The 55,442-nt window shown below is 71.8% G+C and carries 54 protein-coding genes and 6 tRNA genes (1 of these 60 running past the window's edge); 30 read left to right on the forward strand and 30 right to left on the reverse strand.

The window, feature by feature from the left end; all coding sequences use genetic code 11:
• Positions 1-267: 267 nt before the first annotated feature.
• The 3 genes from RBJ77_RS07370 to RBJ77_RS07380 all read right to left on the reverse strand — a co-directional run bounded on the left by RBJ77_RS07370 (position 268) and on the right by RBJ77_RS07380 (position 2,168).
• Positions 268-341 (reverse strand) — tRNA-Met (locus RBJ77_RS07370).
• 47 nt (positions 342-388) lie between these two features.
• Positions 389-1,627 (reverse strand): alginate lyase family protein, encoded by a 1,239-nt coding sequence (locus tag RBJ77_RS07375; RefSeq protein WP_372344207.1) that lies wholly within the window; start codon positions 1,625-1,627, stop codon positions 389-391.
• Between the two features lie 85 nt (positions 1,628-1,712).
• The gene (locus RBJ77_RS07380) at positions 1,713-2,168 is read right to left on the reverse strand and encodes a tellurite resistance TerB family protein (protein WP_255983288.1); all 456 of its coding nucleotides are present in this window, start codon (positions 2,166-2,168) and stop codon (positions 1,713-1,715) included.
• Positions 2,169-2,248: 80 nt separating this feature from the next.
• Between RBJ77_RS07380 and RBJ77_RS07385 the strand changes: the two genes are divergently transcribed.
• Together RBJ77_RS07385 and mgtA are read left to right on the forward strand one after the other, a co-directional pair.
• Positions 2,249-2,590 (forward strand): ArsR/SmtB family transcription factor, encoded by a 342-nt coding sequence (locus RBJ77_RS07385; protein ID WP_372344208.1) that lies wholly within the window; start codon positions 2,249-2,251, stop codon positions 2,588-2,590.
• Complete coding sequence (mgtA, locus tag RBJ77_RS07390) at positions 2,583-5,159, forward strand: magnesium-translocating P-type ATPase (protein WP_372344209.1); 2,577 nt, start codon at positions 2,583-2,585, stop codon at positions 5,157-5,159. The genes RBJ77_RS07385 and mgtA overlap by 8 nt, the downstream gene beginning before the upstream one ends.
• 327 nt (positions 5,160-5,486) lie before the next feature.
• On the opposite strand, the gene RBJ77_RS07395 is transcribed toward mgtA, so the two are convergent.
• On the reverse strand, positions 5,487-6,203 hold the full coding sequence (locus tag RBJ77_RS07395; protein ID WP_372344210.1) for a TSUP family transporter: 717 nt from the start codon (positions 6,201-6,203) through the stop codon (positions 5,487-5,489).
• Positions 6,204-6,632: 429 nt separating this feature from the next.
• Here RBJ77_RS07395 and crcB (RBJ77_RS07400) point away from each other — a divergent pair, with 429 nt between their 5' ends.
• The 4 genes from crcB (RBJ77_RS07400) to RBJ77_RS07415 all read left to right on the forward strand — a co-directional run bounded on the left by crcB (RBJ77_RS07400) (position 6,633) and on the right by RBJ77_RS07415 (position 9,610).
• The gene (gene crcB / locus RBJ77_RS07400) at positions 6,633-7,130 is read left to right on the forward strand and encodes a fluoride efflux transporter CrcB (protein ID WP_372344211.1); all 498 of its coding nucleotides are present in this window, start codon (positions 6,633-6,635) and stop codon (positions 7,128-7,130) included.
• Positions 7,127-7,501, forward strand: coding sequence for a fluoride efflux transporter CrcB (gene crcB / locus RBJ77_RS07405; protein ID WP_372344212.1), 375 nt, complete (start codon positions 7,127-7,129; stop codon positions 7,499-7,501). Before crcB (RBJ77_RS07400) ends, crcB (RBJ77_RS07405) begins: the two co-directional genes overlap by 4 nt.
• Positions 7,502-7,639: 138 nt before the next feature.
• The gene (locus RBJ77_RS07410; protein WP_372344213.1) at positions 7,640-9,247 is read left to right on the forward strand and encodes an adenosine deaminase; all 1,608 of its coding nucleotides are present in this window, start codon (positions 7,640-7,642) and stop codon (positions 9,245-9,247) included.
• Between the two features lie 135 nt (positions 9,248-9,382).
• Positions 9,383-9,610 (forward strand): hypothetical protein, encoded by a 228-nt coding sequence (locus tag RBJ77_RS07415; RefSeq protein WP_372344214.1) that lies wholly within the window; start codon positions 9,383-9,385, stop codon positions 9,608-9,610.
• 88 nt (positions 9,611-9,698) lie between these two features.
• On the opposite strand, the gene RBJ77_RS07420 is transcribed toward RBJ77_RS07415, so the two are convergent.
• The 3 genes from RBJ77_RS07420 to RBJ77_RS07430 form a co-directional block, all read right to left on the reverse strand.
• Positions 9,699-10,106, reverse strand: coding sequence for a rodlin (locus RBJ77_RS07420; RefSeq protein WP_255979923.1), 408 nt, complete (start codon positions 10,104-10,106; stop codon positions 9,699-9,701).
• A gap of 107 nt (positions 10,107-10,213) precedes the next feature.
• Entirely contained in the window at positions 10,214-11,197 is a 984-nt protein-coding gene (locus RBJ77_RS07425) for an LCP family protein (protein ID WP_372344215.1), read from the reverse strand.
• Between the two features lie 521 nt (positions 11,198-11,718).
• Positions 11,719-12,129: a rodlin gene (locus RBJ77_RS07430; protein WP_255979919.1), complete on the reverse strand. Its 411-nt coding sequence runs from the start codon at positions 12,127-12,129 to the stop codon at positions 11,719-11,721.
• A gap of 246 nt (positions 12,130-12,375) precedes the next feature.
• Between RBJ77_RS07430 and RBJ77_RS07435 the strand changes: the two genes are divergently transcribed.
• From RBJ77_RS07435 to RBJ77_RS07445, 3 genes are all read left to right on the forward strand, one after another.
• A complete protein-coding gene (locus tag RBJ77_RS07435; RefSeq protein ID WP_255979917.1) occupies positions 12,376-12,786 on the forward strand; it encodes a rodlin in 411 nt (136 codons plus the stop codon).
• A gap of 197 nt (positions 12,787-12,983) precedes the next feature.
• On the forward strand, positions 12,984-13,217 hold the full coding sequence (locus RBJ77_RS07440; protein WP_372344216.1) for a chaplin: 234 nt from the start codon (positions 12,984-12,986) through the stop codon (positions 13,215-13,217).
• Positions 13,218-13,344: 127 nt separating this feature from the next.
• Positions 13,345-14,049: a chaplin gene (locus RBJ77_RS07445; protein WP_372344217.1), complete on the forward strand. Its 705-nt coding sequence runs from the start codon at positions 13,345-13,347 to the stop codon at positions 14,047-14,049.
• Between the two features lie 169 nt (positions 14,050-14,218).
• Here RBJ77_RS07445 and RBJ77_RS07450 read toward each other — a convergent pair whose 3' ends face one another.
• Positions 14,219-15,496, reverse strand: coding sequence for an NAD(P)-binding domain-containing protein (locus RBJ77_RS07450; RefSeq protein WP_372344218.1), 1,278 nt, complete (start codon positions 15,494-15,496; stop codon positions 14,219-14,221).
• Positions 15,496-16,773, reverse strand: a complete 1,278-nt coding sequence (locus RBJ77_RS07455) for an ATP-grasp domain-containing protein (RefSeq protein WP_372344219.1) — start codon at positions 16,771-16,773, stop codon at positions 15,496-15,498. The genes RBJ77_RS07450 and RBJ77_RS07455 overlap by 1 nt, the downstream gene beginning before the upstream one ends.
• Positions 16,774-16,904: 131 nt before the next feature.
• On the opposite strand from RBJ77_RS07455, the gene RBJ77_RS07460 reads away from it, so the two are divergent.
• Entirely contained in the window at positions 16,905-18,260 is a 1,356-nt protein-coding gene (locus tag RBJ77_RS07460; RefSeq protein WP_372344220.1) for a glycosyl hydrolase, read from the forward strand.
• A gap of 31 nt (positions 18,261-18,291) precedes the next feature.
• Here RBJ77_RS07460 and RBJ77_RS07465 read toward each other — a convergent pair whose 3' ends face one another.
• From RBJ77_RS07465 to RBJ77_RS07505, 9 genes are read right to left on the reverse strand one after another with little or no spacing between them, the layout of a single operon-like run.
• Entirely contained in the window at positions 18,292-19,416 is a 1,125-nt protein-coding gene (locus RBJ77_RS07465; RefSeq protein ID WP_372344221.1) for a GNAT family N-acetyltransferase, read from the reverse strand.
• Positions 19,416-20,078 carry a lipopolysaccharide biosynthesis protein gene (locus RBJ77_RS07470; RefSeq protein WP_372344222.1) on the reverse strand — a complete coding sequence of 221 codons (663 nt, stop codon included), beginning with the start codon at positions 20,076-20,078 and terminating at the stop codon, positions 19,416-19,418. The genes RBJ77_RS07465 and RBJ77_RS07470 overlap by 1 nt, the downstream gene beginning before the upstream one ends.
• Entirely contained in the window at positions 20,075-21,220 is a 1,146-nt protein-coding gene (locus RBJ77_RS07475; protein WP_372344223.1) for a glycosyltransferase, read from the reverse strand. Before RBJ77_RS07475 ends, RBJ77_RS07470 begins: the two co-directional genes overlap by 4 nt.
• Positions 21,217-21,999 (reverse strand): polysaccharide deacetylase family protein, encoded by a 783-nt coding sequence (locus RBJ77_RS07480; RefSeq protein ID WP_372344224.1) that lies wholly within the window; start codon positions 21,997-21,999, stop codon positions 21,217-21,219. Before RBJ77_RS07480 ends, RBJ77_RS07475 begins: the two co-directional genes overlap by 4 nt.
• Entirely contained in the window at positions 21,989-23,662 is a 1,674-nt protein-coding gene (gene murJ / locus RBJ77_RS07485) for a murein biosynthesis integral membrane protein MurJ (protein ID WP_372344225.1), read from the reverse strand. Before murJ ends, RBJ77_RS07480 begins: the two co-directional genes overlap by 11 nt.
• Complete coding sequence (locus RBJ77_RS07490) at positions 23,659-25,023, reverse strand: O-antigen ligase family protein (RefSeq protein ID WP_372344226.1); 1,365 nt, start codon at positions 25,021-25,023, stop codon at positions 23,659-23,661. Before RBJ77_RS07490 ends, murJ begins: the two co-directional genes overlap by 4 nt.
• Before the next feature lie 4 nt (positions 25,024-25,027).
• The gene (locus tag RBJ77_RS07495; RefSeq protein ID WP_372344227.1) at positions 25,028-26,464 is read right to left on the reverse strand and encodes a sugar transferase; all 1,437 of its coding nucleotides are present in this window, start codon (positions 26,462-26,464) and stop codon (positions 25,028-25,030) included.
• Complete coding sequence (locus RBJ77_RS07500) at positions 26,461-27,612, reverse strand: glycosyltransferase (protein WP_372344228.1); 1,152 nt, start codon at positions 27,610-27,612, stop codon at positions 26,461-26,463. Before RBJ77_RS07500 ends, RBJ77_RS07495 begins: the two co-directional genes overlap by 4 nt.
• A 41-nt stretch (positions 27,613-27,653) precedes the next feature.
• Complete coding sequence (locus RBJ77_RS07505) at positions 27,654-28,742, reverse strand: DUF3344 domain-containing protein (protein WP_372344229.1); 1,089 nt, start codon at positions 28,740-28,742, stop codon at positions 27,654-27,656.
• 332 nt (positions 28,743-29,074) lie between these two features.
• Between RBJ77_RS07505 and RBJ77_RS07510 the strand changes: the two genes are divergently transcribed.
• The 5 genes from RBJ77_RS07510 (at position 29,075) to RBJ77_RS07530 (ending at position 31,831) form a co-directional block, all read left to right on the forward strand.
• Positions 29,075-29,314 (forward strand): chaplin, encoded by a 240-nt coding sequence (locus RBJ77_RS07510; protein WP_372344230.1) that lies wholly within the window; start codon positions 29,075-29,077, stop codon positions 29,312-29,314.
• Between the two features lie 251 nt (positions 29,315-29,565).
• Positions 29,566-30,297 carry a hypothetical protein gene (locus RBJ77_RS07515; protein WP_372344231.1) on the forward strand — a complete coding sequence of 244 codons (732 nt, stop codon included), beginning with the start codon at positions 29,566-29,568 and terminating at the stop codon, positions 30,295-30,297.
• A 209-nt stretch (positions 30,298-30,506) separates the two neighbouring features.
• A complete protein-coding gene (locus RBJ77_RS07520) occupies positions 30,507-30,791 on the forward strand; it encodes a hypothetical protein (protein ID WP_372344232.1) in 285 nt (94 codons plus the stop codon).
• A 118-nt stretch (positions 30,792-30,909) separates the two neighbouring features.
• Complete coding sequence (locus RBJ77_RS07525; RefSeq protein ID WP_255980428.1) at positions 30,910-31,155, forward strand: chaplin; 246 nt, start codon at positions 30,910-30,912, stop codon at positions 31,153-31,155.
• A gap of 172 nt (positions 31,156-31,327) precedes the next feature.
• Positions 31,328-31,831: a DUF5949 family protein gene (locus RBJ77_RS07530; RefSeq protein ID WP_372344233.1), complete on the forward strand. Its 504-nt coding sequence runs from the start codon at positions 31,328-31,330 to the stop codon at positions 31,829-31,831.
• Positions 31,832-31,910: 79 nt separating this feature from the next.
• On the opposite strand, the gene RBJ77_RS07535 is transcribed toward RBJ77_RS07530, so the two are convergent.
• Entirely contained in the window at positions 31,911-32,129 is a 219-nt protein-coding gene (locus RBJ77_RS07535) for a hypothetical protein (protein WP_372344234.1), read from the reverse strand.
• A 248-nt stretch (positions 32,130-32,377) separates the two neighbouring features.
• On the opposite strand from RBJ77_RS07535, the gene RBJ77_RS07540 reads away from it, so the two are divergent.
• The 4 genes from RBJ77_RS07540 (at position 32,378) to RBJ77_RS07555 (ending at position 34,965) form a co-directional block, all read left to right on the forward strand.
• A complete protein-coding gene (locus RBJ77_RS07540) occupies positions 32,378-32,923 on the forward strand; it encodes a vitamin K epoxide reductase family protein (protein WP_372344265.1) in 546 nt (181 codons plus the stop codon).
• Between the two features lie 110 nt (positions 32,924-33,033).
• Complete coding sequence (locus RBJ77_RS07545; RefSeq protein WP_372344235.1) at positions 33,034-33,537, forward strand: hypothetical protein; 504 nt, start codon at positions 33,034-33,036, stop codon at positions 33,535-33,537.
• A gap of 66 nt (positions 33,538-33,603) precedes the next feature.
• On the forward strand, positions 33,604-34,089 hold the full coding sequence (locus RBJ77_RS07550) for a tyrosinase cofactor (RefSeq protein ID WP_372344236.1): 486 nt from the start codon (positions 33,604-33,606) through the stop codon (positions 34,087-34,089).
• A 6-nt stretch (positions 34,090-34,095) separates the two neighbouring features.
• On the forward strand, positions 34,096-34,965 hold the full coding sequence (locus RBJ77_RS07555; RefSeq protein WP_372344237.1) for a tyrosinase family protein: 870 nt from the start codon (positions 34,096-34,098) through the stop codon (positions 34,963-34,965).
• Positions 34,966-35,042: 77 nt separating this feature from the next.
• Here RBJ77_RS07555 and RBJ77_RS07560 read toward each other — a convergent pair whose 3' ends face one another.
• Entirely contained in the window at positions 35,043-35,309 is a 267-nt protein-coding gene (locus RBJ77_RS07560; RefSeq protein WP_255980432.1) for a chaplin, read from the reverse strand.
• A gap of 140 nt (positions 35,310-35,449) precedes the next feature.
• Complete coding sequence (locus tag RBJ77_RS07565) at positions 35,450-35,857, reverse strand: hypothetical protein (protein WP_372344238.1); 408 nt, start codon at positions 35,855-35,857, stop codon at positions 35,450-35,452.
• A gap of 106 nt (positions 35,858-35,963) precedes the next feature.
• Here RBJ77_RS07565 and RBJ77_RS07570 point away from each other — a divergent pair, with 106 nt between their 5' ends.
• Both RBJ77_RS07570 and RBJ77_RS07575 read left to right on the forward strand, forming a co-directional pair.
• Positions 35,964-37,160, forward strand: a complete 1,197-nt coding sequence (locus RBJ77_RS07570) for an FAD-dependent monooxygenase (RefSeq protein WP_372344239.1) — start codon at positions 35,964-35,966, stop codon at positions 37,158-37,160.
• Positions 37,161-37,472: 312 nt separating this feature from the next.
• Positions 37,473-37,724 (forward strand): chaplin, encoded by a 252-nt coding sequence (locus RBJ77_RS07575; protein WP_255980411.1) that lies wholly within the window; start codon positions 37,473-37,475, stop codon positions 37,722-37,724.
• Positions 37,725-37,803: 79 nt separating this feature from the next.
• Here RBJ77_RS07575 and RBJ77_RS07580 read toward each other — a convergent pair.
• The 5 genes from RBJ77_RS07580 to RBJ77_RS07600 all read right to left on the reverse strand — a co-directional run bounded on the left by RBJ77_RS07580 (position 37,804) and on the right by RBJ77_RS07600 (position 43,053).
• Positions 37,804-37,876, reverse strand: a tRNA-Lys gene (locus RBJ77_RS07580).
• A 101-nt stretch (positions 37,877-37,977) separates the two neighbouring features.
• Positions 37,978-39,474 carry an amino acid permease gene (locus tag RBJ77_RS07585; RefSeq protein ID WP_372344240.1) on the reverse strand — a complete coding sequence of 499 codons (1,497 nt, stop codon included), beginning with the start codon at positions 39,472-39,474 and terminating at the stop codon, positions 37,978-37,980.
• Between the two features lie 125 nt (positions 39,475-39,599).
• On the reverse strand, positions 39,600-41,789 hold the full coding sequence (locus RBJ77_RS07590) for a DEAD/DEAH box helicase (RefSeq protein WP_372344241.1): 2,190 nt from the start codon (positions 41,787-41,789) through the stop codon (positions 39,600-39,602).
• 243 nt (positions 41,790-42,032) lie between these two features.
• A complete protein-coding gene (locus RBJ77_RS07595) occupies positions 42,033-42,548 on the reverse strand; it encodes a hypothetical protein (RefSeq protein ID WP_372344242.1) in 516 nt (171 codons plus the stop codon).
• 154 nt (positions 42,549-42,702) lie between these two features.
• Positions 42,703-43,053, reverse strand: a complete 351-nt coding sequence (locus tag RBJ77_RS07600; RefSeq protein ID WP_181512717.1) for a metallopeptidase family protein — start codon at positions 43,051-43,053, stop codon at positions 42,703-42,705.
• Positions 43,054-43,112: 59 nt separating this feature from the next.
• Here RBJ77_RS07600 and RBJ77_RS07605 point away from each other — a divergent pair, with 59 nt between their 5' ends.
• From RBJ77_RS07605 to RBJ77_RS07620, 4 genes are all read left to right on the forward strand, one after another.
• Positions 43,113-44,699: a metallophosphoesterase gene (locus RBJ77_RS07605; protein ID WP_372344243.1), complete on the forward strand. Its 1,587-nt coding sequence runs from the start codon at positions 43,113-43,115 to the stop codon at positions 44,697-44,699.
• 80 nt (positions 44,700-44,779) lie between these two features.
• Positions 44,780-44,852 (forward strand) — tRNA-Glu (locus RBJ77_RS07610).
• A 38-nt stretch (positions 44,853-44,890) separates the two neighbouring features.
• Positions 44,891-44,965 (forward strand) — tRNA-Asp (locus RBJ77_RS07615).
• A 23-nt stretch (positions 44,966-44,988) separates the two neighbouring features.
• Positions 44,989-45,062 (forward strand) — tRNA-Phe (locus tag RBJ77_RS07620).
• 66 nt (positions 45,063-45,128) lie between these two features.
• On the opposite strand, the gene RBJ77_RS07625 is transcribed toward RBJ77_RS07620, so the two are convergent.
• Complete coding sequence (locus RBJ77_RS07625) at positions 45,129-46,223, reverse strand: ABC transporter permease (RefSeq protein ID WP_372344244.1); 1,095 nt, start codon at positions 46,221-46,223, stop codon at positions 45,129-45,131.
• 116 nt (positions 46,224-46,339) lie between these two features.
• Here RBJ77_RS07625 and hrpA point away from each other — a divergent pair, with 116 nt between their 5' ends.
• From hrpA to RBJ77_RS07640, 3 genes are all read left to right on the forward strand, one after another.
• Complete coding sequence (gene hrpA, locus RBJ77_RS07630; RefSeq protein ID WP_372344245.1) at positions 46,340-50,344, forward strand: ATP-dependent RNA helicase HrpA; 4,005 nt, start codon at positions 46,340-46,342, stop codon at positions 50,342-50,344.
• A gap of 94 nt (positions 50,345-50,438) precedes the next feature.
• A tRNA-Asp gene (locus RBJ77_RS07635) sits at positions 50,439-50,513 on the forward strand.
• A 229-nt stretch (positions 50,514-50,742) separates the two neighbouring features.
• Positions 50,743-50,958, forward strand: a complete 216-nt coding sequence (locus RBJ77_RS07640) for a DUF6274 family protein (RefSeq protein WP_372344246.1) — start codon at positions 50,743-50,745, stop codon at positions 50,956-50,958.
• 493 nt (positions 50,959-51,451) lie between these two features.
• Here the strand turns inward: RBJ77_RS07640 and bldC are convergent, their stop codons facing one another.
• The gene (gene bldC, locus RBJ77_RS07645) at positions 51,452-51,658 is read right to left on the reverse strand and encodes a developmental transcriptional regulator BldC (RefSeq protein WP_003949541.1); all 207 of its coding nucleotides are present in this window, start codon (positions 51,656-51,658) and stop codon (positions 51,452-51,454) included.
• A gap of 476 nt (positions 51,659-52,134) precedes the next feature.
• Positions 52,135-52,974: a hypothetical protein gene (locus tag RBJ77_RS07650; protein WP_372344247.1), complete on the reverse strand. Its 840-nt coding sequence runs from the start codon at positions 52,972-52,974 to the stop codon at positions 52,135-52,137.
• A 234-nt stretch (positions 52,975-53,208) separates the two neighbouring features.
• Between RBJ77_RS07650 and RBJ77_RS07655 the strand changes: the two genes are divergently transcribed.
• Entirely contained in the window at positions 53,209-54,312 is a 1,104-nt protein-coding gene (locus tag RBJ77_RS07655) for a Leu/Phe/Val dehydrogenase (RefSeq protein WP_372344248.1), read from the forward strand.
• Between the two features lie 263 nt (positions 54,313-54,575).
• The gene (locus RBJ77_RS07660) at positions 54,576-54,845 is read left to right on the forward strand and encodes a DUF3073 domain-containing protein (protein ID WP_255979795.1); all 270 of its coding nucleotides are present in this window, start codon (positions 54,576-54,578) and stop codon (positions 54,843-54,845) included.
• 105 nt (positions 54,846-54,950) lie between these two features.
• Here the strand turns inward: RBJ77_RS07660 and purM are convergent, their stop codons facing one another.
• Positions 54,951-55,442 carry the 3' portion of a phosphoribosylformylglycinamidine cyclo-ligase gene (purM, locus tag RBJ77_RS07665; RefSeq protein ID WP_372344249.1) on the reverse strand. 573 nt of this gene lie beyond the right edge of the window, so only the last 492 of its 1,065 coding nucleotides appear in the window; its start codon lies beyond the right edge, outside the window; the stop codon is at positions 54,951-54,953.

A 55,442-nucleotide genomic window follows, 5' to 3' on the forward strand; every position in this document is an offset into this window, starting at 1 on the left:
GGCTGCGCGGCGGCGACGTGCGGGTCGGCGGGGGCGCAGTGGTGGTCGTGGTGGACGACGGCGGCGGGGCCGGCGGCGAAACCGTCGTGGCAGGTGCCGGAGAGGAACAGGGCGCACAGGGCGAGCAGCAGCGCGAGGGCCGCCCCCCGCCTGCTCACTGCGCGCCGCACGTCACTCATGGTGCGGACGAGACTACGACGCGTGACCGACCGTCGGCAAAAACAAACCGAGGCCGGAATCTCGAAAGATTCCGGCCTCGGCCTTCAGTAGCGGGGACAGGATTTGAACCTGCGACCTCTGGGTTATGAGCCCAGCGAGCTACCGAGCTGCTCCACCCCGCGTCGGTGAACCCAACAGTACGCCATCGGGAGCAGTGAGGCGAATCCGTTCAGGCGGACCGTGCGTGGGTGAGCGTCTCCCACGCCACGAACAGGTCGTCGGTGCCCTCCGGGCGCTGTTTCCTGGTGAGCTTCTCGGTCTCCGGGAGGGCCATCTTCAGGCGGCCCTGCAGGTGGCTGAGGCCCACCTCCGTGTCGGGCCCCATGTCCCGCTGGACCTTGCCGCCGCACAGCCAGCCAGGAGCGGCGGCGCCCAGCTGGTACTTCGAGTGGAACTCCAGCGCGGCGGCGAGCCGGTCCTTCACCTCGCCGTACAGGTCGAGGCCCTGGTGCCAGGCGGTCTCGGCGATGTGCGAGGTGGCGGCGAGGGAGTAGCTGGCGTGCTTGAAGTTGCGGCAGGTCTCCTGGGAGAGGCCGTCCTTGAAGGTCTTCTGCCCGAACCAGTACGTCTGCAGCTTGGCCGGGGTGTCGATGTCGCTGCCCTCCGGCTTCACGGGCAGCGGGCCGTCGGAGGAGAGGTAGAAGTAGGCGGGGACGCGGGTGCGGAAGTGGTGCACGGCCTTGTCGAAGGCGGTCTGGTCGTTGAGGTAGACGGCCATGTTCATGGTGGCGTCGGCCATCACGAGGTCCCAGTTGCCGTTGAAGTCGGCGGAGCCGGACTGCACCTCGGGCAGGTACACGGTGCGCAGCATCCGCTGGAACTTCAGCTCCTCGCCGTCCGGCCAGCCGTCGTACGTGTACTGCATCAGCTCGGCGGCCTTCGCCCAGGAGGTGCCGGCCCAGGCGGTCTGCAGTCCCGCGTTGCCCTCGGTGTGCCGCTTCACCACGTCCGACCAGGCGTCCATGATCTGCACGGCCTTGTCGGCGTGCGCCTTCTCGCCGGTGATGTTCCAGAGCAGGGCCTGGGTGTAGGCGGCGATGGCGTCCTCGCGCTCCTCGACGCAGCCCTGCCCGGGGCGGGTGTCGGGCGGGCACACGACCACGTCGTACGGCTTCGCCCGGTAGTCGAGGTCGGCGTACTTGCTGCCGCTCATCTCCTTGTACGCCGACAGCCACGGCTCGTCCTTGTGGGCGACGTGGTTCCGGGCGGCGGCGAGCTGCGCCTTGCCGACCAGGACGCCCGGGTGCGCGAAGGGCGCCCCGGAGGGGCGGGGTTCGGGGCGGGCCTGGGCGCCGGAGGTGGCGTCGTGCCCGGAGGACGATCCGCACGCCGTGGCGGCGATCACGAGGACGGGCGCGAGGGCCCCGAGAAGAACACGCCGCCGCCACGGGCCCATTGCCGCTGCCATGCCATACCTCCGGTTCGGTCACTGGCAGCCTGACCCCTGCGGGCGACCGGCGCAGGATCTGTTGCGCCGGTCGGGACGGCAGGGCTCAGAGGTCGAACTCGTGCGGCGGCAGGCCGAGCATCTGGCAGGCCTCGCGGACGACGCCCCGCTCGGTCGCGTCGAAGTCGCCGTCGGCGCCGCCGATGACGATGCCGATCTGCACGACGGCGCGCGCCTCGGCCTCCTTCTTCTTCGCCTTGGCGACCTCCTGGAGCACGCTGACCTTGCCGAAGTCGAAGTCGGCCGTCAGCTTGTCCAGGTTCTCGTCGAAGCGGCGCTGCAGGTCGGCCGCCGGGAAGTTCTGCAGCACCTCGTTCGAGGTGATCAGCTGGGCGACGCGGCGCCGCTCGGCCGGGTCGATCGTGCCGTCGGCGGCCGCGACCAGGGCGCACATCGCCATCGACGCGTCCCGGAAGGCACCGGACTTCAGGTCGTTCTTCTTCGCGACGAGCTGCGTCTGCATCGTCGACGCGGACTCCTTGATGCGGTCCCACAGGGCCATGAGCGATCCTCCAGAGATTGTTTCTACAGCGGTGTAGAAACTAGCGGAAGGGTCCGGAAGTTCCGCCCTAGACTTGCGGGATGCCGACCTTCGACGATCCGCCCGGCGACGTGCTCGCCGAGGCCGCCGCCGCGTTCGGGCTGCTCGCCTCGCCCGCCCGGCTGCACATCGTGTGGGCCCTGGCGCAGGGCGAGAGCGATGTCACCGGCCTCGCCGAGCGGGTCGGCGGGGCACTGCCCGCCGTGAGCCAGCACCTGACCAAGCTGAAGCTGGCCGGTCTCGTCCGGTCCCGGCGCGAGGGCCGCAGGCAGGTGTACTACGTGGACGACCCCGGCGTCGTCGCCGTGGTGCGGCTGATGATCGGCCAGCTGACCGAGCGGGCGGCCGCGCCGGCCCCGCGCAACCGCCGGTTCGGTGCCTGACTCCTCGGCGGCGGCCGGCACCACGGGCCCGCCCGGCCGGTCCCGTCAGGGCCTTCCCCGGTCCGTCGCCGAAGCCCCCAGCACCCTCCAGGTGCTGCGCTCCCTCGACAGCGGGCCGCGCGGCCTGACCGAGGACGAGGCGGCCCGGCGGCTCGCCCGGTACGGCGAGCACACGCTGCCCGGCACCCGCCCCGACTCCCTCGCCCGGCGCCTGGTCCGTGGCCTGCGCGACCCGTTCACCGCGGTCCTGCTCTGCCTCGGGCTCGTCTCCGCCGCGGTCGCGTCCTGGGGCACCGCGACCGTCATCCTCGTCCTGGTGGCGGTCAGCTGCGCGCTGCGGGCCGGCGGCGAGCACCGGGCCGAGCGGTCCGTCGCCGCGCTGCGCGAACTGGTCGCGACGACCGCCACGGTGGTGCGCAGACCGGACCGGGACGAGCCGCCCGCCGACCGCGAGCTGCCGGTGTCCGACCTGGTGCCCGGCGACGTCGTGCGCCTCGGTCCCGGCGACCCGGTCCCCGCCGACGTACGACTGCTGCGCGCGCACGGCCTCACCGTGCACCAGGCGGCGCTGACCGGGGAGTCGGTGCCGGTGCCGAAGCGGCCGGCCGATCTGCCGGCCGACGCGGGCGACGACCGGCACCTCTGCTTCCAGGGCAGCAGCGTCGCCGCGGGCAGCGCCACGGCGGTGGTCGTGGCGACGGGCGCGGACACCCGGTTCGCGGCGGCCCTCGACACGGCCGGGCGGCGGCGCGGCGCGAGCGCCTTCGACCGCTCGGTGCACGGCATCTCCTGGACCCTGGTCCGCTTCATGCTGCTGACGCCGCCGCTGGTCCTGATGGCGAACGCGGCGCTGCGCGACCGCGGCCTGGAGACGCTGCCGTTCGCGGTGGCGGTCGCCGTCGGGCTCACCCCGGAGATGCTCCCGGTGATCGTCACGACGGCGCTCGCCCGCGGCTCCGCCCGCCTCGCCCGGGACCACGGCGTGATCGTGCGCCGGCTGCCCGCGCTGCACGACATCGGCGCCGCCGACGTCCTGTGCGTCGACAAGACCGGCACGCTGACCGAGGACCGCCCGGCCGTCGACGCGGGCCGCTCCGACCCGGACGCGCTGCACTGGGCGGGCGTGGCGGCCTGGTGGACGCTGCAGACGGCGGAGCTGCCGACGCCCGACCCGCTCGACGAGGCGCTGCTCGCGGCGACGGACCCCGACTCCTGGGAGGCGTACGACGGGATCTGCGCGCTCCCCTTCGATCCGGTACGCCGCCTCGCCACCGCCGTCGTACGGGAACCGGGGACGGTCCTCGGTACGCACACGCTCGCCGTGAAGGGCGCCGTGGACGACGTCCTCGACCGGTGCGCGCTCGACCCCGCCGAACGCTCCCGCCTCGCCGCCCGCGCCACCGCCCTCACCGGCCAAGGGCTGCGCGTCCTCGCGGTCGCCACGGCCGAGCGGGCCGCGCGGCGCCGTCCGTGGACGACGGCGGACGAGCGCGGGCTCGCCTTCGTCGGCCTCGTCGCCTTCACGGACACGCTCGCGCCCACCGCTGCGGGGGCGCTGCGCGCGCTCGCCGACCAGGGCGTCACGGTCAAGGTCGTCACCGGCGACCATCCGGGGACGGCGGCGCGCGCCTGCCGCGACCTGGGCCTCGACCCGGGCGTCGTCCGCACGCCCGCCGACCTCGACGCGCTCACCGACGCCGAACTGGCCGACCTCGCCCGCGCCACCACGGTGTTCGCCTCCTGCACCCCGGCCCACAAGGCCCGCGTCGTACGGGCCCTGCGCACCGCCTCGACCGTCGGCTTCCTCGGCGACGGGGTCAACGACGTGCCCGCGCTGCACGCCGCGGACGTCGGGGTGTGCGCGCGGGAGGCGGCGCCGGTCACCCGGGAGTCGGCGGACCTGGTGCTCGCCGGTGCGGCGGGTGACGGGCTCGACGCGATGGCGCACGCCGTCACGGCGGGCCGGCACGCCAACGCCACCACCGCGTCCTACCTGCGGATCACCCTGTCGTCGAACCTCGGCAACGTCATCGCGATGCTCTCCGCGGGGCTGCTGCTGCCGTTCCTGCCGATGCTGCCCGCCCAGGTCCTCGTGCAGAACCTGTGCTTCGACGCGGCGCAGCTCTCCCTGGCGTACGACCGCCAGGACGCGCGCGTCCTGTCCCGGCCGACGGCGCTGCGGCCCCGGGCGTTCCTGCGCGTCATCACGGGGTTCGGGCTGCTGAACGCCGCGGCGGACCTGGCGACGTTCGGCATCCTCGTCCTGGCCGGTCCCGGCCTCTCCTCGCCCGACGCGTTCCACGCGGGCTGGTTCACCGAGAACCTCCTCACGCAGGCGCTGGTCATGCTGCTCCTGCGCTCGACGCGGAGCCGGGCCCGGCCGGTGTGGTGGGCGGTGGGCGGCCTGGCCACCCTGGGCCTCGCCCTCCCCTTCACCCCCCTGGGCCCCCTCCTCGACATGACCCCGCTACCACCCCTGTACTACGCCCTCCTGACCCTGGTCCTCACGACCTACGCCGTGACGCTCCGCTGGGCGGCGGGGATGGCACGAGCGCGCGCCGACAGCTGATCCCTCGTCGCGGACCGCGGCCCGGCGGGGCTTCTCGCGCAGTTCCCCGCGCCCCTGAGATGCGCACTCCGTGCGCCATCTCAAGGGGCGCCCCGCCAGGGGCGCGGGGAACTGCGCGAGCAACCACGACGAGACCCGCACCCGGCAAACAACCAGTGACGGCTACGGCGCGCAGCCGGCTGTTCAGGGGCGCGGGGAACTGCGCGAGAAGCCCCACCCACCCGCACCCGGCGGACAACCCGTCGCGACACGGCGCGAAGCCGTGCACTTTAGGGGCGCGGGGAACTGCGCGAGCAACCACGACGAGACCCGCACTCACCGACCCACCTACAACCCCCACAACCCCTTCCCCACGGTCAACCCCCCACCCACCAACGCCAACCCCAACACCAACCCCCGAACCCCCCGCTCCGGCACTCGCCCCGCAAGCGCCCACCCCACCACCGCCCCCACGAACAACGCCCCACCCACAACCACCCACGACCGCCCGGTCAACCGCGGCAACCGCCCCGCCGCGACCGAGACGACATTGACCACCACCCCGTAGAACTGCGCGTTCGGCACGAACTCCCGCATCGACCACCCCGCGTTGACCCCGTACAACGACATCGGCGGCCCACCCACCCCGGCCGCCGCGTTCATGAACCCACCCGCTCCCCCGGCCACCAGCGCCCCACCCGTCCCGGCCAGCCCCGGCATCCGCAGCCCGTGCACGACCAGCCCGACGGCCAGACAGACGAGCGCACCGAGCACCACCATCAGGACCGGTTCCGGCAGCCGGGACGCGGTCCACGCCCCCACCGGCACCGTGCACACGGCAGCCGCGACGAACGGCACCATGGCCCGCGGCCGCACCCCGCGCCACCCGCTGACGAGCCCCGCACAACTGACGATCCCCGCCGAACAGTTGGCGAGCAGCACCCCGTCGACCGGCCCGAGCAGCAGCATCAGGGCGGGCGCGGCGACCAGCGCGAACCCCATCCCGGTCAGCCACTGCACGCACCCCGCGACCGCCACGATCCCCGCCAGCACCACGTCACCCATCGGCGGAGCGTACGGCGCCGCTCCGTGGAAGGGGACCCCCGCGTGCTGGGGGACGCGTCCGGCCGGCCGCGAGGCTGTAGGGGCCGGACGGGCGCGCGGCCATCGATGCTCCCGCCTCAACGACGGTCCGTCGTCCGGTTGCGCGGACGACGCCCCGGCGGGGCCCCAGTCCGCAGAGCAAGCCCCGCGCCCGGCACTCTGGGCCCGCCCGGGGCCCGGCGCCAGAGGCCGTTCGGCCCCCACCGCGCTCCACCCGGGCACACTTGGCCGCCGGCCGGGACTACCCTGGACGTCAGCAGTCGGCAGTGACGCCTGCACGGCGGTGGGGCTCGCCGTACCCGAACCGCGGCACCGGCGCCGCCAACAGTCCCTACTTGCGACGGCACGCGCCCGGACACCCGGGTGCCGGCGAGTAGGAGATGCACGTTCATGAGGCCCCCGCACACTGAAGTGGTGCCTGAGCCCGTTGATCCCGACGAGGATCCGTACCCGTCCGCGCGGCGCCCGGCCCGCCTGCCCCGGCCGTGGCGGGAGCAGGGCCCGGTCGTGGCCGTGGTCGCGGCCGGCGGCGCGATCGGCGCGTCGGCGCGGTACGCGGTGTCACTGGGCTGGCCGGTCGCACCCGGCGGATTTCCCTGGCCGACGCTGTGGGTGAACGTCGCCGGATGCGCCGTGATCGGCGTCTTCATGGTCCTGATCAGCGACGTGTGGCAGGCGCACCGGCTGGTCCGGCCGTTCTTCGGCACCGGGGTGCTCGGCGGCTTCACCACGTTCTCGACGTACGCGGTGGACATTCAGCGGCTCATCGACGGCCGCGAGCCCCGCACGGCCCTGGCCTATCTCGCGACGACGCTCGTCCTGGCCCTCGCGGCGGTGTGGTGCGCGGCGAACGCGACCCGACGCGTCCTGACCTGGAGGCAGCGATGAACTGGCTGCTGGTGATCGGTGGCGCGGTGGTCGGCGCCCCGCTGCGCTATCTGACCGACCGCGCGGTGCAGCGCCGGTTCGACACCGTCTTCCCGTGGGGCACCTTCACCGTGAACGTCTCGGGGAGCCTGATCCTCGGCCTGCTGACCGGCGCGGTCGCGTTCGGCGCGGCCTCCTCGCAGGTGCAGCTGCTGATCGGGACGGGCCTGTGCGGGGCGCTGACCACCTACTCGACGTTCTCGTACGAGACGCTGCGGCTGACCGAGGACCGGGCCGGCTTCTTCGCCGCGGCCAACGTGCTCGCGAGCGTGGCGGCCGGACTCGGCGCCGCTTTCGTGGGCGCCGCCCTCGCCGAGGCACTCTGGTCGTAGCGACGCGACGACGTGACGACGTAGCCCCGCCGCAGTGCACGCGTGCGCGGCGGGCGCCGGTCACACGGTCGGGTGGTTGCCGCCCGGCCGCCGCCCGGCGGACCGGGTCGGCAGCACCCCGGAGACGATCATGCTCCGGTGAATCCGAACCGTCGAAGTTCCGCACGCCGCTGGGCCGTTCCGGCCGCCGTGGCCGCCCTGAGCCTGCTGCCCTCGCTGTCCGCGACCGCCGCCGTCGCGCACCCCGCCGACACGGAGCCGTCCGGGGCGGTGCCGCGCCCGGTGACCGCCGCCGAGGCCCGTACGCAGGCCTATCTGTCCTCCGTCCGCGCCCGCCCCGACCTGCAGCGCGGCTTCTTCCAGCGCCTGCCCAAGGGCGGCGACCTGCACAACCACCTGTCCGGCGCGGTCTCCACCGAGTACCTGATCGATCTGGCCGCCGAGGACGGCCTGTGCGTCGACGGCACGATGACCGCCGTACCGGCCCCCTGCGGACCCGGCGCGCGCCCGGCCGCCGACGCGCGCACCGACCGGGACTTCCACGACGCGCTCGTCCGCGCCTGGTCCATGCAGGACTTCCCGTCCGACCAGAACGGGCACGACCACTTCTTCGACACCTTCGGCAAGTTCGGCGAGGTCACCTGGCGCCACCGCGGCAAGCTGCTCGCCCAGGTCGCCGACGGCGTCGCCGCGCAGAACCAGTTCTATCTGGAGACCCTGGTCACCCCGGCGTCGGAGGGCGCCAAGAAGCTGGCGGGCGACGTCGGCTGGGACGCCGACCTCGCCGCCCTGCACCGCAAGCTGCTGGCCGGCGGCCGGCTGGACGGGCTGGTCGCCGACGCCCGCAAGGAGGCCGACGACGCCGACACCGAGTTCCGCACCACCGAGCGCTGCGGCACCCCCGCCGCCCGCCCCGGCTGCGGGCTCACCGTGCGCTGGTCCTCGCAGGTCTCGCGCGGCAGTTCACCGGAGCGGGTCTTCACGCAGATGGCCCTCGGCATGCGACTGGCCGAGGCCGACCGGCGGTTCGTCTCGGTGAACCTGGTCCAGCCGGAGGACTGGGACAGCTCGCTGCGCGACTACAGCCTCCAGATGCGCATGCTCGCCTACCTGCGCGAGGTCTACCCGAAGGCCCACGTCACCCTGCACGCGGGCGAGTTGTGGCCCGGGCTCGTCAAGCCCGAGGACCTGAAGTTCCACATCAGGGAGGCCGTCGGCGTCGCCCGCGCGGACCGGATCGGCCACGGCGTCGACCTGGTCCACGAGGACGACTGGCAGGGCACCGCCCGCACGATGGCGGCCCGCGAGACCGCCGTCGAGGTCCCCTTCACCAGCAACGCCCAGATCCTGGGGGTCAAGGGCGCCGAGCACCCCTTCGACACGTACCGCGCGTACGGCGTCCCGGTCGTCCTCGCCACCGACGACCCGGGCGTCTCCCGCATCGACATCAGCCACGAGTACCGGTACGCGGCCCGGACCTACGGCCTGTCCTACCCGGAGCTGAAGGACCTGGCCCGCGCCTCCCTGGAGTACGCCTTCCTGCCCGGCGCCAGCCTGTGGCGCGGCAACCCCACCGCCACCGGCTACCGCCCGGCCCCGGCCTGCCGCGGCGAGCGCCCCGGCACGCCGGTCCGCGACCCGGACTGCCGCCGGCTGCTCGCCGCCAGCCCCAGGGCGCAGACGCAGTGGCGCCAGGAGGCCGCCTTCGCCACGTTCGAGCGGAGCTTCGCCGGGCGGGCCCGCTGAGCGCCTTAGACCTGTCGGGTGGGGGCCGTCCGGCCCCCGTATCCGCCCGGCGGACGGGGCCGTTGTAGGGACATGACCTCAACTCGACGAGCCCTCACCGCTGTTCTGCTCGCAGTCGGAGCCACCGCGATCGCCGTGCCGACGGCCGGCGCCGCTCCGATCCCGCTGGCCGGTGAAGGCAGCGAAGCCATCTCCCCGACCGCGACGCTCGACTCGGTGTCGACCATGGCGATCCCGGCCGATCAGCGGGGCGAGCTGCCCACCACCGCCGGCCAGCTCTCCGGGCTCGACCGGCTGAACGAACTGCACCAGCTGACCGACCTGGTGGCGCCGGTCACCAACGTGGTCCCCTCGGTTCAGTAACCCCAAAACCCCCGGAACCTCCCGGTTCCTGACACGACGATGGCGGCGGACTGCGAGCAGTCCGCCGCCATCACTGTGTTGCGGTCGCTCAGTGGTTCGCGACACCGTTGCCGGACAGGACCGGGATGTCGTCCAGGACGTGCGACAGCGGCTCGTCGCCCTTCGCCTGGGTCGAGTTCTCGGTGCACTGCTGGTTCTGCGGGGCCGACAGGATCGGGATGTCCTGGACCGCGACCGGCACGACACCGACGAGCGAACCGGCGTTGACCTTGGCCGGCAGGCCGACACACGGCTTGTTCAGCGAGCCCTGCACGAGACCGAGCTGCGGGCTCATGTCGCCGTGGGTCGCGGAGTTGCCGTACGCCTGCTCCGCACCGTTGCCGCTGTTGGAGGTCGTGCCGCCGTCATCCCCGATGGCCAGGGCCTGAGGAGCGGCCACCGCCGAGAGACCGGCGACGGAAGCAGCGATCGTTGCGGTTGCCCACAGCTTCTTCATGCGAATTCCCTTCACTGAGCGAATAGTGATGACGCGTTACGTTGGATCAACTGGCCAGAATTCGGACGGTTGCGGACGTGGACCCGTTCGGCCCAACGACACGCTCGTCACGCACAGGCCAACTTGTCGCCGGGCACGACCGTCCGGCTGTCGAACCGCGGCGGGTCCTGCGGCTCGGTCGGGGTGTCCGGCCGGGTGATGGGGCGGTCCTCCCGGATGCTGGCGAACATCTGGTCGGCGCGCTCCCGGTCCCAGCGCAGCGTGGAACCCACGTTCTCGATCAGCGGGTTGAAGCCGTCCATCGGCACGGTCGCGAACTCCATCGCCGACAGCGGGACGTGGCGCAGCTCCCGCGCCATGCCGAGCAGATCGGCGGCGGTGAACCCCTGGTCGACGGAGGCCGAGCCGAGCAGGGTCCTGGCCAGGCCCGCGGCCCTGACCGGGTCGGCGAGAGCGTCCCGTACGCCGGTGCTGCGCAGCGCGTTGACCAGGAAGCGCTGCTGGCGCTGGACGCGGCCCAGGTCGGCGCCGGCGTCGACGTGGCGCGAGCGCACGTACTGCAGGGCGGGGCCTCCGGCGAGGTGGTGGCGGCCGGGGCCGAGCTCCAGTTTCGTGGCGGAGTCCGAGAGCCTGCGGTCCGTGCACACCGTGACCCCGTGGACCGCGTTCACGCCGTCGATGAACCGGCGGAAGTCGATCTGCAGGTAGTGGTCGACGCGGACCCCGGTCATCGTCTCGACCGTCTCCACCGCGAGCGCCGGGCCGCCCTCCGCGTACGCCGCGTTGATCTTCGCGGGGTGGGGGTCGCGCGGCGAACCGTCGGCGGCGGGCCCGGCCGGGATCTCCGCCAGGGAGTCCCGCGGCAGGCTGACCACACTGACCCGGTCGCGCCCCTCCGACAGGTGCACGAGCATCATCGCGTCCGTGCAGTTGCAGGCGACACCGCCGGCGTGGAACTTCTCCTTCTCCGCGCGGGTGATGGTGTCCCGGCCGTCCGTTCCCATCAGGAGGACGTTGACGCCCTGCCCGTCCTCGGGACGGTCCGTCAGCCCACCGAACGCGTTCACCTGCTTCGGCAGGGTGCCCGACACCTGCCCGATCGCGGCACCGGAGAACGCCAGGAATCCAAGAGCGAGTGCCCCGAGCACAATCCCTCTACGGCCACCCCGAGGGAATTTCTTCCGCATCATGACACTCCACTGCGAAGGGGTAGGTGCACGACGAGGATAGGGACGTATGCATTTCGTCCCGGGTGGCTCGCGCAATAGGCGGCGAAAGTAACCCTTTCGCCCCACAAGGCGGTTGGTGCCATCGGCGCCGGAGGTATGGAGAACGCAACCGACCGCTACCCGGCAAGGGGCGATGACATGGGAGATCCGCAGGAGCGTTGGCGCCGGCAGGCATTGATTCCGAGCAGTAGGACCGCACCCGAGAATCCGTCCTCGGCGCCCCTTTATTCGTCTCTCGTGGACGAATGGCGAGCGGCGGGAAAAACGCTTCCTGGGCTGTTCGACGCGGAGTGGGACGAGGCCGTGTCCCGCGACTTCTGGCCCCGGTCCTGAAAACGAGTCGGGCCGCCCGAAAGGGCGGCCCGATCACGTTGCAGGGTCCGTCAGTGGTTGCCGGCACCGTTGCCGGACAGGACCGGGATGTCGTCCAGGACGTGCGACAGCGGCTCGTCGCCCTTCGCCTGGGTCGAGTTCTCGGTGCACTGCTGGTTCTGCGGGGCCGACAGGATCGGGATGTCCTGGACGGAGACCGGCACGACGCCGACGAGGGAGCCGAGGTTGGCCTTGGCCGGCAGGGCGACACAGGGCTTGTTGAGCGAGCCCTGGATCAGCGCCATCTGCGGGCTCATGTTGCCGTACGTGGCGGAGTTGCCGTACGCCTGCTCCGCGTTGTTGCCGCTCTCGGAGGTCGTCCCGCCGTCGTTGCCGATCGCCAGGGCCTGCGGAGCCGCCACCGCCGAGATGCCGACGACGGACACGGCGACTGCTGCGGCAGCCACAGCCTTCTTCATCATGAGAGGTTCCCCTTCATTTGTTTTCTGACAGCACCGGGATCAACTGCGTATCGACGGATCGGTTGTCCACGTTCACTCAGACGGGGAACTTCGATCACACCGCTGAGGGTGAATAAATGACAATCACGCAAGCGCCCCCACGCACTCCCTGCGGCGGGCCGATCGAGTGAACGTGCAGAACTAAACCGACCTGGTGGAGTTGTCCCTTTCGCAGTAACCGGTGCCTGTCAGAAAAGGAACAGATCAATGCTCAAGAAGGCTATGGCTGCAGCAGCAGTCGCCGTGTCCGTCGTCGGCGTCTCGGCTGCGGCCGCCCCGCAGGCCCTCGCGATCGGTGACGACGGCGGCACGACCTCCGCCAGCGGCAACGACGCGAAGCAGGCCTTCGGCAACTCCATGACCGAAGGCGACATGAGCCCGCAGCTCGGCCTGGTCCAGGGCTCGCTCAACAAGCCCTGCATCGGCCTGCCGGTCAAGGGCAACGCCGGCTCCCTCGTCGGCCTGGTGCCGGTCTCGGTCCAGGACATCTCCGTCCTGTCCGCGCCGCAGAACCAGCAGTGCACCGAGAACTCGACCCAGGCCAAGGGCGACGAGCCGCTGTCGCACATCCTGAGCGACATCCCGGTCCTCTCCGGCAACGGTGCGCAGAACGGCTGAACGAGCCGCATCTGACACCTCGGGCCGCCCGCGTCACTGGACGCGGGCGGCCCGAGTTTTTTATGTCCGCAAACCGATGCCTTTTTCCAGTTTCCTTACTCATTGTTGAATCGTTTGCTTTTCGAGGGATCGAGCGGACGAGTGATTTCCTTTCGGTCTCCCGTCCCGGTCAGTTTTCTGAATAAAAGGAGAAAAGCATGTCTCTGAAGAAGAGCGCCACGATCATCGCCGGTGCCGTCATGGCCCTCGGCATGGCCGCGCCCGCGTTCGCCGACGCCGGCGCCGAGGCGGCGGCCGTGGGCTCCCCGGGCGTCCTGTCCGGCAACGTCCTCCAGGTGCCGGTCCACGTGCCGGTCAACTTCTGCGGCAACAGCATCAACGGCATCGCCGCGCTGAACCCCACGTTCGGCAACACCTGCGCCAACAACTGACGCTGGTACCGCAGTTCGTCTCCCGGCCGACCCTGGCGCCCTTCGGGGCCCAGGGTCGGCTTCAGATTTCGAGCAGGTCCGAGCAGAGAGGAAAACGCATTTGAGGCAGGCACTGAGAATCGGCGTCATGGCGGCCGCGGCGGCGACGGGCATCCTGTCCATGCCCGGATCCAGCGCGTCCGCCATGACCGGCGACCACGAGCAGCCGAGCGGCTCGCCCGGTGTGCTGTCCGGCAACTCCGTCGCGGTTCCGCTGTCGGTTCCCGTGAACCTCTGCGGAAACACCGTCGACGTCGTGGGAGCGGTCAACCCCGCCTCGGGCAACGACTGTTCCGCCGAGTCCGCCGCGACGGCCGGGCAGGCCACCGGGGACTCGGCGGCGACCGCGTCGCACTCCGCGGGCGTCCTGTCGGGCAACTCCGTACAGGCCCCCGTGGACATCGGCCTGAACCTGTGCGGCGACAGCGTCGACGTCGTGGGTGCGGCCAACCCGGCGTCGGGCAACGCGTGCTCCGGTGCGGGAGAGGCGTCCGCGGCTCCCGCGGTCCCCGAGACCTCCGAGATCCCCGAGGTCGAGGTTCCTCCGACCGAGCACGTGCCGCCGACGACCAGGTCGGTCCCGCAGCCGGAGCGGGTCGTCCCGCAGCACGTCGCGACGCACGAGCACCTGCCCGTACGGGAGGCGGCGATCGGTCAGCACGCACCCGTGGCGCGTGCGCAGCTCGCCGACACGGGGGTCGACCAGAACCTCCTGGCGGCCGCAGCGACCAGCGCGGGGCTGCTGGTCGGGGGCGGCGTCCTGTACCGCAGGGCACGTACCGCGGGGCGCTGAGCGCCAGGTCGGGAAGAGCCACGCAAGTGCTCTTCCCGACCCACAGAGGATGCGCCGATGAACGGCTGCCTCCCCACGGCGTGAAGCCGACGGCTGGGAGGAAGGCAGCACGGCCATTCTCATGACAGGTGCCAGTGGACCACCGGCGGCGCCGCCCGGACGGGCCGGTTCACCCGTTCGCCCGCGATGTCACCCCAACGGGTCCCTGGTGCTCGCGGCCCCGCGGCACCACGGGCCCGCCCTGCCGGGGCCGGCGCGCCAGATGCCGCTCGACCGCGTCGACCAGCGTGGGCGCGGTGTAGGTCGCCCCGTGGACGAAGCGCATGGCGGGGCCGAAGTCGGCGGCGGTCACCAGGCCCGCGAGGAAGAGCCCCGGGTAGGACGACGCGAAGCCCCGTCCCACGCGCGGTGAGCCGCCTGCGGACCGGGCGAGGACGCTCCGCACCCGGGGCGCGAGCACGGTCATCCGCGCGCAGTCCGCCTCGAAGCCGGTGGCCGCGATGACGTGGTCGGTCTCGAAGTCGCGGGCCCCCGCCGCCGCGTCGACCGTGCGGACCCGGACCCGCCCCGCCACCGGCCGCGCGTCGACGACCGTCTCGCCCAGCCGGACGTCGACGCCCCCCGCCGCCACCCGGTCCCTGATCCACCAGGCGCCGGCCGGCCCGAGCGCCGACTCCGTGACGGCGGCCCGGGTGCGTTCGGGCAGTCTCCTGAACGCGCCGGGCCGCTCCGCGTAGAACCAGTTGCGCCAGCCGCAGCCGAGGCCGCTGTGCGGTGCGCGCAGGCTCTTCCACCAGGGGCGCACCCACGGCGGCGGGACGCTGTTCCAGGCCAGTTCGGGGGCGCGGGCCACGATGCGTACCCGGGCGGGCAGTTCGGCGAGCAGCGCCGCGGTCTCCAGCGCCGCCTGCCCGGCGCCCACGACCGTGACGTCCGCGCCGCGGAACCGGCTCAGGTCGCTGTGCTGGCTGCTGTGCGTCACGTGCTCGTCGGCCAGCCCCCGCAGGGCCTCCGGGATGCGCATGTACGGCAGCACTCCCGTGGCCAGCGCCACGGACCTGCTGTGCAGGACCTGTCCGTCCTCGGTCTCGACCTGGAAGCCGGTGGGGGCCGCGTCGATGCGGGCGATCATCCGCTCGTCCAGGTTCGCCACCGCCCGCCGGGCGAACCACAGCCCGTACGACGCGAACGTGCCGACGGGGATGGGGCGGCCGTGCCGGGCGGTCTCGCCGTGCTCGGCGCAGTACCGGTCGAGGCCTAGGCCGGGTGCGGGAGCGGAGAGGTGGGAGGCCCAGGGCTCGGACTTGAGGAACATGCCGCGCGGCATGTGGTGCCGCCAGGACTCCATCGGCCGTCCGAAGACCCGCGTGTCGAGCCCGCGGGCCTCGGCGTGCGCGGCGATGGACAGGCCGTAGGGGCCGGCCCCCACGATCAGCAGGTCGTACATCAGCAGCTCGCCTTTCGTTCGGCTGTGGTCGGCGCGGCGACCGGGGGTTCGGTGGGGTCGGGGACGGCGGCCCGGGGCGCGGTCCTGGCGCGGCCGACGAGCCGGCGGGCGGCGTGCTGGGACCACTCGGTGGCCATGCTCCAGGCGGGCGCGGGATCGTCCTGGGCGTTCCAGGCGAACTCCCTTGCGGCGGGCCCGCGTTGGGCCGGGAGGGCCGAGGCCACCAGGGCCCTGAGCGCGGACAGGGGCGCGTAGTTCTCGACGACGAAGGTGCGTCCCGGCAGGGCGTGGCCGGAGGGGAGCGGCTGGTGGGTCAGGTCGAGGTACTGGGCGCGGACGACGTCCAGGCCGTTGCCGTCCGCGAACAGCCGGAACTGCGCCCCGGGCCGGGGGTTGAAGTCCAGCAGGCAGTACTGGCCGGTCTCCGCGTCCACCCGGAAGTCGATGTCGAAGATGCCCCGGTACCCCAGGGCCTCGACCAGGCGCTCGACCATGGCCTGGAGTTCGGGGACCGGTGACCAGCGGCCCACGGCGGTCAGGCCCGCGCCGCGCGGCCAGGCGTGGCGCTTGCTGCCGGCGCCGCCGCCGTGCAGCCGGCCGTGCCGGTCGACGTACCCGTGGAAGAACCAGTCCCGGCCCTGACCGGCGGGCAGGTACTTCTGGAGCAGGAGTCCGCTGCCGGTGCCCGCGCCCCGCACGTAGAGGCTCCGCGCCTCCTCCGGCGAGCCGATCAGGCACGTGCTGCGCAGGCCCGAGCCCTGCGGGAGGAGCCAGGGGCGGCTCCACTTCGCCACCGCGGGCAGGCCGAGCTCGGCGACCGCGGCGTACGCCTCGTGCTCGTCGCGCGGCAGCACCACCGGGGGGTGTCCGATGCCGGCGGCCCGGCAGAGGTCCGGCAGCCGCGCCTTGTCCGCGACGTGTTCGGCGAGCCGCTCCGGCTGCTCCGGCAGCAGGAACGTCTCGGCCAGCGCGGGGCGCAGCCGGCTCACCGCGATGGCCCCGGCGTCATCCATAGGGATCAACACCCCCGGCCGGGCGATCCGGGCCGCGATCCGGCGCAGCGCCCCGACCACCTCGCTCGACGACGCGCCCGGGCGCGGGGGCCGGTGCATCTGCCGCACGTAGCGCGATCGGGCCACCGGACTTCCGTCGGCCACGGCCGCCACGTGCACCTCCACACCGCAGCGCCCCAGGGATCTGACGGCCCCCAGCGTGCCGTGGTGAAAGGGGTTGGGGTCGATCCGCAGCAGCACGACCGGGACACAGGGGTCGAGCATGTGTCGATTCCTTCCAGGAGCTAACCCATGAGGGTGACGGAGGGCGGCCATCGGCCGGTCCACGATTGGCGCCATAAGCATTCATATGACTGAGTGTCAGGAATGGAGCGAGTGCGGTACGAGGAGCAGGCATGGCCGGGAAACGCCGATGGACGAAGCGCAGCAGACTTCCGCTGATCGCGGCGGGAGTCCTGATCTCACTGGTGGTCGCGTCAGGATCCGTGTCCATCGAGCGTGCGAACGCCAGCCCGCGCGGCGGGCCGACCCCGCCCGCGCCGACGAACCCCATCCCGTGGTGGCCGTCAGGAACACCTGACCCGGCCGGCCCGGTCGCGGCCAGCCCGGTCGCGGCCAGCCCCGAGCCCACGCCGCGGCCGAGCACTCCCGCGCCGGCCGAGTCGACCCCGTCCGTCCCGTGGTGGCCGACGGAGTCCCCCACGCCGCAGGTGCCGGCCGAGCCGGAGAAGTTCCCCGCGTTCGGGGCCTACCTGGACTACGGGCCGCTGGGCGTCACCCGGATGAAGAACCTGTCGGAGTGGCTGGGCGGGGCCGATCTGCGCGTCGGGCACACCTATCTCCCCGGTGACCGCTGGAGCAACATCGAGGGCTCGCCGCCGTTCCTCAACAGCTGGGCCCGCTGGCGCAAGGAGCGCGCGGACCGGCTCTTCGTCCTCAACGTGCCGATGCTGGAGCGCAACGAGGAAGGCGTGCCGGACGCACAGGTGCGGAGCCTGCTCCGGCAGGGCGCGGCCGGCGACTTCGACGCGCACTTCAAGAAGCTGGCCGAGCGGCTGGTCGACCTGGAGGTGCCGGACACCGTCCTGGTGCTCGGCTGGGAGATGAACGGCATCACCTACACGCACCGCTGCGGCCCCGATCCCGCGGCGTGGAAGAAGTACTGGTCCCGGATCGTCACGGTGATGCGGTCGGTGCCGGGCCAGAAGTTCCGCTTCGACTTCACGCCCAGCCGGGGCCGGGACGCCGTGCCGTGGACCGAGTGCTATCCGGGCGACGACGTGGTCGACATCGTCGGCATGGACTCGTACGACCAGCCCGAGGGCAAGTCCTTCGACGAGCAGGTGTCCGAGCCGTACGGGCTGCAGGAGCAGGTCGACTTCGCGGTGCAGCACGACAAGCCGATCTCCTATCCGGAGTGGGGCCTGTTCCGCAACGGCGACAACTCCGAGTACATGCGGCGGATGCTCGCGTGGATGGACGAGCACAAGCCGCTCTACAACACGCTGACGGACTACTGTCCGCACGGCGTGTGGCAGTGCGACGAGAACCCGAAGGCGTCGGAGATCTACCGGGCGGCACTCACCGGCCGCGACAAGCCGGTCGAGCCCGCGCAGCCGACCACCCCGACGCAGCCGACCGATCCGACGCGGCCCCCGCAGTGTTCTCCGGTGGACCTGGGCGACTGGGTCGAGCACTGGCTGGGCGGCAAGCTCTGCCTGAAGTTCGACTGGTGGCAGCGCAACTCCTGAACCGGCGTGACCGCCGCGCGCGGTGGCGGCCCTAGGCCGGATCGCCACCGCGCTCCTTCCAGGCACGGCGGGCCTGCTTGGCCAGGGACCTGGCACGGATGTCGGCGAGGAGCGCGGCCAGCTGGGGCGCGGAGCTGCGCCGGGCCAGCAGGAACCGCTGGTTGACGCGCTGCTCGGGGCGCCAGTGCAGCTTGTACGGCTCGGTGCCGCGCAGCAGGCTCAGCACGTCCGTGCGGGAGGTGTCCTGGAGGTGCTGGGCGCACGAGCGCAGCAGCATCGTGGCCACGTCGATCTTGCGGTCCCGCAGCTCGGGGTGGGCGCCGTAGAGGTAGCCGCCGGCCAGGCGCGGCGACACGAAGGTCAGGTCGGCTGCGACCACGGAGCCGTCCAGGGTGAACTCCGTGACGACCGCGTCGCCGGTCTCCGCCATGAGGGCGACCGAGCGCGTCAGGTGCTCGGCGAAGCGCGGCTTGACGTGCTCGGTCGTCACCTTGCGCTGCTGCCACTGGAGTTGGTGCAGCTCCAGCAGCCGGCGTACGGAGGGGCCGACCTCGGCCGCGGGCACGACCCGGCGTTCGATGCCCGCCGCGTCCAGCTTGCGCATCTTGGCGCGGGCCCGCTGCGCCCTGGGCCGCGGCAGCCGCTGCACCAGGTCGTCCATCGGCAGCGCGGGAAGTTCGAGGCACGCCGAGTCCGCGCAACGGCGCCGCGGCCCCGGCCAGTCGTCGTGCAGGGCCTCCACGGCACTGCCCGGCCGCACCTCGCGGAAGTCGATCACGGCGCCGGCCGCCAGCTTCCACAGGCCGGTGCGCAGGGCGTCGAGCGCGGGCCGGACCGGTCCGTCGGGGCCCTCCTCGACGAGGACGTCGCTGAAGTCGGAGATGCCGGTGCCGAGCGGCGTCAGGGTCGGGAAGGGGCGCAGCCGCCGCATCAGCGGGGCGGCCGCCACCAGCCGCCCGTCCTGGCGCACGAGCACGACGCGCAGCCGCCCCGTCCCGCCGTAGGAGAGCCACCACGAGTGGAGCCAGGCGTGGCTCTGGAACGGTGTCGCGGCCGCCGTCGACCGGTGCAGCCGGTTCCACTCCTCGCGCAGCGCGCCGAACCCGGCCGGGTCCGTGCACACCGTGACGGCGAGGCCGGGCGTGCCCGTCGGCATCAGGCGCCACCCCGCAGCCCGGCCGCGGTGGCGGGGGCCGGGACGGTGGCCGCGGCCGGTCCGGCCTCACGGCGCGGGCGGACCAGCAGTGCGAGGCCGCCCAGCAGGCCGCCGGCGCAGGCGCCGACGAGCGTGGTCAGCGCGGCGGACGGCGACGACGGGTCGGTCGGCTTCACGGCCCGGGTGAAGCGCAGGAGTTCGACGTGGGTGTCGTCCTTGGTGTGGCCGGCGTTGACGGTGAGCGCGCGGGCCACGGCGTTGGCCATCTCCATGGCCTGGGCGGGCTCCTCCGCCGACGCCGAGATCGCGACCATGGGGGCGTCCGGCGACGTCTCGGCGCGCACCTGCGACTGCAGCGTCTTCACCGGGACGCCCGCCGCGACCTGGGCGTCGCTCAACACCGCGACCTGCGTGGCCACCCGGCTGTAGGCCTGGGCGAAGCCGAGCGCCGACATCGGGTCGGACTTCTCCGTCGGCACGGCGATCACATAGCTCGTCGCCGTGTACTCGGGCGTACTGACCGCGCCGTACACGCCGCCCGCCAGCGCACCGGCCACGATGCCCACGGGCAGCGGCCACCAGCGCGGCGGCTTCCTCCGGCCCGTGCCGGTCGCGGCGGAGGGCGCGCGGGCCACGGTCCTGTCCTGTGCGGCTTCGGTCATGACGTACTCACTCCTCGCGTCGGTGCGCGCAGGGCCGTCGCGTACACGTCGTGGTGCAGGGCGGCGCTGCGGGCGATGCTGTAGTGGAGGGCGGCCTGGGAAGGTGCTCTGCCGGTCGCCGGCTCATTACGGATTCTTCGGACTTCCCGGACGAACGAGGCAGGTTCGCACGGGACACGGACGGCGTCGGCCACCGTGCCCGAGGGCAGGTCGTCGAGCGCGGGGCAGCTGACGTGGAGCACGGGCAGTCCGCCGGCCTGCGCCTCCACCACGGCCAGACCGAACGCCTCGTCGACGGACGGCGAGCCGAGGACGTCCATCGCGGACATCAGCGCGGGCAGGTCGACCACGCCGTCGGACGGGTCCGCGGCCGTGTGCGGGCGCTCCCCGGCGAACACGACCCGGCCGGACACCCCGGCCCGGGCCGCCGCCGCACGCAGCGCCGCCTCCTGCGGCCCCGTGCCGACGAGCAGCAGCCGCACGTCGTCCGGCAGGTCGCGCAGGGCGTCGATCAGGACGTCGAACCGCTTGCCCGGCACCAGCCGCCCCACGCCGCCGACGACGAACGCGTCCGGCGGCAGGCCGAGTTCGCGGCGCACGGCGGCCCGGGCCCCGGCGTCGAAGGCGAAGCGGGAGACGTCGACGCCGTTCGGGACGACGTGCACGCGGTGCGGCGCCACGCCCCACCGGCGCAGCCGCTCGGCGACCGCGGGGGACACGGCGATCGTCGCCCGGCCCAGCTTCTCGCCCAGCAGGTACAGGGCGCGCACGCCGGAGGTCAGCGGGCGGCCCTCGATCTGGCCGTCGCCCAGCGAGTGCTCGGTGGCGACGACCGCCCGGACCCCGGCCGCCCGGGCGGCGATCCGGCCGTACAGACAGGCGCGGTAGAGGTGGGTGTGGACGACGTCGTACCGGCCGTCCCGCACGATCCGCACCAGCCGGGGCAGGGCCCGGCCGTCCCGGTTGCCCGCCATCCCGAGGTGGGCGACGCGCACCCCGTCGAGGCGCAGCCCGTCGGCGACCTGCCCCGGGTGGGTCAGGGTCACGACGTCGTGGGTACCCGGCAGATGGCGTACGAGCAGCCGCAGTTGCTGTTCCGCGCCTCCGGCGCCGAGGCCGGTGATGACGTGCAGCACCCTCACCGGGCGCCCTCCTCGACGTGCCAGGCGCGGCGCCGCACCCGGTGCACCCGGCGCTTGAGTTCGAGGCGCCACGGGGCGTCCCGCTGCCCGACGTACACACGAGGCATCGCGTACACGCTGGTCAGGGGGCCGGGCGAGATGGCGCAGCCGTAGCGGTAACCGGCTCGGCGGACGGCTTCCACGGTCGGCGGGTCGACGTGTCCGTACGGGTAGCAGAAGCCGTGCACGGGGCCGCCGGTGAGCTCCTCCAGCTGCGCCTTGCTGCGCTGGACCTCGGCCCGCCGCTCGTCGTCGTCCGCGTGGGTGAGGTCGACGTGCAGGAGGCCGTGCGAGCCGATCTCCATGCCGGCCGCCGCGGCCGCCCTGATGCCCTGCGCGGTCAGCAGCGGCTTGCGGGGGCCCTCGACGTCCCAGCCGTTCTCGCCGCCGAGCCGGCCCGACAGGACGAAGACCGTGGCGGAGCACTCGTAGTGCCTGAGCAGCGGCACCGCGTTCTCGACGAAGTCCCCGTACCCGTCGTCGAAGGTCAGCCCGACCAGGCCGCGCCCGGCGCCCCGGCTGCGCGCGTCGAGGAGCTCGGCGACGCTGACGCCGCGCAGCCCGCGCGAGCGCAGCCAGCGCAGCTGCTGCCCGAGGCGCTCCGGGGTGACGGTGACGTCGTACGGGTCGTCGGCGCAGTCGTCCACGGAGTGGTACATCGCCACCCACGGGGCACGTCCCGGCAGGAGTTCCCTGGTCCTGGGGCCGGGTGGTTCCTGGAGCGCTGTTTCAACGGGCATTGCGGAGCTTTCTGGTCGCGATGCGGACGGCGGGCAGGAATGCCTGGACGTTCAGGGCCCACAGGAGGAAGCCGAAGACACCTCCGATGACCAGGCACCCGGCGGCGAAGGACTCCAGCGGCCGGTCGATCCGGGCCACGCACAGCAGCCCGGCGGCGGTCGCGGCCACCGCCGCGAGCAGCGTCTTGCCGAGTTCGAGGAGCACTGCCGGGATCCGTACGGGCACGCTGCGCCGGTCCATCGCGGTCAGCAGCAGGACGGCGGTGAACGTGATGCCCAGCGCGTTGGCCGCGGCGATGCCGCCGACCCCCCAGGCGCCGACCGCCCAGGTGCCCGCGCCGGCCGTGAGCGTCATGCCCGCGGCCATCGAGGCGACCGGGTACCAGGTGGGGCGTCCGGCGGAGAAGTAGGAGCGGACGAGGGCGCCGACGAGACAGTGGCCGAGCAGCCCCAGCGAGTAGACGCGCATGATGGCCGCGGTGGCGGCGGTGTCCTCGCCGGTGAACGCTCCACGCTGGAAGAGCAGTTGGACGATCTGCGGGGCGCAGGCGAAGACCACGGCGGCGCCGAACAGGACGATGCAGGCGGCGAGCGCCACGTCGCGCTCGACCCGGTCACGGGCGCGCTCGGTGTCGCCGCGCGCCAGCGCCTTGGCCACCACCGGGAAGGTGACGGTGCACAGCATGAGGGAGAGCACCATCGGCAACTGCGCGACCTTCTGCGCGTAGTTGAGGTGGGAGATGGCCCCGGACGGCAGCGAGGAGGCGAGGAAGCGCTCGATGAAGACCTGCGCCTGCCGGCACAGCGCGAAGAGCAGCACCGTCGCGATCAGCGCCAGGTCCATCGACTGCCGCTTGGCCGCCTTCGCGTCCTTCCCGCCGGCCACGGCCCCGTGGGCGGCGCTCGTCAGCCGGCGGCGCAGGGACGGGGCCTGGACGAGCACCATCAGACAGCCGCCGACGGCCACCCCCGCCGCCGCGGCGCGCACGCCCCAGCGGTCGGCCAGGATCAGCAGGGTGCCGATGATGCCCGTGTTGTACGCGACGTAGATGGCGGCCGGGGCGAGATAGCTGCTGTGGGCGCGCAGGGCGGCACTGCAGTACCCGGCGAGCCCGAACGTCAGGACGCAGGTCGCGGTCAACCGGGTGCAGTCGACGGCGAGTTGCGGATCGGGCAGGCCGGGCGCGAGCAGCGCGACCAGCTGCGGCGCCCCGATCATCAGCAGCACGGCGCAGGCCAGGAAGGCGAGGGTGAGCCGGGGCAGGGAGCTGGCCACCAGCGCCCGCACCGGGTCCTGGTCCCGCAGCTCAGGGACGCCGCGCGCGGCGATCGCGGCGCTGAACGCGGGCACGAGCATGAACGCGAGGCCGTCCTCGATGAGCAGGGTCGACGCCACTTCGGGCACGGTCCACGCCACCAGGAAGGCGTCCGTCTCGCTGCCGGCCCCGAAGAGGTGCGCCAGGGCCTGGTCACGGCCGAGGCCGAGCAGGGACCCGGCGGCGGAGAGCACGGCGGTGAGCAGCGCGGCGCGGGCCAGGAACGTACTGGACGAGCCGTCGCCCTTGTCACCGCTCTTGTCGGTGCCGCCCGGCGCCGGCTGCTGGGCCGGCAGCGCGGGCGAGAGCAGGGTCTCGTCCCCGTCCGCGGGAAGCGTGGGCTTCATCGCTCGCCCGCCGACCCGGCCACGGCCGCCGGGGCCAGCGCCCACCAGGCGGCCAGGCCGAACACGACGCCGGTGAGCACCGTGGACGGGCCGCCGATGTCCGCGTAGACGAAGTCGATCATCTGCCAGGTGAGCAGCCCGCAGGCGAGGAGCGCGCAGTCGAGGCCGCGCTTCCCGCGGTGCGCCGTGCCGAGCCGCCGTACGCCGCACACCAGCAGCGCGGCCCAGGCGCCCGCGATGGCGCACAGGCTCAGCAGGCCCTGCTCGCTGAGGACCAGGAGGTACATGTTGTGCGGCGACAGCAGCGGCTGTCTGCGGAACGCGGCTCCGGCGCCGGCCACGTCACTGCCCGCGGAGAGGGCGATCGAGGCGTGGCTGTCGCGGTAGGCGGGGAAGTTCTTCAGCCCCACCCCGGTGGCCGGGTGTTCCTCCCACATGTCGATCGCCGCCGCCCACATCGTGTACCGGTCGGTGACCGACTGGTCCGGGGCGGCGGTGACCTGCGTGATGCTGCTCAGCCGCTCCTGGAGCATCGACGAGCCCACGCCGAACCCGCCGACGAGGACGACGGCCGCGGCGGCCCCCACGGCGAGCAGCTTGACGGCCCTGCGCAGTCCGGCGAGGACGATCTGCAGCACGCAGACGACGGCCGTGGCGATCCAGGCGCCGCGGCTGAAGGAGAGCGCCAGCGGCACCGCGAGACCGAGCGCGCAGACCAGCGCGACCGTCCGGGTGCGGGGCGTCCCGCCGCCGCCGAGGGCCAGGGCGACGGCGCAGACCAGGCCGTACGCGACCACGGTGGACATGCCCATCACGTCCGTGGCGCCGAAGGTGCCGACGGCCCGGATGTCCTCCCCCGCGTACGAGGCGCCGGTGCCGGTCAGGTACTGGTAGACGCCGATCGAGCCCTGCCACAGGCCGAGCCCGACCAGCGACCAGCCGACCAGCCGGAAGTCGCCGCGGTCGCGGACGAGCAGCAGTACGGCGGCGGGCACCAGGACGAGGACCTGGTAGTAACGCACCATCCCCCCGACGGCGTTGGCCGGTGAGTCGGCGCCGAGCGCGGCCACGGCGACCGCGACGACGGGCAGCCCGAGCACGACGAGCGCGGTGCGGGTCAGGGGGCGCTGCCGCAGGCGCACGGCACGGACCGCGCAGAAGAGCACGACCAGGCCGGAGACGGCGTCGGCGGGGGTGCCGCCGCTGCCCTCACCGGCGCCCGCGCCCAGGGGCACGCCGAGCATGGCGACCAGGAGGACGACCGGGAGCACGGGTCCGGCGCGCCGCACGGCCCGCCGGCCTGCCGCCACGGGGCTGGTGCGCAGTTCGGCGAGGGCAGGGGTGGCAGGGAGGACCGTCACGTCGTCAGCTTCCCGTCGGCCGGAAGAATTCGGTCGCGGTGCGCAGCAGGATGCTGATGTCCTGCCACAGCGACCAGTTGTCGATGTACGCGTTGTCGAACCGGCAGCGGTCCTCGATGGACGTGTCGCCGCGCAGCCCGTTGATCTGGGCGAGTCCGGTGATGCCGGACGGCATCCGGTGCCGCTCGTTGTAGCCGGGGTGGGTCTCGCTGAACTGCACGACGAAGTACGGGCGTTCGGGCCGCGGACCGACCAGGCTCATGTCGCCGCGGAAGACGTTCCACAGCTGGAGCAGCTCGTCGAGCGAGGTGCGGCGCAGGAAGCGGCAGAACCACGGCATGTGGTGCTCGTTGGCGACGCTCCAGCGCGTCGCGGACTCCATCGGGTCGGCCGGGCGGTGCGTGCGGAACTTCAGCAGGGTGAAGGGCCGCCCGTCCTTCCCGATCCGCTCCTGCCGGAAGACCACCCCGGGCCCCTCGCTGATCCGCAGCCACAGGGCGCAGGTCAGCAGCACCGGGCTCGCCGCCACCAGCAGCAGCGCGGAGACCGCCAGGTCGAGGGCGCGCTTGCCGGGATGCGGCGGGAAGGGCGGCCCCACGACCGGCCGGCAGCGGAACCCGGCCACGTGCCGGTCCGCCCCGCGGTACCGCGGCACGTACGCCGACGGCTCCGGATCCAACTCCCAGATCTCACAGTGCAGTTCGCTCAGACTGCGCAGCCAGGCACGGTGCCCGGGGGCGCTGGAGCTGCCCAGCACGATGGCCCGCCGCACCCCGTTCTGGATCACCGCGCGGCGCATGTCCGCCACGGTGGTCAGCACCGGCAGGGCGGGCGCCGCGTCGTTCGTGCGCTGCTGCTCCCCGCCGCCCTCACCGACGATGCCGACGAGCCTGACCCCGCTCGCCGGGTGCCGCTGCAGGGCGGCGGCGACGCGGGAGGCGGTCTGCTCCGGCCCCACCAGGAGGGTCGTGCACGGCCGCCGTACGAGGGCCACGCGCCGCCGCCAGTGGACGAGCGCCCGGCCCAGCAGGGTGAGGCCGACCTGGGCGGCGACGCCCGAGAGCACCACCGTCAGGGGGATCCGCTGCAGGACCGGCAGGCTCACCGACGCGGCCATGAGCACGCACCAGGCGGCCGCGGTCCGGCCGGCGACGGCGGGACAGTCGTCGAGCATGTACCGCTGGTCGGCGACCCGGTAGAGCCCGGCGTTCCGGTAGAGGGCGAGGACGAGGACGACGAACGCCGCGACCAGCAGGGGGTGGCGCTGGAGCGGGGTGAGGGCGACCGTGCCGAGCAGCGCGGCGGTGCAGTCCGTCGCGAGCAGCAGCGCGCGGGAGGAGTCGTCCTGGGCGGCGCCGCCGACCAGGGTGATCCGGGGGCTGTCCGCGGTCCGCTGCGCGACGACGGTGGCGGTGGAGGAGACGGTTCTTTCCTGGGTCACGTCGCGACCGGCTTCCTGTGCTCGATGGTCTCCAGCCCCAGAAGTTCGCCGTACACCTGCGCGACCGCCGCGGCGGTGTGCCGGACGTCGTGGTGCGCGTGCACGTGCCGGCGGGCGTCACGGCCCAGCGTGCGCAGGCCCTCGGCGTCGCTCAGCAGTCCGATCAGGGACCGGGCGAGGGCGGCGGGGTCGTCCGGCGGGGTCAGGCACCGGTCCGCCGCGCCGGCCGGCAGGCTCTCGCGGGCTCCGTCGACGTCCGTGACGAGCACCGGGCTTCCGCAGGCCATGGCCTCCAGCGGAGCAAGCGCTATGCCCTCCCACCGGGAGGGCATGACGACCAGATCCGCCGCTCGGTACCAGGGCGCCGGATCGTCGACGGCCCCGGCGAAGGTGACCGACGCGGGCGCCGCGGCCCGCAGCCGCTGGGTGTCGGGCCCGTCGCCCACCAGGACCAGGCGGGCCCGCGGCAGCTCCCTGAGCACCTCCGGCCACGCCTCGACGAGGACGTCCTGGCCCTTCTGGCGGCACAGGCGTCCCACGCACACGACGAGCGGGCCCGCCGGGGAGTCCGCCGCACGTACCGGGGCGGACGGGCCCTGCGGGCCGAAGCGGTCCAGGTCCACCCCGTTCGGGACGAGCCGCCACTGCGCCTCGATGCCGAGGCCCCGTCCGGTGTTCAGCTCGGCCCGGCTCACGCACAGCAGCCGGGAGGCCCAGCGCGCGCCGCGCCGTTCCCAGGTCCTGGCCAGGCGTGCCGCGGTCCCCTCGACGGCCTCGAAGGACCAGGCGTGCGGCTGGAAGACGGTGGGGATCCGGCCCCGGACCACGAGCCGGGCGACCAGTCCCGCCTTGGCGCTGTGGGCGTGGACGACGTCGGGACGGACCCGGGCCACCACCTCGGAGAGCCGCCGCCCCTCCCGGAGCACGCTCGGCCCCGGGGACCGGGAGGCCTCCCACGCCAGGACCTCGCAGCCGAGGGCGGCCAGGCGCCCCGGAAGGCTGCCGGCGGCGGGGCAGGCCACCACGACCTCCATCCCCGCCGCGCGCTGGCTGCGCACGAGGTCGGCCACCACGCGCGCCACTCCGCCATCGACCGGCTGCGTCACGTGGAGAACGCGCGGCGGCAAGGGTGCAGACGTCACAGGCATCGCCTCTTACTTGGCTGAACTGGGGGAAGCGGCGGAAGCGGCTAGGACCGGGCGTCGACGGCGCCGAAGAACACCCCGATCCAGGCCGGATCCCCGGTGGACACCAGCCGGAGGTCCAGCGCCCGGCCGCCGCGGGCCAGGGCCTTGCCGAGCGCGAACACGTCGGAGTCGTAGCCGAGGGTGTTCGCGTGCGCGGGGGTCCGCCGCGGCTGGTCGCCGGGCTGGCTGATGGTCGAGTTGAGGACGTCCGCGGCGGGATTGGCCCGGTCGGACAGCCGCACCGGCCCGCCCCGCCCGGTCGACACGGTCAGCGAGTCGCCGGTCCTGCCCCGGTCGCCGTTGTAGGCGACCAGGCCCGCGTAGCCGCTCGCGCCCTTGGCGACCGGGACCCGCACGCGGAGGTCCTTGCCGGGGTGCTCCCGCGTGAGGGCGTCGAATCCGTCGCGCAGGAAGAGGTGGCGCAGCGGCTCGGCCTTGTTCTCGTACGCGGCGACGAGCGTCCAGCCGCCCCAGGCGCCGGCCGCCGTACGGCCCATGGCGACGTTGAGCTGCGCCACGGTGTACGGGCCGGACCCGCTGGCCCGCACCAGGTCGGTGACGTCCGCCGAGGCCTGGTAGGCGTCGGCGCCCTGGGCGACCCGGTGCCCGACCACGGTGTCGGCCAGCACCTGCTTGTACGCGCCGCCGGGCTCCGCGATCAGCACGCGCCCGTTGTCCTTGGGCGGCTTCTGCTCGCCGACGCGGAGGTTGCCGCCCCAGTACAGCCGGGCGTAGGTCACGCGCGATCCGGCCGGGACGCGGATCTCCGCGCTGGAGGAGTTGTAGGTGTTCGGGTCGCGATCGATGTCCGTGTAGAACATGTCGAAATCGCCGTTGCTCGCCGTCGCGCCGGAGCGCGCCGCGGCACACCCGACCTTCTTGACGGAGTCGGCGCCCCGGCAGGTGATCGCCGCGTTCGCCGCGCGCACGAATCCGCCGTGCATCAGGGCGTCGTACCGCGTGGTGAACGGGATGCTGGGCTTCTCGGTCCCCGGCGCCGTCGCCATCGCCTGGCTGGACAGGGACACCGCCGCGAACGACAGCAGGCCCACCGTCACACGGCGCAGGAAACAGCCTTTCGAATTACGCACGGCCGGCTTCCCTTTCAGGAATGAGCAGACGCTCTGCAGCGCCAGGCAAGGAATTGAGATAATCACACTTACCTATCGGCTCCCCGCAGTGCATACCGCCCCGCACGGGGAGCAGCCAAGAGTAGCCGCCAGAAAGTGAGTTTCACTTGATACACGATGTGTGTTGGAGTTGTGAAATTCCGGCTGGCGTGGCGTCGACGCTCCGCGACGCACTTCAATGACCTAACGGGTATTCACCCGTTCGGAGCCGCAACCCCATGCACGGCCGCCGCGTTGCACCACGCGCCGGGCGTCTGTCCCGGCCCTCACGCAACGACCCAAGGAGCATGTTCATGTCGCGTACCGCGAAGGCATTCGTCTTCTCCGCCGTGGCCGCCGCCGCGATGGCCGGCACCGCCGGCGTCGCCGCCGCCGACAGTGGCGCGCAGGGTGCCGCCACCGACTCCCCCGGTGTCCTCTCGGGCAACGTCCTCCAGGTGCCCGTGCACGTGCCGGTCAACGTCTGCGGCAACACCGTCAACGTCATCGGTCTGCTGAACCCCGCCTTCGGCAACACCTGCGTCAACAGCTGACCGGCGCAGCCGACTCTTCCGCAGCCGCCCCTGGCACAGGGGCGGCTGTTCCTGTTTCCGCGGGAGGTCCGGGGCGCCCTTGCTCCGTATGGGGGTGGGCACCCCAGGGACGGCCGCAGGGGTCCTCACCTGGCACAACGGCAGGGAGGACGGGACCGGGCGAACACGGAGAGCGGTGGCTCGGTTGCAGGTCGTGTTGGTGCATCTCACGGTGAACACAAGCACCAACACGCCCTCGAAGGGGAAAAAACATGTCCGCTTTGCCCGTACGGCGCCTTGCGACCTCCGCTCTCTGCGCGTCCCTCCTGATCGGAGCGGCAGCTCCGGTGTTCGCCGCGGACTCCGCCGATGAGCGCGTCAGCCGCACGGTTGTGTCATCCGCTCCCGTACCCGACGCCAACGCGCTGCTGGGTCAGGTCAAGAGCCTGCACGACACCGGTGGCGTGCTGACGCCGGTCACCGACCTGCTCGACGCCGTCCTCAAGACGAAGGACGGCAAGCTCCCCGCCGAGGACGCCCAGAAGCACGCCGACGCGATCAAGACCGCGATCGACGCCGCGAAGGACGGGGCGGCCGCCACCGCACCCGTCCCGGACGCCGCCGAAGAGGCGGTGCCCGACGCCAAGGCGCCGCTCGACGTGAAGGGCGACGCCCTGACCGCGCTGCAGTCCGCCGTCGACGCCCTGGTGAAGGCGGCAACGGCGGGTGACGTCACCGCCGTGGCCACCCAGGCGCCGGTCGTCGTGACCGGACTGGTCAACTTCGTCGCCGCCACGCTGCTCAGCGGCACGCTGCCCGCCCCCAACCTGCCGGGCCTGCCCGCGCTGCCGCAGCTGCCCACGTCCAACCTGCCGTCCACCCCCACCCTCCCGCAGACCCCGGCCGTCCCCCAGACCCCGGCCCTGCCCCAGACCCCGGCCCTCCCGCAGACGCCGTCCCTGCCGCAGACGCCGTCCCTCCCGCAGGCGCCCCTCCCCTCCTAGCCCCTGCGCCAAAGAGCCCGCCGGGAGCAGCCGCACAGGCCGCTCCCGGCGGGCTCTCCGCATGCGCACGTAATTCATATGTACGCCGCGTTTCCGTCGGCGACGACGGTCGTTATGCGAGGAGAAGCGATACGCCGAGCATTTCTCAATGCTTCGGACGGTGAATGTTCCAGGCTGATGGCGAAATGCCATCGAAGAAAGGAAAAACAATGAAGGCTCTTAAGGCCGCTGCTGTTGTCGCCGGTTCCCTCGTGATTGCCGGTGCCGCCGCCCCCGCCTTTGCCTCGGACCTCACTCCGATGAGCCTGAACGGCGCCCTGGACACCATCACCAGCCAGCCGACGCTGGACGTCAAGCCGGTGGACACCAACCTCCTCGACCCGAAGAGCGACGGCCTGGTCGACACCGTCAAGGGTGCCGCCGACGGCCTGGACACGGGCGGCGCCGCCGAGGCGCCCGCCGGTCTGCTGGGCGGTCTTCCGCTCGCCAAGTAATCCCCGTTCCGCCCGCTGATCCGAATGGGCGAAGGGTTTATGAGGGTGTGTCTTTGAGGCTGTCCGTGCAGACGGCCCCATACGATCCGGGAAAACCCCCCTGAGGAAGGTCACTGAAATGAAGACTGCCAAGAAGGCCGCTCTCGTCCTTGCCGCCGCCGGTTTCGCCGCGGGTGCCGCTTCGGGTGCCGCTTTCGCCGACGGCGGTGCCAGCGCCGAGGGTGCCGCGGTGGAGTCCCCGGGCGTCGCCTCCGGCAACCTCGGTCAGCTCCCGGTGCACGTTCCGGTGAATGTCTCCGGCAACACGGTCAACGGCATCGCCGGCCTGAACCCGTCGTTCGGCAACACCGCCGTCAACGACTGATCGGGCAGCGGCGTTCAACGCGCTCGTCACGCCACGCATTCGAAGGCTGGTTCGGAATTCCGGTTCCTGAACCAGCCTTCGGCGTTTCACACCACACCATCGAGTATGACCCGTTCCGCCGACCGAGTGACAGTGCGGCGGCGCGCCGACGCCGTATCGCTAGGCTTCCTCGGTGACTTCAACGTCGAGTATTGACACCACGTTCCGGGCAGCCGATCTGGGAACTCTCGCCGTCATCGCATGGAGTGGGGAACACATCGGCGAGGAAGGCGACATGCCTTTCCTCCTCGCCTATTCCCTGGGAGATTCTCCGGCGGGCCCCGAGGCCGCGGAGGCGGCCGTGCTGGGGCTCCTGCGCAACAACGGCCTGACGATCGGCACGACCGTCCACGACGGCTCGCGGCATCCGAGCTTCCCGGTCTCCCTGCTCGTCGAGGCAGGCCAGGCCGTCGTCACGATGCCGCTGCTGAACGCCCAGTGCGCCGTGCCGCCCGAGTGGCTGGCGGCCGCCGAGGAGCGGGGCCACGCGTACTTCGTCTTCACCAGCCGGCCCTGGCCGGCGGCGACGCCCGGCCGGCCCGTCAGCGAGGACGAACTGGAGAGGTTCGCGGGCGACGAGGGGACCCTGACGGCCGCCGCCCACTGCCTTCTGCCGATCCGGCGCATTCGCTCGTGACGTCCGGCTCATGCGTCCGTGGTGCGGCGACGGGCCTGCCGCCACCGCACCACGGACGTCCGGGTCCGCGTGGGCCGGGTCAGCCGACCCCGACGCCCAGACCGAGCCCGAGCCCCAGGTCGAGGCCGCCGTGGTGGTGCCAGTGGTGCCAGCACTCCCAGTCGTCGCCGCAGGGGTGGGAGGCCGCGGACTGCGCGGGCGCCTGGGACGTGGCGGCCTGGGCCGTGCCGGTGAGGGGCAGGAGGGCGGCGACGGCGATCAGGGCCGTCACCGAGGCCCGCCGGGCGATCTGCTTCACGGGAGAAGTCCTAACTGTGTGCTTTCGGGACATAAGCGACGCTAGCGCCGCCCCTCACGCTTGTCGCGCCGAGCGTCACAGATCGATCACTCTCTGTGATCACGCCTGTTCGTAGTACCGAGGAGAGTCCAGTGAGCACCGACTACCGGCACGAAGCCGCCGCACGCCTCCGGCCTCCCGCGGGACGGCAGGACGAACGGACCGCGGACAGCGAGCCACCGGTCGAGCGGCTCACCGGCCTCGCGGTCCTGCTCGTCGTCACCGGGGCCGCCGGGCTGCTCGCCTCCTGGGTCATCACGCTCGACAAGTTCAAGCTGCTGGAAGACCCGAACTTCACCCCCGGATGCAGCCTGAACCCGGTGGTCTCCTGCGGAAACATCATGAAGAGCGCGCAGGCCGCCGTGTTCGGATTCCCCAATCCGATGCTGGGGCTCATCGCCTACGGGGTCGTGGTCTGCGTCGGCGCGAGCCTGCTGGCGGGCGCGCGGTTCCCCCGCTGGTACTGGCTCGGCTTCCAGGCCGGCTGCGCCTTCGGGGTCGGGTTCGTGACGTGGCTGCAGTTCCAGTCGCTGTACCGGATCAACTCGCTCTGCCTGTGGTGCTGTCTGGCCTGGGCGGCCACGATCCTCCTGTTCTGGTACCTGACCTCGTTCACCGTCCGCAGCGGCTTCCTCCCGGCGCCCCCGGCGGTGCGCGCCTTCTTCGCCGACTTCTCGTGGGTCCTGCCCACGCTGCACATCGGGGCGATCGGGATGCTCGTGCTGACGCGCTGGTGGGATTTCTGGACGAGCTGATCCGCCGCGTCCGCGGATTAGTCCCGCCGGGGGAATTCTGAACTGATGCCGCGCAAAGGGTCGTTACCCCTGATGCGTCATCGTCCTGAGATGAAGGGTCCATCCCCACAATGAGCATCAAGGTAAGAGGAACGATCGCGGTGCTGGCGGGTTGCCTCGCCGCCGCGGCAGGCTCCACCCCCGCCGTCGCGTCGGCGAACGTACCCGTCGAGGTACCCCTCGGCGGCGTGGAGAGCGCGCTGCACACGGACCTTCCCCGGCTCAGCACCGAGGCCCCCGTGCCGATCCCCGGGACGCCGGAAGGCCCTCGGTACGCGACGGACCACGTGCTGCCGCAGCAGCCGCTGCCCCGGCTCCCGCTCAGCAGTGAACTGCCCGCCACCGAGGCCGATCTGCCGCTGCCTCAGCTGCTCCCCTCGGACGACGTCGACCACCTCGGCCTGCGCACCGAGAGCTCCGGCGTACAGGCCCTCACGCCGGGGGCCTCCGTGAACCCGCCCCTCACCGGCCCCCGTCCGCACGCCTTCGGGCTGCCGCAGGTGACCGCCCCGCAGGCGGCCCTCGGCACCCCCGACGTGCAGGCGCAGCCCGGGGCCGACCTGGGACTCGGCTGACGCACCGGGTGGGCCGGCGAGCCACAGCCCGTCGTCCGGCCCACCCGGCTCCCGACGCTCCGTCACGTGACCGGGCTGCCAGACCTGCCGGAGGAGATGGTCGTGAATTCCCGCGTGTCCCTGACCTACCCGCGCCCCGCCGAGAGCGTCGCGGCGCCCGCAGCCACGGGCCGGGCACCGGACGGAAGACCACTGCTGACCCGGCGCAGCGCGGCCCTGATCCTGCTGGGCGCCGCCTCCACCACCGCCGCCGTCCTCCAGCTGAGCCCGTCCGGGACGGACGAGCCGGGTCCCGGCCCCGAGTCGTTCGACGAGACGTACCTGGGACGCCGCATCACCGGCGTCCGGTCGTCCGACGCGGCGGCGGGCGGTGTGCCCGCCTGGCAGGTCGCCGTCGACGGACGCCCGCTGCACCTCATGCGCCGGGCCGACGGCTCGTACCTCAGCATGGTCGATCACTACGCGTCGTACCCCACGCCGCTCGACGCGGCCCGCGGGGCCGTGGCGGAGCTCGGCGACCAGCAACTGCGGCCGCACGTCGGCGGGATGTGATCGGCGATGGTGCACACACGCCAGAACCAGAACACGTTCAGCAAGGCGCAGAAGAGGCGCTTCGTGGACGCCGTGCTCGCGCTCAAGCGCTCGGGCAGGTACGACGAGTTCGTCCGGACGCACATCGATTTCTACGTGGGCGACGGTGACGGCGCCTTACGCGTGGCGCACATGACCCCCTCGTTCTTCCCCTGGCACCGCAAGTTCCTGCTGGAGTTCGAGCGGGCGCTGCAGAAGAAGGACCCGGGCGTGACCGTCCCCTACTGGGACTGGACCGTGGACCGTACGCCCGCCGTGTCGCTGTGGGGCGAGGACTTCCTCGGGGGCAACGGCCGCCGCACCGACCACCAGGTGACGACCGGTCCCTTCGCCCGGCGGCACGGCAACTGGACCGTGACCGAGGCCGTGACCGACGGCGACTTCCTGATGCGGGACTTCGGCCGGCCGCAGGCGCCGGTCGACCTGCCGAGCAAGGCGGAACTCGCCGGCGCCATGGACGAGACGCAGTACGACGCGAAGCCGTGGAACTCGCTGTCGGCCGGCGGTTTCCGCAACAAGCTGGAGGGCTGGCCCACCCGCCGCGGCGACCGGACCTGGTTCAACCACAACCGGGTGCACCGCTGGGTGAGCGGGCACATGCTCGGCGCCGGATCGGTCAACGACCCCGTCTTCTGGCTCCACCACGCCTTCGTGGACCTGTGCTGGTCGCGGTGGCGGCGGCGCCATCCGGACGTCGATCCCTATCTGCCGCTGGAGCGGCCCGGGCTCGGCGACCCCCAGCACGACCGCGTGCTGGCCGCGGGCGACGACATGCCGCCCTGGAACATCCCGCTGCGCGACATGCTCGAACACACGTCGCTGTACCGGTACGAGTGAGTTCGCCCGCCCGCACGTGAACGACGGCCCCCGGCACGGTGTGCCGGGGGCCGTCGTCAGGGTTCAGCGCGGGGGACTCAGCCGCCGTAGCCGGCGTCGCCGCCGTCGCTGTTCACGCAGGTGTTGCCGAAGGCCGGGTTCAGCAGGCCGATGACGTCGACGGTGTTGCCGCAGACGTTGACCGGGACGTGAATGGGGGCCTGGGCCAGGTTGCCCGACAGCACGCCCGGCGAGTTGGCGGCTTCGCCCTGGGCGCCGGCGTCGGCCATGGCCAGACCGGCGCCGCTGAGCACCACAGCACCCGTGCCGAATGCGACAGCGGCTGCCTTCGCGATGCGAGACATCACGTTCTCCTTTTGCTTGGCAGGTGCGGCCGCGTAGTCGCAGCCGTCGGCCTGTTCAACGGCGCGGCCCGGCAGGCAGTCACGGCTTATGCAGGGATACATCCTGAAAAGGGTAGTAATTCAGTCCTCACGGGTGACGCTCAATTCGTTTCCTCGAAGACGGGGACCACCGTCTTCCCGTCGTACGCACCGCCCTGGCACACCTGCGAACCGCCCCCGGCGTCAGCGCCGTCGTCCCAGCGCATCACGCCGCCACCGACCTGGCATTCGGCGGGTGCCAGATAGTCCAGGTCGAAATGCGGCCGACGTACGAAGGCGAATCCCGGGTCGGAGCCGTCGGACGCCGGGCCCGCTCCCTCGACTTCCTTGACGCACCGATAGGCGTCGCCGCCACCGTAGACGCGGAAGGCCGGCACGCCGCCCGCCGCCCGGCACTCCGCCGCGGTCAGCAGCACCGGCGGCTCCTCGGTGTCGGCCGTCGCGTGCGGCGCGCAGAGCCAGGCGAGGGCCGCCGCACCGAGCAGGACCGCGCATCGCGTGAAGAACATCCTTGGCCTCGCCTTTCAAGAACCAGACGCCCGCACCGTCGTTTCCCAGGAGTACCAACCGGTACTTTCCGGGCTCGTCCAGGGCCTGTCTATGAGGAGAGCACACATGAAGGTGGTCTGTGCCGGCGGAGGGCCCGCGTCCCTGTACCTGGCCATCCTTCTGAAGCAGCAGGATGCCAGCCGGGACGTCTCCGTCCACGAGAAGAACCCCGAGGGCGCCACGTACGGATGGGGCGTCACCTATTGGCCCGACATGCTCGACACGCTCAGGGCGCACGACGAGGTGTCCGCACGCGCCATCGAGGAACATTCGGTGCGCTGGAGCGACGGCGTCGCCCACGTCCGCGACCTGACCACCGTCCACCACGGCGACGAGGGATTCGCCATCGGCCGCCACCGACTGCTGAGGATCCTCGCGGAACGGGCCGGCGACCTGGGGGTCGACGTCCGGTACGGCCAAGCGCTGTCGCCCCAGGACCCGGCTCTGGAGGCCGACTTGGTCGTGGCGGGGGACGGCTCCCGGAGCCAGCTGCGCGACCGGCACGCGGAGCACTTCGGCACCCGGATCGTCTCGGGCCGCAACCGGTTCGTCTGGCTCGGCACGACGAAGGTCTTCCACTCCTTCACCTTCAGCTTCGTGGAGACCGACCACGGGTGGCTGTGGTGCTACGCGTACGGCTTCGACGGCACGCACAGCACCTGCATCGTCGAGTGCTCGCCCGACACCTGGACGGGGCTCGGCCTGGACGTCCTGGCGCAGGACGTCGCCCTGAAGCTGCTGGAGGGCCTCTTCGCCGGGCCGCTGGAGGGCCACCCGCTGATCGGCCGCACCGACGTCGACGGTCCGTCCCAGTGGCAGCAGTTCCCCACCGTCACCAACCGGGTCTGGTCGCACGGCAACCTGGTCCTGCTCGGCGACGCCGCCCACACCACGCACTACTCCATCGGCGCGGGCACCACCCTGGCGATGCAGGACGCGATGGCGCTGGCCAGGGCGCTGCGCGGACCGGCCCCGCTGCCGTCGGCGCTCGGCGAGTACGAGCGGGTCCGCCGGCGCGAACTGCTCCCGGTGCAGAGCGCGGCGCGGCACAGCGCGGGCTGGTACGAGAACCTGACGCGCTACATCGACCTGGAACCGCAGCAGATGTTCGCCCTGCTCGGCCAGCGCCACTCCCCGCTGCTCCCCTACGTGCCGCCGCAGCTGTACTACCGGGTGGACCGGGCGGTCGACCGGGCGCAGGCGCTGCGTTCGCTGAAGCGCTGGCTCGGACCCCGGATCGCGCGCATCCTGCAGAACAAATGAACCAGTGCTTACTCCGGCCGGTGCACTTCGTTGAGCACACCATGGAGAAGAAGAGAAACGACCCGACAGACCTGTCGCGTCCTGCTTCGGACACTCCGATCTACGAATCCGTGGTCCGCCTCTGGCGGGCCCACGGCAGGACGCTCCCGCGGCAGGCCAGGCCCAACCGGCCCGCCCGCGGCTGGGTTCGCGTGGACCGAAGCTGACGTCCGGCCGCACGGACACGCCCGCCGTCGGCCCAATTCGCCGTCCGAAGAGTCGGACAGCGCTCTGATAGGAGGGTCATATTCCCTCACCTATCAGGGAGAATCGATGCGTCTTCGCGCATTCGCAGCCGCCACGGTGCTGGCCGGTGCCTCTGTTCTGGGTTCCGCTGCCGTCGCCTCCGCGCTGGACGGACCCGACGGGGCCAGCGCGGCCGCGGTCGCCGAGCACAGCCCGGGCGTGCTCTCCGGCAACGTCGTCCAGATTCCGATCGACGTTCCGATCAACGCCTGCGGCAACTCGGTCAACGTGATCGGCCTGCTCAACCCGGCCTTCGGCAACACCTGCGTGAACGACTAGGTTTCACCGCTCCACGGGCCCCGGCCCGAAGAGCAGCGCCCGGACCGGCCGATGCCGGTCCGGGCGCTTCCTGCTCCGGTAGACCCTGTGGGACTCGAACCCACAACCAATGGATTAAAAGTCCACTGCTCTGCCAATTGAGCTAAGGGTCCACGCGCCGACTTAGGCCGACGCACCCCCGAGCATAGCCCGACAGCGCCGGGACACCGATCGGGTATCGGCATCCCGGAGTTTCGGGCGCGGGCCCGCGGGCTCAGCGCAGGAACCAGCGGCGGGCCGAGGCCAGCCACCAGATGCCCGCGAAGCCGAGGACCACGAGGACCGCGACGGGGGCGTAGTTGAACGTCTCCCAGGTGACCGGGGAGACCTGCGGCAGCATGAACAGGACCGTGATCACGGCCACCCACGTCACCGCGATCACCCCGACCACGCCGGACCAGCGGCCCAGGTGCCACGGCCCGCGCTCGAACGAGTCCCCCTTGCGCAGCCGCAGCAGCGTCGGGATGACGTAGGCGATGTAGAGGCCGATGACCGCGATGGACGTGACCGCCGTGTACGCCGTGACATTGATCAGGTACGGCAGGCCGAGGACCAGCGCGCCCGCCGCCGCCAGCCAGACCGCCGCGACCGGGGTCCTGGTGCGCGGGCTGACCGTGCGCCACACGCGCGAGAACGGGAGTGCGCCGTCGCGCGAGAAGGCGTAGATCATCCGGGAGTTGGCCGTCACCGAGGCCATGCCGCAGAACAGCTGCGCGCCGATGACCACCAGCAGGAGCAGCTTGCCCGCCGTGGCGCCGAGCGCGTCGAGCAGGATCTGCGCGGGCGGCGCGCCCGTCGGTGAGTCGAGCGCCCCGTCGTACGACTGGATCGCGAAGGTGAAGCCCAGCAGGAGGACGAAGCCCGCGATCCACGAGGTCCAGATGGAGCGCACGATGCCCTTCGGACCGGCCGTCGACGCGTCGTGGGTCTCCTCCGTCATGTGGGCGGAGGCGTCGTAGCCGGTGAACGTGTACTGGGCCATGAGCAGGCCGATGAGGACGACGTACAGGCCGCTGCCCCAGCCCGTGTTGTTCACGAACTCGCCGAAGACGAACGACGCCGACTGGTGGTGGTCCGGTACGAAGGCGAGCGCACCCACGATCACCGCCACGCCCAGCACGTGCCACCACACGCTGACGCTGTTGAGGAAGGCGACGATCCGCACGCCGAAGGTGTTGAGCAGGCCGTGCAGGACCAGGATCGCGGCGAACAGCAGGATCGTGCGGCCCGGCGTCACCTCGAAGTCGAACTGGAGGTTCAGGTACGCGCCCAGGAAGGACGCCGCCCCGAAGTCGATGCCGGCGGTCACGGCGACCTGGCCGAGCACGTTGAACCAGCCCGTGAACCACGCCCAGGCCGCCGCGCTGCGCTCCGGCGCGAGCCGGTGCGCCCAGAAGTAGAGGCCCGCCGACGTCGGGTACGCCGAGCAGATCTCGGCCATCGCCAGGCCCACGAAGAGCGTCATCAGGCCGACGCCGACCCAGCCCCAGGTGATCAGCACGGGACCGCCCGTGTTCATGCCGAACAGGTACATGGTCAGGCAGCCGGAGAGGACCGAGATGATCGTGAAGGAGACCGCGTAGTTGGAGAAGGCCGACATGCGGCGGGCGAGGACCTGCGTGTAGCCGAGCTGAGCGAGCCGTTCCTCGTCCGTACCCGCCGCCGCGGACGGCGGTTTCCGGTCAGTGGCTTCGTTCGCTTCACTTGTCATGCCCCCAGCGATTCCCTCGCCGGGGGCGCGCCATGCGGCCGGACTGCCGCCGGACTGCCGCCGCACGCGAAAGGGCCCGGGAGACGCGCAGTGCGTCTCCCGGGCCCTCAACTCAGCTGTGCGGATCAGCCGTTGCGCTTCCAGCGCGGCTTGTCGTCACGGCGACCGAAGGAACCGGAGCCCGAACCCGAGCCGGCGCCACGGTGGTCGTCGCGGCGGCCGTAGGGACGGTGGCCGCCGGAGGGACGGTCGTCGCGGCGGTCGCGGTTGAACGGACGGTCGCTGCCCCGGTGGCCCGACGGACGGTCGTCGCGGCGGAAGCCACCACGGTCGTTGTCACGACGCTCGAAGGAACGGCCACCACGGTCGTCGCGGTTGAAGCCACCACGGTCGCCACCGCGGTCGCCGTCACGACGGTCGTCGCGGCGGAAACCGCCACGGTCGTTGTCACGACGCTCGAAGGAACGGCCACCACGGTCGTCGCGGTTGAAGCCACCACGGTCGCCACCGCGGTCACGGTTGAAGCCACCGCGGTCGCCGCCGTCACGACGGTCGTCACGGCGGAAACCGCCACGGTCGTTGTCACGACGCTCGAAGGAACGGCCACCACGGTCGCCGTCCCGGCGGTCGTCGCGGCGGAAACCGCCACGGTCACGGTTGAAGCCACCGCGGTCGCCGTCACGGCGGTTGTCGCGACGCTCGAAGTTGCCCCGCTCGTCACGGCGCTGACGCGGCTCGTACGAGGACGAACGCTCGGCGCGCTCCGGCTGCGGCTCCGGCACCTCGGCAGCGGCCACGGCCTCGGCGGCGGCCTCCTGCGCGGCGGCGACGGCCGCGGCCACGCCCTCCTCGTCCTCGCCACGGTCACGGGCGGCGCGGGCGGTGAGGCGGTCGGCCTGCTCGCGCAGCTCGGCGGCGCGCCGGGTGGCGCGCTCCAGCTGCTTGGTCAGGCTGGTGACCTCGCGCTCGGCCTGCTGCGCGGCGTTGCCCGCGGACTCGGCCTCGACCTCGGTCATCGACCGGGCCCCGGTGATCTCCGCGACCTCCGGGTCGAAGGCGGCGCCGCCCTGGATGATGTGGCGGCCGGCGTCGACGCCCGCGTCCTCCATCAGGCGGAAGATCTGACGGCGCTGGTGCGGCAGCGACAGCGACACGACCGTGCCGGTGCGGCCGGCGCGCGCCGTGCGGCCCGCGCGGTGCAGGTAGTCCTTGTGGTCGCCGGCCGGGTCCACGTTCAGGACCAGGTCGATGCCGTCGACGTGGATGCCGCGGGCGGCGACGTCGGTGGCGACGAGCGCGTTGACGTAGCCGTCCTTGAAGTCGGCCAGCGTCCGGGTGCGGGCGCCCTGGGTCATGCCGCCGTGCAGCGCGTCGGCCTTCACACCGGCCTCGCGGAGCTGCTCGGCGATGCGGTCGGCACCCAGCTGCGTGCGGACGAAGATGATCGTGCGGCCCTTGCGGGAGGCGATCGCGGCCGTGACCGGCGCCTTGTCCTTCGGCTTCACGATGAGGATGTGGTGCGACATGGTCGTGACGGCGCCCTGGGCGGCGTCGACCTCGTGGCTGACCGGGTCGTTCAGGTAGCGCGTGACCAGGGTCTTGATCTCGTTCTCCATGGTGGCGGAGAAGAGCATGCGCTGGCCGCCGGCCGGGACCTGGTCCAGGAGCTCGGTGACCTCGGGCAGGAAGCCCAGGTCGGACATCTGGTCGGCCTCGTCGAGGACGGCGACCTCGATGTTGCTCAGGTCGCAGGCGCCGCGGTTGATGAGGTCGCGCAGACGGCCCGGGGTGGCGACGAGGATGTCGACGCCGCGCTCCAGCGCGTAGATCTGGTTGCCCATCGACGTACCGCCGCAGACGACCTTCATCTTCAGGCCGACCTGGTCGCCGTACGGCTGCAGCGCGTCCGCGACCTGCATCGCGAGCTCACGGGTCGGGGTGAGGATGACGGCGCGCGGCTTGTGCTTCTCGCTGCGGCCACCGGCCAGACGCGACAGCGTCGGCAGGCCGAACGAGAGGGTCTTGCCGGAGCCGGTGCGGCCACGGCCGAGGATGTCCTTGCCGGCCAGGGCGTCCGGGATGGTCGCGGCCTGGATCGGGAAGGGGGTGGTCACCCCGTTCTGCGCGAGCTTGCGGACGACGCCCTCGGGCAGACCCAGGTCGGCGAACGTGACGGTGGGCTCGTCGTTCTCGATGACGTCGTCGGCGTCGGTGTTCTCGACGTTCTCGACGATCTCGGTGTTCTCGGGGTTCTCGATGAGCTCGTCGGTCGTCTCGACGGCCTGGTCAGCGAGGTTCTCAGTGGAAATGGACATGCGAAATGCGAAACCTTCCGGAGTCTCGGCACGCGCCCGTCAACTCCGTGTAATTGCACATTCGCAAGTCGACCGCCTCAATGCGGTCCAGCCACGGCAAGGGAGAGTACGCGCCACGCGGCGCTCTCTTCAGCGGCGCCGGGCAAATGGGATCAAACGATCTACCACCATACGCACCCACTACCCCCCGAGGCAAACCCGATCCATGAGACCCGCCTCACAAGGCACCCGCCGGGGCGTCGCCTAGGCGGGATTCCCGGCCCGCGGCTCCGGCTCGCCCAGCATCTGCGGGGCGGCCTGCGGCTCGTGCGCGGACGACGACGGCTCGGCGGTCGTCGGGGACGGCGTGGGGGTCGGGGTGTCCGGCTCCTTCGTCGGGGCCGGGTCGGACGGCGTGCCGCGCGGCGTGCTCGGCCGGGCCGACGGCGCCGACCGGGACGGGGACACCGCGGCGGACGGCTCCGCACCGCGCGACGGGGACTCCGCTGCGGACGGCGAGGACGACGCCTCCGCCGGGTCGCCGGGGCTCGCGGACGCCTTTCCGGCCTGCGCCCCGACCTCGCGCCCGCCCTCGGAGACCACGGTCCCGCCGTCCGGCGCGGCGGCGCCGCTGCCCCGGTGCGCCGCGGAGTGCGACGGCGCCGGGTGGCCCCCGTCGTCGGCCACGCTCATGCACCCGGCCGCCGCGGCGACGGCCACCGTGGTCGCGGCCAGGCGTCCCAGTCGAAGGACACAGAGCGATACGGGCAGCTGGCGCACGGGCGAGCACCTCCGGGCATGTGACGGGGTCACCGTTCCCAACTCCCGTGCCCCGCAGGAGGACACGCGCCGCACAAAGCCCGCACAACCGCCACACGTCAGCCGTCGCGCCTCACCCGCCGCATCGCACGCGTGACGCCTCACCCGTAGCGCGTCACCCGTACCCGAGTGCGTGCAGCCGGGCGTCGTCGATCCCGAAGTGGTGGGCGATCTCGTGCACCACGGTGATCTCGGTCTCGGCCACCACGTCCTCGCGGGACGCGCACATCCGCAGCGTCGGCCCCCGGTAGACGGTGATCCGGTCCGGCAGGACGCCCGCGTACCACTCACCGCGGTCGGTGAGCGGCGTCCCCTCGTAGAGCCCGAGCAGCTCGGGATCGTCGGCGGGCGGCTCGTCCTCCACGAACACCGCGACGTTGTCCATCAGCCGCGTCAACTCGGGCGGAATCCGGTCGAGCGCCTCGGCCACCAGTTCCTCGAACTCCTCGCGCGTCATCTCCAGCACACGGCCATTGTCGGGTACGACCCCGCATATCCACCCGCCCACTTGGGCATACGGGAGCAATGGCCCGCTCGCCCGTCGCCGCGATACGCCTAGCACTCCACCGCATACAGGGCAGCCGCGTACGGGGCATCCGCTCCGCCCCGGCCGCCCTGCTGCGCCACCACCGCGCACGCCGCCCGCACCCCGTCCCGGAACTCGTCCACCCGCCCCACCCCTGGGGCCGCGCCCTCGGCCTGGTCTGCGTCGTCCTGCTCGGCGCCTGGCTCGGCCTCCTCGTCGTCGGCAGCGTCCGCGCCCCGGTCGGCCCGATGGACACCCGGATGACGCTGCGCCCCTCCCTCACGGGCGGCACCAAGATCAACGTCTCGCCGCTCGGCGCCCTGGAACTCCGCTCTCACACCGCCCCCATCCGCCTCGACGTGGACGTCGACCAGCTCGACCCGGACCGCTCCCAGGCCCTCGTCGACCACCCGGAGCGCCTCTCGGGACTCCAGGACGAGGTCGCCCGCGACGTCGAGCACGGCACCGCCGACCTGGCCGTCCGGTCCTGCGTCGCGGTCCTCTCCGGCGCGACGGCCCTCGGCCTCGCGGTCTACCGCCGCCCGCGCCGCGCCCTGGCGGCCGGCGGCCTGGCGCTCGCCCTGCTCGCGGCGTCGGGCGCGACGGCGTACGCGACCTGGAACCCGAAGTCGGTCCTGGAGCCGAAGTTCTCCGGACTCCTCTCCTCGGCCCCCTCCGTCGTCGGCAACGCCCGCTCGATCGTCACCGAATTCGACGTCTACCAGCAGGAGTTGGCCCGCCTGGTCACCAACGTCACCAAGCTCTACGACGTGACGTCCACGCTCCCCACGTACCAGCCGGACCCCTCGACGATCCGCGTCCTGCACGTCTCGGACATCCACCTCAACCCGGCGGCCTGGAAGATCATCGCGTCGCTCGTGGAGCAGTACAGGATCTCCGTGATCGTCGACACCGGCGACACCATGGACCACGGCTCGACCGCCGAGAACGCCTTCCTCGACCCGATCCAGGACCTGGGCGCCCCCTACGTCTGGATCCGCGGCAACCACGACTCGAAGGCGACCCAGCGCTACATCTCCCGGTTCAAGAACGTCCACGTCCTCGACGACGGCCGGGCCGCCACCGTCGCGGGCCTGCGCTTCGCCGGCTCCGGCGACCCGCAGTACACCCCCGACCGCTCGACCAAGGCCATGGGCGACCCGGCCGAACGCCTCACCGGCATCCGGCTCGCCTCCGCCCTCAACGACCAGCGCACGGCCGGCACCCCGGTCGACATCGCGCTCGCCCACAACCCGGTCGCGGCCCGCGAGACGGACGGCGCGGTGCCGCTGGTGCTCGCGGGGCACATCCACCACCAGGAGATGGAGGTGCTGCCGCTCGGCACGCGGCTGCGCATCGAGGGGTCGACGGGCGGCAGCGGGCTGCGCGCGGTGGACGACGAGCACCCCGACCCGGTCGAGGCGTCCGTCCTCTATCTGGACCGCACGACCAAGCGTCTGCAGGCCTGGGACGAGATCAGGCTCGGCGGTCTGGGCCTGACGAAGGCCGAGGTCAGCCGCCATCTGCCCAAGGAGAACCAGCCCGGGGCGACCTCGTCGGGCAGCCCTCCCGAAGAGAGCCCGTAAACCGTTTTGGCGATAGCTCCCCGCATCCCATATGCTTCTCACGTCCCCGACGCGCTGCGAAGCGCGCAGGCGGGCCGATAGCCCTCATCGTCTAGCGGCCTAGGACGCCGCCCTTTCAAGGCGGTAGCACGGGTTCGAATCCCGTTGGGGGCACGTAAGTCCGTGTGCGACACTGTTGCACGCAACAGCTTGGTCCTGTGGAGCAGTTTGGAGTGCTCGCCACCCTGTCAAGGTGGAGGCCGCGGGTTCAAATCCCGTCAGGACCGCTGAAGTTCCTCGTGAACTTCGTGGCTGGGTAGCTCAGTTGGTACGAGCGATCGCCTGAAAAGCGATAGGTCGCCGGTTCGATCCCGGCCCCAGCCACAGGAACTAGGCCCCGTCTTCGGACGGGGCCTGTTGCGTTTCCCGGGCTTCCTGGGTTCCCCGGCCTCACACCGCCGCGGCGTGCAGCGGCTGGGTGCCGCGGCCGCCCGGGTGCTTGTGGCGCCAGAACCAGAACAGGGCGCACGACACCAGCGCCCAGCCGCCGAGCACCAGGAACGGGAAGGCGTGCTGGTGGCCCTGGAAGTAGACCGCCGTGTGCTGCGCGTTGACCGAGGCGCCCGGCGGCAGCCACTGGCCGATGCGGCCGATGACCGTGGGGAGCAGCGGCGGGGCGACCGCGCCGCCCGAGGCCGGGTTGCCGAGCAGGACCAGCAGACCCCAGGTCGGGATCATCGCCCAGCGGTGGAAGAACGTGTTGAACATCGTGAAGACCATGCCGCAGCTGAACATCGTCAGCGCGAGGATCATCCAGGATTCAAAGAACGGCAGGTCGACCGCGCCGAGCCACCAGTCGGCGACCGCCGCGATCGCGAGACCGCCGAGCAGCGCGTAGCCGATCGTGAAGGCGATCCGCTCGGCCGGGTTCAGGCCGCGCGCGTGCACGCTCAGCTGGATCGCGCCGACGAAGCCGATGATCACGGCCGCGAGCGAGATGTAGAAGATCGTCAGGCCGCGCGGGTCACCGCTCTGCAGCGGGTGCAGGTCCTTGACGGTCACCGGGATGCCGGTCTCCTTGCTGACCGGTGGCGCCGCCTCCGTGAAGACCTGGGCGGCCGACACCCCGGAGGCGCTGGAGACGTCGAGGTCGACGTGGGCGCCGCCGTCCCGCACGTCGAGCACGGCGAAGATCCGCTGCTCGTCGATGGCCCGGCGGGCCTCCTCCCGGGTGTCGTAGTGCTTCAGGTCGAGCTGCGCGTCCAGCGCCTTCTCCATCGCCCCGACGAACGCGCTGCGCCGCGCGGCGTCCCGCTCGCCGGTCACGCCGGTCGGGATGTGGTGCGGCGTCGGGTTCGCCATGGAGTACGTGTACGAGGCCGCGAACAGGGCCGCCGCCGCGGCCAGGATGAACAGCAGCACGGTCGCCGGCAGGAACGGCGACTTCTTGAAGCCCGCCCACCGGTCGGCCCCGGTCGGCGGCCTGCCGTGCTCGCCGTGCGGCGGATGCGGGCGGGGCTGTTCCTCATCGGGCAACGGCGACATACCTGCACGTTAAAACACGCATAAGCCGCATACATCCTGACAAAGCTCCTGCCGGGCGTCTCCGCAGCCAAAACCGTTCGCCACGTCTTTCCCCGAGGTGAGATCCTGGAGCACGTATGTCTACGCAGCCTGCTCCCGCCGCCGATCGGATCGCCGCCGTAGCGCGGCGCGTCTCCGAGCTGTCCCTGCGCGACGCGCACCGCCTCGGCCGCAGGCTCGAAGGGGCCCGCAAGATCCGCAAGCCGGAGGCCAGGGCCGCCGTGCTCGCCGAGATCGACGCGGAGGCCGCGAAGGCGGAGGTCCGCACGACCGCCCGGCGCGAGCGCCGCGCGGCGCTCGACGTCACGTACCCCGAGCAGCTCCCGGTCAGCCAGAAGAAGGACGAGATCGCCGACGCGATCCGCGACCACCAGGTCGTGATCGTGGCCGGTGAGACCGGCTCCGGCAAGACGACGCAGATCCCGAAGATCTGTCTCGACCTCGGCCGGGGCGTGCGCGGCATGATCGGGCACACCCAGCCCCGCCGGATCGCGGCCCGCACGGTCGCCCAGCGCGTCGCCGACGAGCTGCACACGCCGCTCGGCGAAGCGGTCGGCTGGAAGGTCCGCTTCACGGACCAGGTCGACCAGGACGCGACGTTCGTGAAGCTGATGACGGACGGCATCCTGCTCGCCGAGATCCAGACGGACCGCGAGCTGCGCGCGTACGACACGATCATCATCGACGAGGCCCACGAGCGGTCCCTGAACATCGACTTCCTGCTGGGCTACCTGGCCCAGCTGCTGCCCAGGCGCCCCGACCTCAAGGTCGTCATCACCTCGGCGACCATCGACCCCGAGCGCTTCTCGCGGCACTTCGGGGACGCCCCGATCGTCGAGGTCAGCGGCCGCACGTACCCGGTGGAGGTGCGCTACCGCCCGCTCCTGGAAGAGGATGGCGACGACGCGGACCGCGACCAGATCACCGCGATCACGGACGCGGTCGAGGAGCTCCAGAAGGAAGGTCCGGGCGACGTCCTGGTCTTCCTCTCCGGCGAGCGGGAGATCCGTGACACCGCGGACGCGCTGGAGAAGAAGAAGTACCGGTTCACCGAGGTGCTGCCGCTGTACGCGCGGCTCTCGCACGCCGAGCAGCACCGGGTCTTCCAGCAGCACACGGGCAGACGCATCGTCCTGGCGACGAACGTGGCGGAGACCTCGCTGACCGTCCCCGGCATCAAGTACGTGATCGACCCGGGCACGGCCCGCATCTCGCGCTACTCGCACCGCACGAAGGTGCAGCGGCTGCCGATCGAGGCCATCAGCCAGGCCAGTGCCAACCAGCGCAAGGGCCGCTGCGGCCGTACGTCGGACGGCATCTGCATCCGCCTCTACTCCGAGGACGACTTCCTCGCCCGCCCGGAGTTCACGGACGCGGAGATCCTCCGGACGAACCTGGCGTCGGTCATCCTCCAGATGACGGCGGCCGGTCTCGGCGACATCGAGAAGTTCCCGTTCATCGACCCGCCGGACCACCGCAACATCCGCGACGGCGTCCAACTCCTCCAGGAACTGGGCGCGTTGGACCCGGCCGAGAAGGACGCGCGCAAGCGCCTGACCCAGCAGGGCCGCAAGCTCTCCCAGCTCCCGGTCGACCCGCGCCTGGCCCGCATGGTCCTGGAGGCCGACAAGAACGGCTGTGTGCGCGAGGTCATGGTGATCGCCGCCGCCCTGTCCATCCAGGACCCGCGCGAGCGCCCCTCCGACAAGCAGCAGCAGGCCGACCAGCAGCACGCCCGCTTCAAGGACGAGACCAGCGACTTCCTGGCGTTCCTGAACCTGTGGACCTACGTCCGCGAGCAGCAGCGCGAGCTCGGCTCGTCGGCCTTCCGCCGGATGTGCAAGCGCGAGTTCCTGAACTTCCTGCGCATCCGCGAATGGCAGGACATCTACACGCAGCTGCGCACGGTCGCCAAGCAGATGGGCATCCATCTGAACGAGGAGGACGCCCCCGGCGACTCCGTCCACGTCTCCCTCCTGTCCGGTCTGCTCTCGCACATCGGCATGAAGGACGTGAAGGAGTCCAAGGAGTCGCAGGCGAAGGACCCGAAGCAGGCCGGCCGCGACCGCGGCCGGAACGAGTACGTGGGCGCCCGCAACGCCAAGTTCGCGATCTTCCCCGGCTCGGCCCTCTTCAAGAAGCCGCCGCGCTTCGTGATGTCGGCGGAGCTGGTGGAGACCTCGCGGCTGTGGGCGCGGGTGAACGCGAAGATCGAGCCCGAGTGGGTCGAGCCGCTCGCCGAGCACCTCCTCAAGCGGACGTACAGCGAGCCGCACTGGGAGAAGGACCAGGCCGCCGTGATGGCGTACGAGAAGGTGACGCTGTACGGCGTCCCGATCGTCGCCCAGCGGAAGATCAACTACGGCCGCGTCGACCCGGAGGTCTCGCGCGAGCTGTTCATCAGGAACGCGCTGGTGGAGGGCGACTGGCGCACGCACCACAAGTTCTTCGCCGACAACCGCCGGCTCCTCACCGAGGTCGAGGAGCTGGAGCACCGGGCCAGGCGCCGCGACATCGTGGTGGACGACGACACCCTCTACGACTTCTACGACCAGCGGGTCCCCGAGCACGTCGTGTCCGGGGCCCACTTCGACTCCTGGTGGAAGCAGAAGAGGCGCGAGGAGCCCGAACTCCTCGACTTCGAGCGCTCCATGCTGATCCGGGAGTCGGCCGAGGCGGTCACCAAGGCCGACTATCCGGACAACTGGCGCCAGGGCGCGCTCAAGTTCCGCGTGACGTACCAGTTCGAGCCGGGCGCGGACGCGGACGGCGTGACCGTCCACATCCCGCTCCAGGTGCTGAACCAGGTCACGGACGAGGGCTTCGACTGGCAGATCCCGGGGCTCCGGGAGGACGTGGTCGTCGAGCTGATCCGGTCCCTGCCGAAGCCGATCCGGCGCAACTACGTGCCCGCACCGAACTTCGCGAAGGCGTTCCTGGACCGGGCCGTCCCGCTCCAGGAGCCGCTGCCGACGACCCTCGCCCGCGAGCTGCAGCGGATGGTCGGCGTCCCGGTCTCACCGGACGACTTCGACCTGGCCCGCGTACCCGAGCACTTGAAGATCACCTTCCGGATCGTCGACGAGCGGCGCCGCAAGCTCGCCGAGGACAAGGACCTGGAGGCGCTGAAGCTCCGGCTGAAGCCCAAGGCGCGGCAGGCCATCTCCAAGGCGGCCGCGGCGACGGCCGAGCGCGCGGGCGGCCCCTCGGTCGAGCGCTCGGGCCTCACGGACTGGTCGATCGGCACGCTGTCGAAGGTCTTCGAGACGCGCCGGGCGGGCCAGCCGGTCAAGGCGTACCCGGCGCTCGTCGACGACGGCGACACCGTGTCCGTCCGGCTCTTCGACACCGAGGCCGAGCAGGCCGAGGCGATGTGGAAGGGCACGCGCCGGCTCATCCTGCGCAATATCCCGGTCAATCCGGCCAAGTTCGCCTCGGACAAGCTGAACAACGCGGCGAAGCTCGCCCTGTCCGCGAACCCGCACGGCTCCGTGCAGGCCCTCTTCGACGACTGCGCGACGGCGGCCGCGGACAAGCTCATCGCGGACTTCGGCGGCCCGGTGTGGGACGAGGAGTCGTACCGGAAGCTCTACGAGAAGGTGCGCGCGGAGATCGTCGACACGACCGTGCACACGGTCGGCCAGGTCCAGCAGGTGCTGGCCGCGTGGCAGGCGTGCGAGCGCCGGCTGAAGTCGACGAAGAGCGTGGTGCTGCTCGCCAACCTCCAGGACGTCCGCAAGCAGTTGGACGCCCTGGTGCACCCCGGCTTCGTCACGGCCACCGGGCTGCGCCGGCTCGGCGACCTGATGCGCTACCTGGTGGCGGCCGACCGCCGGCTCCAGCAGATGCCCACCGGCGTCCAGCGGGACACGACCCGCATGGAGAAGGTCCACGAGATGCAGGACGAGTACGCGTGGCTGCTGGAGCAGCTGCCGCAGGGGCGGCCCGTGCCGCAGGAGGTGCGGGACATCCGCTGGATGATCGAGGAGCTGCGGGTCAGCTATTTTGCGCACGCGCTGGGCACCGCGTACCCCGTCTCGGACAAGCGGATCGTGAAGGCGATCGACGCCGCCGTGCCGTAACCGGCCGTGCGCCCAGAGTGAGTTCGACCGGATGGCCTGCGCTGCTGTAGAGTCCTTCTCGCAGCGCAGGAAGCAAGTAAGCGCCGCAAAACCTGGTCCTGTGGAGCAGTTTGGAGTGCTCGCCACCCTGTCAAGGTGGAGGCCGCGGGTTCAAATCCCGTCAGGACCGCAGTAAACGGAGAAGCCCCGCACCGTCACGGTGCGGGGCTTCTCTGCTTCCCGGAACCGTCCGGCGAAGGCCGCGCCCGCGACGGAGCCGCCGTCGGGCGCAGCGCATCCCGTCAGGACCGCAGTGGACGGAGGCCCGCACCGAAGGGTGCGGGCCTTCTTCGTGTGCCTTGACTCCGGCACACCCGCTCGGTACGCCAGAACCAGCACCCGGGGCAGGAGGCGTACGCATGACCGCACCGTCGCGACGGCACGAAACCCGAGCGCTGTTGCGCGCCCACCTCTCCGCCGCGTCCGGCTACCGGCACCTCACCCGGCACTGCCCGGTCTGCCACCGGCTCCTGCGGCTCGCCATGGATCCCGCCACGGAGGCCCTGGAGGACGCCCTGGAGGACCGCGAGAGCGCCCTGGAGGGAGGCGGGGACGAAAGTCCCCCGAAGGCATGACCAAAGCCGACCCACGGGGCCCCCAACTGATGGCAGCCTGAAGAGAGTCGGAGTCTCCTCGCAGACGCCCCCGCGTGCGGACCTCCTCTAGCGCAAGGGTGTCACCTGCAACAAGCTTCGGTGCGTGTGACGGGTGTCACCGAACGAGTTTTGGAAACACCGTTTCTTACACCCCCCCTACAACTCCTCAATTTAATATGTGCAATTGCACTACCCGCACAGCTGTCTGCCAGAGACCGACCAAGGTCCAACAAGGGCACCCACAGACCCCCGGCCGGCCCCGCCCAGCGCGCACAAAAAAGATCGCGCTGGACCCGGCGGAGTCCAGCGCGATCGACGACGCACCCGTGATGCAGTTGAGATGACGCTTCGGTGGGTTCTTCGTGAGAAGCGGTCCCGTTGGGGCGGGACCCGCGTCGTGTGGAGCTATGGGGTGGGCGCGGTACGGGTTGGGGGACCCGGAACGCCCGGTATTGCTGCGCTATGCGGTGCCTCAGGCCTCGCTGCGCTGCTGAGGGATACCCGCCAGCAGTGCGCGGACCTCGGCCTCGCGGTAACGGCGGTGCCCGCCGAGCGTTCGAATCGACGTGAGCTTGCCAGCCTTCGCCCAGCGCGTGACCGTCTTGGGGTCGACGCGGAACATCGTGGCGACCTCAGCGGGGGTCAGCAGCGGCTCGGCATCAGGGGTGCGAGCGGTCATGAGCGGCCTCCTCGGGAGAACCGAACCTTCTCGGTTCTTTCCTTTAAATTCTGCACCTTGACCCGCGTTGCCCGATATGGCGGACACGGGTCGAGTCGGTTATAGGACGAACGGCTTGTCCTCGGCACTACAACTACACCATCCGTCCAGCCGCGTCGGCCAAACCGATGGAATTGCCCTCCCAGGTGTTCATCAGCGACGGAAGCCGATGGACCATGCCATAGCGGACAGTCACGCCACAGTGACGATCAGTCACAGAGCGATCAGGAGTCGTCAGACCCCCCAGCGACAGTGCAATGCTGAGTAATCCATCCATGGTTGGACTTAGTTGGATGGATGGAGCCCTCCCCGGGCTCCTTGTCCTATTTTGGCACGAGGGGGGGTGTTGGGCGCAAGGGCCCAGTAAGTGCGGTCCGTCACGCTTGAGGCAAACGCCCGGATCAGGACGTAGGTCCCTAAGAACCGGACGAGCGCCGTCAGTTGGCGAACTGACGGTCCCGCACCGCACGCCAGCGTCGCACGAGTCGCGCGTACGCCTCTCCGGCGTCGCTCCCGTTCCCCGAGCGCAGCGCCGCGATGCCCTCGGCGACGTCCGCCGCCGAGTGGTCCTCGTCGAGGAGGCCGGCCGGCAGGGCGTGCACGAGCCCGCCGTAGTCGAGTTCGACGTACGAGCGCGGGTGGAACTCCTCCAGCCAGCGCCCTACGTCCACGAGGCCGTCGATCAGCGGCCCCTCGTCGATCGCGTCCCTGAGCGCCTTCAGCCCGCGCGCCACCCGCCGCCTGGCCTGCACCATGGGCGTCCGGTAGCGCAGGAACGGCCCGTCGTCGCCCTTGCGCTCGTACTCCCGCTCCTCGTCCGCGACCAGCACGAACCAGTTCAGCGGCACCTGCCACGTCGAGGTGCGGATCCAGGGCCGCGCGTCCGGGTTCCGCTCCAGCCAGCGCTCGTAGTCGTCGGCCGCCTGCCGGCGCACCACCGGGGGCAGCACGGCGTCCAGGAGCGGGGCGGGCAGCAGGCCCGGCAGCTCGTCCAGGGCCTGCCAGCCGCGCAGCCGGGTGCGCCACGGGCACACGCACAGCACCCCGTCGGCCTCGATCACGAACGCGTCGTCGCTCTCGTGCACCGGCACGGGGACCGGCGGCGTGGGCAGCAGATCGGACAGCGAACGGCGCAGCTCGTCCTGGTAGGAGGGACGCCTCCGCCGCTTCGCGTAGCGCTCCCAGTGGCCGCGCTCGGGCTGCGGGAAGGCTGCGAGGGGTTCGTAGACGCGCAGATACGCCGCGTACGGGACGGTCACCGACGACACCTTCGGCACGGCTGCTCCCTCCCCCGCCCGTCGGCCGGAAAACACTGCAAATCGTCGCACGGCAGGACGCGGCGGGATTCGACCGTACTTCCGGCGCCGGTCGACGCGAGAGAGTGATCCTCGGCACTGCGGCCATGGCGGGCGCGTCCAGGCTCTAATCTTCTGCCGCACGCACCAGACGGGCGTCCCGCCACCCGCACGGGATCCGCCCCAACCGCCGCTATGTACTTGGGAGTCACCACAGTGACCGATGTGACCGGCGATTCTGTCCGCACCTCAGACGTCCTGCACACCCTCTTCCACTCGGATCAGGGGGGCCACGAGCAGGTCGTCATCTGCCAGGACCGCGCCAGCGGCCTCAAGGCCGTCATCGCCCTCCACAGCACCGCCCTGGGCCCGGCCCTCGGCGGCACCCGCTTCTACCCGTACGCCTCCGAGGAGGAGGCCGTCGCCGACGCCCTGAACCTCGCGCGGGGCATGTCGTACAAGAACGCCATGGCCGGCCTCGACCACGGCGGCGGCAAGGCCGTCATCATCGGCGACCCGGCCGTCGTCAAGACCGAGCAACTGCTGCTCGCCTACGGCCGGTTCGTGGCCTCGCTCGGCGGGCGCTACGTGACGGCGTGCGACGTCGGCACGTACGTCGCCGACATGGACGTGGTGGCGCGCGAGTGCCGCTGGACCACCGGGCGCTCGCCCGAGAACGGCGGGGCGGGCGACTCCTCCGTGCTGACCGCCTTCGGCGTCTTCCAGGGCATGCGGGCCAGCGCCCAGCACCTGTGGGGCGACCCGACGCTGCGCGGCCGCAAGGTCGGCATCGCGGGCGTCGGCAAGGTCGGCCACCACCTCGTGGAGCACCTGCTCGCGGACGGGGCCGAGGTCGTCGTCACCGACGTCCGGGCGGAGTCGGTGCGGCGGATCACCGACCAGCACCCCGAGGTCGCCGTCGTGCCCGACACGGAGGCGCTGATCCGGGTGGAGGGTCTCGACATCTACGCCCCGTGCGCCCTCGGCGGCGCCCTGAACGACGACTCCGTTCCCGTTCTGACCGCGAAGGTGGTGTGCGGCGCGGCCAACAACCAGCTCGCGCACCCGGGCGTGGAGAAGGACCTCGCGGACCGCGGGATCCTGTACGCACCCGACTACGTGGTCAACGCGGGCGGGGTCATCCAGGTCGCCGACGAGCTGCACGGCTTCGACTTCGACCGGTGCAAGGAGAAGGCCGCGAAGATCTTCGACACCACGCTCGGAATCTTCGCTCGCGCAAAGGCGGATGGCATCCCGCCGGCCGCTGCGGCCGACCGGATCGCCGAGCAGCGCATCGCGGAGGCACGCTCGCGGCACTGATCGCGTCCAGGGCGAGACGAGAGTCACGCCCCTCGGCGGGTCGTCCGCCAAGAAGAGGTTAAAATCGCAGCTGACCAGCGAGGACGGGGCTCCTGGCTGGTCCTGCGCCCAGGCGCGTCCTGCGGGCGACGTACCGTATGGGCGTGGGCTCAGGTACCGTGGAAGCCCTACGGACCGGTCTCTCTGCGGAGAGTCCGTTCTAGATCATGAACGCGTGTCAAGACTCTGGGGCCGTCGAGCCCCGTATCCGAGGGGGTCGAGCCATGGGGCGCGGCCGGGCAAAGGCCAAGCAGACGAAGGTCGCCCGCCAGCTGAAGTACAGCAGCGGCGGGACTGACCTGTCGCGTCTGGCCAATGAGCTGGGCGCATCGACGTCGAATCCTGTATCGAATCAGCCGCCGAACGGCGAGCCTTTCGAGGACGACGACGAGGAAGACGACCCGTACGCCCGCTATGCGGATCTGTACGACGCCGACGAGGAAGACGAGGACTCAGACGAGTCCGGTCCGTCGTCCCAGCGCCGCGGCGCTTGACCTCGTAACACTTCCAGCGACACATAACTGCTGCACTTCACCCGGTCCGGGGTGGTCACACGCCGGACCGGGTTTTGTGCTGTTCTCACAAGGGCCCCGCGGGGACTACTTCGCGTAGTCCCCGGTGAGCTCGGCGCCCGTGGCGTGGTCGCCGCGGGCGGTGATCTCGCCGGCCACCCAGGACTCCACGCCGCGGTCGGCGAGGGTCGCGAGGGCGACGTCGACGGACTCCTGCGGCACGATCGCCATCATGCCGACGCCCATGTTCAGCGTCTTCTCGAGCTCCAGGCGCTCGACCGAGCCGGCCTTGCCGACGAGGTCGAAGATCGCGCCGGGGGCCCACGTGGAGCGGTCCACGGTGGCGTGCAGGCCGTCGGGGATCACACGGGCCAGGTTCGCCGCGAGACCGCCGCCGGTGATGTGGCTGTAGGCGTGGACCTGCGTGGTGCTGGTGAGCGACAGACAGTCCAGCGAGTAGATCTTGGTGGGCTCCAGGAGCTCCTCGCCCAGCGTGCGGCCCAGCTCGTCGACCTGCTGGTCGAGAGACATGCCCGCGCGGTCGAAAAGGACGTGGCGGACCAGCGAGTACCCGTTGGA

The organism is Streptomyces sp. KL116D (genome assembly GCF_030766975.1).
GTDB lineage: Bacteria > Actinomycetota > Actinomycetes > Streptomycetales > Streptomycetaceae > Streptomyces > Streptomyces longispororuber_A.

Coding starts and splice junctions, on each gene's coding strand:
- murJ (WP_372344225.1), bottom strand. CDS start 23,662: ATGAAGCCCACGCTTCCCGCGGACGGGGACGAGACCCTGCTCTCGCCC.
- RBJ77_RS07460 (WP_372344220.1), top strand. CDS start 16,905: ATGGCCGGGAAACGCCGATGGACGAAGCGCAGCAGACTTCCGCTGATC.
- crcB (WP_372344212.1), top strand. CDS start 7,127: ATGAACTGGCTGCTGGTGATCGGTGGCGCGGTGGTCGGCGCCCCGCTG.
- RBJ77_RS07605 (WP_372344243.1), top strand. CDS start 43,113: ATGGCCCGCTCGCCCGTCGCCGCGATACGCCTAGCACTCCACCGCATA.
- RBJ77_RS07525 (WP_255980428.1), top strand. CDS start 30,910: ATGAAGACTGCCAAGAAGGCCGCTCTCGTCCTTGCCGCCGCCGGTTTC.
- RBJ77_RS07585 (WP_372344240.1), bottom strand. CDS start 39,474: ATGACAAGTGAAGCGAACGAAGCCACTGACCGGAAACCGCCGTCCGCG.
- RBJ77_RS07465 (WP_372344221.1), bottom strand. CDS start 19,416: ATGCCGACGGGCACGCCCGGCCTCGCCGTCACGGTGTGCACGGACCCG.
- RBJ77_RS07625 (WP_372344244.1), bottom strand. CDS start 46,223: ATGTCGCCGTTGCCCGATGAGGAACAGCCCCGCCCGCATCCGCCGCAC.
- RBJ77_RS07445 (WP_372344217.1), top strand. CDS start 13,345: ATGGCGGCCGCGGCGGCGACGGGCATCCTGTCCATGCCCGGATCCAGC.
- RBJ77_RS07420 (WP_255979923.1), bottom strand. CDS start 10,106: ATGAAGAAGCTGTGGGCAACCGCAACGATCGCTGCTTCCGTCGCCGGT.
- RBJ77_RS07515 (WP_372344231.1), top strand. CDS start 29,566: ATGTCCGCTTTGCCCGTACGGCGCCTTGCGACCTCCGCTCTCTGCGCG.
- RBJ77_RS07500 (WP_372344228.1), bottom strand. CDS start 27,612: ATGCCTGTGACGTCTGCACCCTTGCCGCCGCGCGTTCTCCACGTGACG.
- RBJ77_RS07510 (WP_372344230.1), top strand. CDS start 29,075: ATGTCGCGTACCGCGAAGGCATTCGTCTTCTCCGCCGTGGCCGCCGCC.
- RBJ77_RS07570 (WP_372344239.1), top strand. CDS start 35,964: ATGAAGGTGGTCTGTGCCGGCGGAGGGCCCGCGTCCCTGTACCTGGCC.
- RBJ77_RS07545 (WP_372344235.1), top strand. CDS start 33,034: ATGAGCATCAAGGTAAGAGGAACGATCGCGGTGCTGGCGGGTTGCCTC.
- bldC (WP_003949541.1), bottom strand. CDS start 51,658: ATGACCGCTCGCACCCCTGATGCCGAGCCGCTGCTGACCCCCGCTGAG.
- RBJ77_RS07480 (WP_372344224.1), bottom strand. CDS start 21,999: ATGCCCGTTGAAACAGCGCTCCAGGAACCACCCGGCCCCAGGACCAGG.
- RBJ77_RS07375 (WP_372344207.1), bottom strand. CDS start 1,627: ATGGCAGCGGCAATGGGCCCGTGGCGGCGGCGTGTTCTTCTCGGGGCC.
- RBJ77_RS07470 (WP_372344222.1), bottom strand. CDS start 20,078: ATGACCGAAGCCGCACAGGACAGGACCGTGGCCCGCGCGCCCTCCGCC.
- RBJ77_RS07435 (WP_255979917.1), top strand. CDS start 12,376: ATGCTCAAGAAGGCTATGGCTGCAGCAGCAGTCGCCGTGTCCGTCGTC.
- crcB (WP_372344211.1), top strand. CDS start 6,633: ATGAGGCCCCCGCACACTGAAGTGGTGCCTGAGCCCGTTGATCCCGAC.
- RBJ77_RS07660 (WP_255979795.1), top strand. CDS start 54,576: ATGGGGCGCGGCCGGGCAAAGGCCAAGCAGACGAAGGTCGCCCGCCAG.
- RBJ77_RS07385 (WP_372344208.1), top strand. CDS start 2,249: ATGCCGACCTTCGACGATCCGCCCGGCGACGTGCTCGCCGAGGCCGCC.
- RBJ77_RS07565 (WP_372344238.1), bottom strand. CDS start 35,857: ATGTTCTTCACGCGATGCGCGGTCCTGCTCGGTGCGGCGGCCCTCGCC.
- RBJ77_RS07440 (WP_372344216.1), top strand. CDS start 12,984: ATGTCTCTGAAGAAGAGCGCCACGATCATCGCCGGTGCCGTCATGGCC.
- RBJ77_RS07455 (WP_372344219.1), bottom strand. CDS start 16,773: ATGCTCGACCCCTGTGTCCCGGTCGTGCTGCTGCGGATCGACCCCAAC.
- RBJ77_RS07395 (WP_372344210.1), bottom strand. CDS start 6,203: ATGGGTGACGTGGTGCTGGCGGGGATCGTGGCGGTCGCGGGGTGCGTG.
- RBJ77_RS07590 (WP_372344241.1), bottom strand. CDS start 41,789: ATGTCCATTTCCACTGAGAACCTCGCTGACCAGGCCGTCGAGACGACC.
- RBJ77_RS07575 (WP_255980411.1), top strand. CDS start 37,473: ATGCGTCTTCGCGCATTCGCAGCCGCCACGGTGCTGGCCGGTGCCTCT.
- hrpA (WP_372344245.1), top strand. CDS start 46,340: ATGTCTACGCAGCCTGCTCCCGCCGCCGATCGGATCGCCGCCGTAGCG.
- RBJ77_RS07560 (WP_255980432.1), bottom strand. CDS start 35,309: ATGTCTCGCATCGCGAAGGCAGCCGCTGTCGCATTCGGCACGGGTGCT.
- RBJ77_RS07640 (WP_372344246.1), top strand. CDS start 50,743: ATGACCGCACCGTCGCGACGGCACGAAACCCGAGCGCTGTTGCGCGCC.
- RBJ77_RS07520 (WP_372344232.1), top strand. CDS start 30,507: ATGAAGGCTCTTAAGGCCGCTGCTGTTGTCGCCGGTTCCCTCGTGATT.
- RBJ77_RS07380 (WP_255983288.1), bottom strand. CDS start 2,168: ATGGCCCTGTGGGACCGCATCAAGGAGTCCGCGTCGACGATGCAGACG.
- RBJ77_RS07555 (WP_372344237.1), top strand. CDS start 34,096: ATGGTGCACACACGCCAGAACCAGAACACGTTCAGCAAGGCGCAGAAG.
- RBJ77_RS07450 (WP_372344218.1), bottom strand. CDS start 15,496: ATGTACGACCTGCTGATCGTGGGGGCCGGCCCCTACGGCCTGTCCATC.
- RBJ77_RS07430 (WP_255979919.1), bottom strand. CDS start 12,129: ATGATGAAGAAGGCTGTGGCTGCCGCAGCAGTCGCCGTGTCCGTCGTC.